The following is a 57,093-nucleotide window of genomic DNA, read 5'->3' as shown; positions in this document are numbered from 1 at the left end:
GCTGCCTTCGGAGCAGAACACCAGGCTCTTCTTGTCGGCGGCTTGGCCCATCGTGGCCACAGCCAGCAGGCTGGTGCCAAAAATTGCGGATAGAACGGTGGTATGGCGCATGACGATCCCGATCCTTGTTTGTAGTTGTCATCAGCGAGCAATCGCCCAGCCTTTCGGACTGGGAGACATCACTGATCCCACGCACAGCAAGTGCCTTTCCCATATAGCTACCGCTGCTGTCCTACGACGTTATGGGTCGCGGAGTTCGCAGTAAATGCGCCAAATCGGATTGACCTTGTAGGCAACGGAGTCGCGGACCGCAGTTCGTTGCTGTAGGACGCAACGGATGCGAGCGTGGTCTGTTTCCTACTGGTCTGGCGGATGCAATAACGGCGACGTTATGAAACGTCGCCGTCACTGGTCCTTACTTGCCGCTTACGCTCACGCCATAGAAGGAGTTCAAGCCAAACGGGCTGATCTTGAAGTCCTGTACGGTGTTACGCATGGGTTGATACACCGTCGAGTGCGCGATAGGTGTCATCGGGACTGCATCTTTGAGGATATGTTGCGCCTGCTTGTACAGCTCGGTGCGTTTAGCGACGTCGGAAGTGGCCTTGGCCTCTTTCACGATGCCGTCGAATTTCTTGTCACACCACTTGGAGAAGTTGTTACCGGCCAGCGAATCGCAGCCGAACAGCACGTTCAGCCAGTTGTCCGGGTCACCATTGTCGCCGCTCCAGCCAATGATCATGGCCTGGTTCTCGCCGCCTTTGGAGCGCTTGATGTACTCGCCCCACTCGTAGCTGGTGATCTTGACCTTCAGGCCGATCTTCGACCAATCGTTCTGCAGCATTTCTGCCATCAGTTTAGCGTTCGGGTTGTACGGACGCTGAACCGGCATGGCCCACAGCACGATCTCGGTCCCTTCCTTGACGCCGGCTTCCTTGAGCAGCGCCTTGGCTTTCTCAGGGTCGTACTTGGCGTCCTTGATGGTGGTGTCATAGGACCACTGGGTCGGCGGCATGGCGTTGACGGCCAGTTGGCCTGCGCCCTGGTAGACGGAGTCGATGATCTGCTGCTTGTTCACCGACATGTCCAGTGCCTGGCGTACGCGCAGGTCAGCCAGCGGGTTGGGCTGGTCGCTGCCTTTGACTTTGTCCATGACGTTGTAGGCCACGTAGCCCAGGTTGAAACCAGCCTGGTGCGGCAGTTTCAGGTCCTTGTCTTCGCCCAGCGCCTTGAGGTCGGCCGGACGTGGGAACAAGGTGATCTGGCATTCGTTTTTCTTGAGCTTCTGGATACGCACCGACGGGTCGGTGGTGATGGCGAAGATCAGGTTGTCGATCTTCACGTCTTCAGGCTTCCAGTAATCCTTATTGCCGGTGTAACGGATGTTGGAGTCTTTCTGGTAGCTCTTGAACACGAACGGGCCAGTGCCGATCGGCTTCTGGTTGATGTCCGCAGGCTTGCCTTCTTTCAGCAGCTGCGCCGCGTATTCCGCCGACTGGATCGACGCGAAGCTCATGGCCAGGTTCTGGATAAATGCCGCGTCCACGGTGCCAAGGGTGAACTTGACGGTGTGGTCATCGATTTTTTCGATGTTCTTGATGTTGGTGTCCATCCCCATGTCCGTGAAATACGGGAACTCGGTGGGGTAGGCCTTACGGAATGGATCGTCTTTGTTGATCATCCGATTGAAGGTGAACAGTACGTCGTCAGCCGAGAATTCACGAGTGGGCTTGAAGTACGGGGTGGTGTGGAACTTGACGCCTTCGCGCAGATGGAAGGTGTAGGTCAGGCCATCCGGGGATACGTCCCAGCTGGTGGCCAGGCCAGGTACCACGGCGGTGCCGCCGCGTTCGAACTGGCTCAGACGGTTGAACATGGTTTCGGCCGAAGCATCGAAGTCTGTTCCGGTGGTGTACTGGCCTGGATCGAAACCGGCCGGGCTCCCTTCGGAGCAGAACACCAGGTTAGTCGCCGCATGGGCGAATGGGGCCGCGGCCATAAGGCCCGCGCTCACTAATAACGGAAGGACTGCGTGTTTAAGCATGTTGGCCTCATGATTTGTTGTCATTTTTGGTGGTGAGGGCGACCTCGTGAGTCGGCCTGCCGATACTTATGCAGGCGCCATACCCAATGCAAGACGTTGAGCGGTTGCAAGACGCAAAGAGTGGTACGGGCGTACAGGAATGTCGCAATTATAAAAGTTTTGACATATTTGCGCCTGTTTTGAGGGTTTTTTCGGTGCGCGGCTTGCACCAAGAAAGGCCAACCGAGGCGTCTAGCGCACTCGATTGGGGCGTCACTGTTACTTCTCCAGACTCACGCCATAAAAGGGCGTGAGCCCAAAGGGGCTGATTTTGAAGTCTTTGACTTCCTTGCGCAGAGGTTGGAAAACCGTCGAGTTCGCAATAGGCGTTATAGGTACTTGTTCCTTAAGAATTTTTTGTGCCTGTTGATACCACTTGATGCGCTGCGCGCGGTCGTTGCTCACTTTGGCCTGCTGCACCAGTTTGTCGTACGCCGGGTTACACCATTTGGCGTAGTTGCTGCCCTTGAGCGCGGCACAACTGTAGAGCACGCCGAGCCAGTTATCCGGGTCGCCGTTATCGCCGGTCCAGCCGTAAATCATCGCGTCGTGCTCGCCATTTTTGGCCCGTTTGATGTACTCGCCCCATTCGTAGCTGACGATATTGGCGTTGATGCCCACCTTGGCCCAATCCTGTTGAATCATCTGGGCCGACATGCGCGCGTTCGGGTTGGATGCGCGTTGTACGGTCATCGCCCACAGGTTGAGGGTGGTGCCGGGTGCAACCCCTGCTTCTTTTAGTAGCGCCTTGGCTTTGACCGGGTCGTAGGGCGCGTCCTTCAGCGATGGGTCATAAGACCACTGGGCCGGTGGCAGCGCGTTCTGCGCCAATTGTCCGGCACCTTGATACACCGCTTTGATAATCGCCTGCTTGTCGATGGCCATGTCCAGAGCCTGGCGCACTTTCAACTGATCCAACGGCGGATGCGTCACGTTGTAGGCCAGGAAGCCCAGGTTGAAACCAGCTTGTTGCAGCACGCGCAGATTCGGGTCCTGTTTCATCACCTCAATGTCGGCAGGGCGCGGATAGCCGCTGACCTGGCATTCGCCGGCCTTGAGTTTTTGCAGGCGCGAAGCGGCGTCGGGGGTAATCGCGAAGACCAGGTTGTCGAGCTTCACATCCTCGGGTTTCCAATACTGTTTATTGGCCACGTAGCGAATCTGCGAGTCCTTCTGATAACGTTTGAACACGAACGGCCCGGTGCCCACCGGCTTCTGGTTGATATCTTCGGCCTTGCCGTCTTTCAACAATTGGCCCGCGTACTCGGCCGATTGCACGGAGGCAAAGCTCATGGCCAGGTTCTGCACGAACGCGGCGTCGACGTTGTTCAGGCTGAAGCGCACGGTGTGCTCGTCGAGTTTGTCGACATGCTTGATCGTGGTGTTCAGGCCCATGTCGGTGAAGTACGGCGACTCGGAAGGATAGGCCTTGCGGAACGGGGTTTCGGCGTCCAACAGGCGGTTGAAGGTGAATAGCACGTCATCCGCGTTGAAATCACGAGTGGGTTTGAAGAAGTCAGTAGTGTGGAACTTGACGCCTTCTCGCAGGTGGAAGGTGTAGGTCAGGCCGTCGTTGGATACCTCCCAGCGGGTCGCTAACCCAGGCTCGACCTCAGTGCCGCCACGCTTGAACTGGGTCAGGCGATTGAACACGGTTTCGGCGGACGCATCAAAGTCGGTGCCACTGGTGTATTGGCTAGGGTCGAACCCGGCGGGGCTGGCTTCGGAGCAATAGACCAGAGTGCTGGCGGCCTGGACCATCGGCATAAAGGCCAGCAGGCCGGCGGCGAGGACGAGTGGTTTTAAGGCGATTCTTTCCATGTAGACCCCTGAAGTGGCAGGCGTATGAACGCTGCTCAAGCGTAACGGCGGTGACCGAGGTTACCGCCGTTCGGGGGATCAGGTAAGTGGGCTGTGTGGCGACACTTCGACTACCCGGCGACCGCTACTTCGATTTGAGTGGGCGCATCTTTGTCGATCGTGAACATACTATCCAGTTCATTGCCTTCCCGGATCGTGAAAGTTCTCTTGATGGTCACTTCCACCCCCGGAACGCGGTTGACATCGTTTTCCGGATTGGAGAGGTGCCCTTTGGACGTGATCTCGACTTTCGTTAGATTGTTGGACCGGTCGTGATAGATGTGAAACTGGGTGTCGTCAGCGCCAAAGTAGTAGCCATCCTGCAATACCGAACCGCCGTTCAACTCAATGGTGGCGGGGGCTATTGAGCCTTGATGGGCGACTTCGGAAATGCGTGCACGCAGGTCGTCATCCGGAATGGCGCTCTCAAACTGACTGAGCCGCGCTTGCCTGATACCTTCGGCCGAGTTCGCCGTGGCATCCAGTCGCAGGGTTTTGGTCAGTCCATTTTCTGTTGTGGTGACGGTGTAGGGGTTGCGGTTTATATCCAAAACAAAGTTGGGTGAGTATTCGTTGGGGCTGTGCTCCGTGGGCTGCGCCTTTTCACCCGCGCCAACGGAAAACTCAGTTTCGTCGACATTCCATAGAACCTTGAAGTTTGTTTTGGGCTGGCCTTCTTCAGCCTCAAAATTGGAAATGGCGAAGTCGTAGTGGGTTCCCGCGTTGGGTTTCAAGAATTCATCGACTCTTTCGGAACCTTTCATGGGGCTGCCTGTGTAATCGCGGAAATGACTGGCAAAGGAAGGTGGGGACTTCGGGTCATCGCTGGGGGTGGGTGACTGGTCGCGCGTCCAGGGCCAGCGGATGCCTCCGCTTCCTTTGGCCGGCGTCCATTCGCCATTGCCCGAAGAGTGGACGGTCATCACAGGCCGTCTGGTTTCGGGGTCAATAATCTGCACGTAATTGTTGCTCAGCTTGAAATCCCCTCGGATCTCGTACACCTTTTTGATGCCTGTTGCGTCGGTGTAGCGGATCAACCAGCGGTCGGCGCCTGTGCTTGCATCCTTGATCTGATAAATGCCCTTGGCGTTGGGGACAGTGTTTTCAATCAAGTGCTCTCCATCCGGTACCGCGTGCTGGCTGATTTGTCCCGCTTGGCTGGGGCGCAGCCGGTTGCCGGGCGGAGTCTCATCCGGAACAACGATTTTACCGGTATTCGTTTTGGGCTTGGATGTGTAGACGAGTTCAAAGTCGTTTGTCTGCGGGTTTTTCTTCCATGCGTAATTTCTCGCGCTCGGAAGGCCACCGCCTTTGAGGACGTCACCCAGCCCGGCTTCTACAGCGACTGGAGCAATTTCATGGGCCAATTGCAGGCCTGAGAGGACCGCGGCCGCACCGCCTCCCACACGATCTTCTGCCGTCATCCCATCGAGGGCATCGTGGACGCCGAATACAATATTGCCGGTGTTACCAATGATGGGAACGTAGCCGAACGTATTGCCCCAAAAGTCTTTCGCGGACTTCCAGTCTTGCTGTGAGGAGCCGAATACTTCCGTCTGATCGGACCATAACGCATTCTTGGCATTGACCGCCTGATAGTGGGAGGCAACGCCGTTGTTCAAATTGCCAAACTTCAACTGGTAATCGCCACCGCGGGCGCGTGTGTAGTTGAATAGTTGCGCAGCCGGTATTTGCTCATCCGAGAGCAAGTTGTGGTATCCGGGGAAGTAAGCCTTTTCACCTGAGATCAGCGTATCGAGCACATACTTCGCACTGGGCCAGTGGGCATCCTTGCCGCCTTGCGTATCTCCGGTATTAAAACGATTCAGTAAAGTGGAGTAGTTGTCTTTGGCCCAACGCGCAAAGTCTGCATCGCCATGTAGCTCGCGGACGGAACCATTCTTGATATCGATCATTAATCCCTGGTTGGGCCGGTGTTCATAATTTCCATCGTAAGGAGTGTAGGGAATAAAGGCATACCCGGACATTGGATAGCCATACACATTTGGAATGATGACCTGCGAGTTTTTATCCAGCGTACGCGCTACCGCTTGTTGTCCTGCATGGCTCAGTTTTTGAAAGCTTTCCGTGTTATTGCGCAGGCTTTGCAAGGTGCCTTTTACAGCATAGGCATCCGCTTCTCCGGAGATGGCTGCCAAGGGGCCGGAAGGGTCGCGCATAGGTTTTGAAACTTCATTTTCCCAATGGTTTTGCAGGCTTCTACCCACCGTCTCCAGGTCGTTGATCTTGCTCTGATCCTTCGACGCTATTTCCATAAAGTTGAAGTTGATAGGACCGCCCCGTTGGACTCTATCGTGTGCTAAAGCACCCGCGGCAATTTCCCATGCGAAGTAGGTGCGCTGCGATGTGCTGATCAGGGTTTCCGGCTTTCCCTTTCCCGTATAGGCAGAGAACGTCACTGTGAATTGTTCGTGCGGGTCGTATCCGGCGGCCAATAAACCACCGCTGAAGTAGCCTGCGGGCTCCATGAACATGCGGGCGTTCTGGAACCTGACGCTGCTTTCACCTGGGCGAATACTGGGTATATTTCCAAGCAGCATCTGAACGCGAACGGAATAGTCTTTGATGCGCTGCTCGCGCTCTTTCAGGGTGTAGCCAGCCGAAGGCGCAGAGACAGCACTGAAGCCATAAATCACGTTTTCTTGCACGGTTGTTTCAGGATGACTGGCCGTGGCTGGACCTGGCGCTTGCGATGAGCGGCTTTTGTCTTGCTCGCTGGTCGTGCGTTGAGAGGACGGGGGGCTGATTGCAGGGGCATGAGGCCTGTGTACGGTCGGTGGACTCACAACTGACTGTATGTTCATTAAAGGCTCACTTTATTCGTGGGGGCGTGATGGCATCGGTGTGCCGGCTGCTTTATCAACTGCGTGTATCTTGAGGCTGGGTCAGATCACATGTTCTGTCGTCTTCATTGGATTCACTTTCGCAATCCCATCATCCCTATGAGCGCTCGAATAAAGTTGCCTCTATGCCTGTCTGTCAGACATAGACGTTGCACCGCTCTCCTGACGGTGCCTGGTGACCCTGTCCTTGGATTTAATTTCTTCACTGAAGTGTGTTGCGTTTGAGCTTCAGGTGCTCTGTGCTGGAATAGCGAGTGGCATGAAAAACTCCTTTGAGGGTGGTCGACCAACTAGCCGCTGCGTTGGATTCAGCCTCGCTTAACTATGTGGCGGCGCGTAGAGGAGTGGTTCAACTTTTATGGGTGGGCAGTGATGTTAGCCTGACAATATAAGTAAAGGCCTACTGGGTTCTGGGTGTGAGCTGCGCTGCTCATCAGCTTGTTTAATAACGCTGAGTTTATTGATGGAGGGTTTGTCTGGCGTGTTCGCTGAACGATATGCCATGGATAAAACGGCAGGCCAAAAAAAACGGCCCAGCTATCAGGCTGGGCCGTTTTTGTGGATTGCAACGGTTACTGCAAGACTTCGATCACTCCATCTGCGCTCATGTTGACCTGGCTGGTACCGGCCTCGACTTGCGGCGTCGGAGCCGAATCCATCGCCGCGGCTTTCATCATCATCCCGCCTCGTTCGTAGGGTTGTGGATAACCATTGGTGTTGAAGTTCAGGTTGACGATTTTGTAGCCCTTGCCACCTAGCGCATCGGTGACCAGTTGCGCGCGCGCTTTGAACGCCACGACCGCGTCCTTGAGCAGAGCGTCTTCGCTGGCCTTGCGGGTGGCGTCGGCGATGGCGAAGTTCATGCTGTCCATTTTCAGGGTGTTCAGCAACTCGCCCGTCAGTTTGGACAGCGCCGGGAAATCCGCACTTTCCAGGCGCAGCTCGGCGCGCTCGCGCCAGCCGGTGATTTTCTGGTTCTTGTCGTCGTAGATCGGGTAGCTGTTACGACTGCCTTGACGCAGAGTGACGGCCTTGACTTCGCGGGCTTGGCCCAACGCTGTGTTCAAGGTAGTGGTGATGTCGGCTGCGAGTTTGGCGGGGTCGGCGTTTTGAGCTTCGGTGTAAAGGGTCACGATCATCTTGTCGCGGGCTACTTCCTGGCTGGCCTCCGCGCGCAGGGAGATCTGGTTGTAGTGCAGTTCATCGGCCGCCATCGCCGAAAGGCTGGCCAGGGTGCTGGCGCTAAGGGTTAGAACGGCGGCGCTGCGAATGAAACGAGACATAAAAGCTCCTTGGGTTGATCCTGTGGATATGACTGTAGACGTTGATGTCGGGTTCTTCGGGTTTACACATTCCCTACAGGTTGTCGTGTGGGCGACGAACGGTCATTCAGTGTGCCTGCGTCAAAGAGCCACACACGCCGTGCCAGCCGGTCTGCTTCGTTTATACTCCTGCCGATCTGCCTGCAGCACTCATCGGGAGAGCTCATGCTCGCCGCCGTAAAACTGACTTCCGCCACACGCCAGAACCTCTGGCGCCTGACGTTCATACGCATCCTGGTACTGGCCGCTCAGGCCGGCTCGGTCGGGCTTGCCTATTGGTTCGATCTGCTGCCGCTGCCGTGGCTGCAACTGGGCGTGACCTTGGGTTTTTCCACCGTGCTCTGTGTGTTTACCGCCATCCGGCTGCGCACCACCTGGCCGGTGACCGAGCTGGAGTACGCCCTGCAACTGGCTTGCGACCTGTTTATCCACAGTGTGTTGCTTTACTTCTCCGGCGGTTCCACCAACCCCTTCGTTTCGTATTACCTGGTGCCTCTGACCATCGCCGCCGTGACCTTGCCGTGGCGCTACTCGGTGGTGCTGTCCGGGATCGCGCTGACCCTCTATACCCTGTTGCTGGCTCAGTTCTATCCGTTGCAGACGTTCCCTATCGCTCGGGAAAATCTGCAGATATACGGGATGTGGCTGAGCTTTGCCCTGTCGGCCGCCGTGATCACTTTCTTTGCCGCGCGCATGGCCGAAGAACTGCGCCGGCAGGAAGAACTGCGCGCCATTCGCCGTGAAGAAGGCTTGCGCGACCAGCAATTGCTGGCCGTGGCCACTCAAGCGGCCGGCGCGGCTCACGAATTAGGTACGCCGCTGGCGACCATGAGCGTGCTGCTTAACGAGATGACCCAGGACCATCACGACCCGGCGCTGCAAGAGGATCTCGGCGTGCTGCGCGAACAGGTCAAGCAGTGCAAGCAAACCTTGCAGCAACTGGTACGCGCCGCCGAAGCCAACCGCCGCCTGGCGGTGGAGATGCAGGACGTGACCCAGTGGCTCGACGAAGCCCTGAACCGCTGGCACCTGATGCGCCCCGAGGCCAGTTACCGATTCCATCTACTGGGCCAGGGCCCGGTGCCGCGCATGGCGCCGCCGCCGGACTTGACCCAGGCGCTGCTCAACCTGTTGAACAATGCCGCTGATGCCTGCCCCGAAGGCCTCGAAGTGCAGTTGGACTGGGACACGGAAAACCTCACCATCAGCATTCGCGACCACGGCGCGGGCGTGCCGTTGGCCATTGCCGAGCAGATCGGCAAACCGTTTTTTACCACCAAGGGCAAGGGCTTCGGCCTCGGTCTGTTTTTGAGCAAGGCCAGCGTGACCCGCGCCGGCGGCTCAGTGAAGCTCTATAGTCATGAGGACGGCGGCACGCTCACCGAGCTGCGCCTGCCCCGTGTCGCACGAGGAGATATCGATGAGTGATGAGATCCAAGTCGAAGGCGAAGAACTGCCGCACCTGCTGCTGGTAGATGACGACGCCACATTTACCCGCGTGATGGCGCGCGCCATGAGCCGTCGCGGTTTTCGCGTAAGCACCGCCGGTTCCGCCGAAGAGGGCCTGACCATCGCCCAGGCCGACCTGCCGGACTACGCCGCGCTCGACCTGAAAATGGACGGCGACTCCGGCCTGGTGCTGCTGCCCAAATTGCTGGAATTGGACCCGGAAATGCGCGTGGTCATTCTCACCGGTTACTCCAGCATCGCCACGGCGGTCGAGGCTATCAAGCGCGGTGCCTGCAATTACCTGTGCAAGCCGGCGGACGCCGACGACGTGCTCGCCGCGTTACTGTCCGAACATGCCGACCTCGACACCCTGGTGCCGGAAAACCCGATGTCGGTGGACCGCTTGCAGTGGGAGCATATCCAGCGCGTACTCACCGAGCACGAAGGCAATATCTCCGCCACCGCCCGTGCTCTGGGCATGCATCGCCGGACATTGCAGCGCAAGCTGCAGAAGCGTCCGGTACGGCGCTGAACCCCGACTGAACGAATCGCTTCAGCTTGTAGGACGTCCTGAACCGATCGCCTATGATCGGCTCAAACGCCTGTGATGTTTTTCCTACCGAGCCTGAACGATGAATCAGAACGCTGAGTACTCCGCGGTCAATGACGCGGTCCGTGGGCAATTCTTTCGCCGAACCTGGGCAATGATCACGCCCTATTGGCGCAGTGAAGAGAAGGGCAAGGCCTGGTTGTTGTTGGTGGCGGTGATCGGCCTTTCGCTGTTCAGCGTAGCGATCTCGGTGTGGATCAACCATTGGTACAAGGACTTCTACAACGCCCTCGAAAAGAAGGACACGGCCGCCTTTTGGCAATTGATCGGTTATTTCGGTGCGATTGCCGCCGTGGCGATCCTGGGCGCGGTGTATCGCTTGTACCTGACCCAGATGCTGACCATCCGCTGGCGCGCCTGGCTCACCGAAAAGCACTTTGCGCGCTGGCTTGCCCACAAAAACTACTACCAACTGGAGCAGGGCGGTTACACCGATAACCCGGACCAGCGGATTTCCGAAGACCTCAACAGTTTCACCACCGGCACCTTGAGCCTGGGGCTCGGGCTGTTGCGTAATGTCGTCAGCCTGGTGTCATTCTCGATCATCCTGTGGGGTGTTTCGGGCAGTATCGATGTGTTCGGCGTCACCATCCCTGGTTATATGTTCTGGTGTGCATTGTTGTATGCCGCCGTCGGCAGTTGGCTCACCCACCTGATCGGACGACGCTTGATCGGCTTGAGCAATCAGCAACAGCGCTTCGAGGCGGACCTGCGTTTTTCCATGGTGCGTGTGCGCGAGAATGCCGAGAGCATTGCCCTGTACAACGGCGAACCGAACGAGAATCAGCGTTTGAGCGAACGCTTCAGCAAGGTTTGGCATAACTTCTGGGACATTATGAAGGTGTCCAAGCGCTTGACGTTTTTCACCGCCGGCTACAGCCAGATCGCAATCATCTTTCCCTTCATCGTCGCCGCGCCGCGTTACTTCACCGGCAAGATCGAGCTAGGCGAGCTGATGCAAATCAATTCGGCGTTCGGCAACGTGCAGGATAACTTCAGCTGGTTTATCAGCGCGTACACCGAGCTGGCCAGTTGGCGCGCCACCAGCGATCGTCTGTTGAGCTTCCAGCAGGCCATGAGTGAAAACGAGCAGCGCCCGGCAGCCATTGACGTCAGCGCGGAGGGGGAGCGCCTTGTGGTGCAAGGGTTGGGCATGAACCTGGCGGACGGCCGCCATCTGCTGACCGATGCGAACATGGTGGTCGAACCGGGCCAGCGTGTGATGCTCAGCGGCCGCTCCGGTAGCGGTAAAAGTACCTTGCTGCGCGCGATGGGGCATTTGTGGCCGGCCGGCCACGGCAGCATTCGCCTGCCGGCCAAGCGTTACTTGTTCCTGCCGCAAAAGCCCTACCTGCCAATCGGCACGTTGAAGGCTGCGTTGAGTTACCCACAGGACGACGGCGTCTATTCGGCGCAACGTTATGCACAGGTCTTGCAAACCTGCCGTTTGCCGCATCTGGTGGACCGTCTGGATGAGCCCAACCACTGGCAGCGCATGCTTTCACCGGGCGAGCAGCAGCGCGTGGCCTTCGCCCGCGCGTTGCTGTATGCCCCGCAATGGCTGTACATGGACGAAGCCACATCGGCGATGGACGAAGAGGATGAGGCCACGCTGTATCAAGCATTGATCGATGAACTGCCGGGGCTGAGCATCGTCAGCGTCGGCCATCGCAGCAGCCTCAAGCGCTTCCATGGCCGGCATGTGCGGATCGAAGGCGGTTGGCTTCAAGAACAACCCGTGGCCTAAAGCCCACTATTCCGAAAAACGAGGCCCAACAAAAAGCCCGGTTGATCATCGATCAACCGGGCTTTTTTGCGGCTTGAAAAGACTTACTTCTTCAAGCCGTAATGCTCATCCAGCATGCCGGGGGCATCCGCCGTTTTTGGCGCGTAGTCCCGTGGCGGTTCCTGATTTTCCCGGGGCGGGGTCAGGCGTTCCCGTGGTGTTTGCGGTGCATCGGAGTGCAGCGCGGCCAGCAGGCGCTGGCGGGTAATATCGTCGAGGGCCAGGCGGTTAGCGCCATCGGCGAGATGATCCTGTACTTCCTGGTAGCTCTGAGTGAGCTTCTTGACCAGGGTCGCAGTGCTATTGAAGTGGGTAACAACCTCGTTCTGATAACTGTCAAAACGTTCCTGGATGTCATCGAGCTGACGCTGCGTGCGGTTAGGCGCGGCATTCGGCAGCAGGCGAGCAACCAGGAATCCAATGGCGACACCTGCAACCAGGGCAAGAGTCGGCAACAACCAAACTAAGAGCGAGTGTTCCACGAGTCCTTCCTCTATAAACGGCTTTGCTTTACGTTAACGGCTCGGACCTGCGCTGTATACCGCGATTAAGCTCGCAATGATGTCATGCACAGATTTTTAGCTAGACGAGTCGACCCATTGAGAGGTCACGGAGTTCATTCCTTGCTCATGCGTGAAACCCCCGTTTTGATCGATGGCCCGGTAGGCCAGTTGGAAGCCTTGTACCTGGATCAGCCCGAAGCACGTGGCCTGGCGCTGATCTGCCACCCTAACCCGGTGCAGGGCGGGACCATGCTCAATAAAGTCGTGTCGACCCTGCAACGCACCGCCCGCGATGCCGGTTTGATCACGCTGCGCTTCAATTACCGTGGCGTCGGCGCCAGTGCCGGCACTCACGACATGAGCAGCGGCGAGGTGGACGACGCCGAAGCGGCCGTCACCTGGCTGCGGGAAAAACACCCGGACCTGCCGATCACCTTGCTCGGGTTTTCCTTTGGTGGCTATGTGGCGGCGAGCCTCGGCGGGCGCCTGGAGGCCAAAGGCGAAAAACTTGCGCACCTGTTCATGGTCGCCGCTGCCGTGATGCGTCTGAGCGATAACGATGTGCTGCCCCAGAATTGCCCGTTGACCCTGATCCAGCCGGAAACCGACGAAGTAGTCGACCCGCAGTTGGTTTACGACTGGTCCGCCGCGTTGAAACGCCCCCATGAGCTGCTGAAAGTGGCAGAATGCGGGCACTTTTTTCACGGCAAGCTCACCGACCTCAAGGATCTGGTGCTGCCGCGTCTCTCGAATTGATAGCAGTCTGATAAGCGATTACCCATGACGACTCGTACCCGTATCCTCACCGGCATCACCACCACCGGCACGCCGCACTTGGGCAACTACGCCGGTGCGATTCGCCCGGCCATCCTCGCCAGCCAGGATGCCAATGCCGATTCCTTCTACTTTCTGGCCGACTACCACGCCCTGATCAAATGCGATGACCCGCAGCGCATCCAGCGCTCGCGCATGGAAATCGCCGCGACCTGGCTGGCCGGTGGCCTGGATGTGAACCGGGTGACGTTCTATCGCCAGTCCGACATCCCGGAAATTCCCGAGCTGACCTGGCTGCTGACCTGCGTCGCCGCCAAGGGCCTGCTCAACCGCGCTCACGCTTACAAAGCGTCGGTGGATAAGAACGTGGAAGCCGGCGAAGACCCGGATGCGGGCATCAGCATGGGGCTGTATAGCTACCCGGTGCTGATGGCGGCGGACATTCTGATGTTCAACGCGCACAAGGTGCCGGTGGGCCGCGACCAGATCCAACACGTGGAAATGGCCCGCGACATCGGCCAGCGTTTCAACCACCTGTTCGGCAACGGTAAAGAATTCTTCACCATGCCCGAGGCGTTGATCGAAGAAAGCGTCGCCACCTTGCCGGGCCTGGACGGCCGCAAGATGTCCAAGAGCTACGACAACACTATTCCGTTGTTCACCAGTGCCAAGGACATGAAAGACGCGATCTCGCGCATCGTGACCGACTCGCGTGCGCCGGGCGAAGCCAAGGACCCGGACAACTCGCACCTGTTCACGCTGTACCAGGCGTTTGCGACTAAAGCGCAAGAAGAAGAGTTCCGTGGCGAGCTGCTGCAAGGCCTGGGCTGGGGCGAGGCGAAGAATCGTCTGTTCCAACTACTCGACGGCCAATTGGGTGAGGCCCGCGAGCGTTATCACCAATTGATGTCACGCCCTTCGGACATGGAAGACCTGCTGCTGGTCGGCGCCAAAAAGGCTCGCGCCGTGGCCGCACCGTTCCTCGCCGAGTTGCGTGAAGCGGTAGGCTTGCGTTCGTTCGTCAATCAGGCGGCCGCGCCGGTCAGTGCCAAGAAGAAAGCCGCCAAGACGGCGCGCTTCGTTAGCTTTCGTGAAGACGACGGCAGTTTCCGTTTCCGCCTGCTGGCCGCCGATGGCGAGCAATTGCTGCTGTCACGCAACTTTGCCGATGGCAAGGCGGCGGGCGCGGTGACTAAACAACTGCAAAGCGGTCAAGCGTTGGACGTACGCACCGAAGGTCTGCGTTTCAGCGTATGGCTGGACGGCGCCGCGGTGGCCGACAGCGCTGAGTTTGCCGACCCTGCGTCGCTTGACGCGGCCGTCGAAGCCCTGCGCATCGCATTGACCCCCCTCGAGGATTAACCCGACCAAGGGTTGATTGCCATTATCCAGGGCCGTCGTTACAGTGACGGCCCGTTTTTGTTGCCTTGCTAACGAAATTATGACGCCCCTAGAACGATATCAAGCTGATCTGAAACGCCCTGAATTCTTCCATGATGCGGCCCAGGAAACGGCGGTGCGTCATTTGCAGCGCCTGTACGACGACCTGCTCGCGGCCTCGCAAAGCAAGCCGGGGATGCTCAGCAAGCTGTTTGGCAAGAAAGACCACACGCCGGTCAAAGGCCTGTACTTCTGGGGCGGCGTGGGCCGTGGCAAGACTTACCTGGTCGACACCTTCTTTGAAGCGCTGCCGTTCAAGGAAAAAGTCCGCACCCACTTTCACCGCTTCATGAAGCGTGTGCACGAAGAAATGAAGACCCTGCCGGGCGAGAAAAACCCGCTGACTATCATCGCCAAACGTTTTGCCCAGGAAGCCCGGGTGATCTGCTTCGATGAATTCTTCGTTTCCGACATCACCGACGCCATGATCCTCGGCACGTTGATGGAAGAACTGTTCAAGAACGGCGTGACCCTGGTCGCCACCTCGAACATCGTGCCCGACGGCCTGTACAAAGACGGCCTTCAACGTGCGCGCTTCCTGCCGGCGATTGCGCTGATCAAGCAACACACTGAAATCGTCAACGTCGACAGCGGCGTCGACTACCGCCTGCGTCATCTCGAACAAGCGGAGCTGTACCACTTCCCGTTGAACGAAGCCGCCCACGAAAGCTTGCGTAAGAGCTTCCGTGCGCTCACGCCGGAATGCACCCAGGCGGTGGAAAACGACAAGCTGGTGATCGAGAACCGCGAAATCATCGCCCTACGCACCTGCGACGACGTGGCCTGGTTCGAGTTCCGCCAGCTGTGCGACGGCCCACGCAGCCAGAACGACTACATCGAATTGGGCAAGATCTTCCATGCGGTGATCCTCAGCGGCGTGGAACAGATGAGCGTCACCACCGACGATATCGCGCGGCGCTTTATCAACATGGTTGACGAGTTCTATGACCGCAACGTCAAGCTGATCATCTCGGCGGAAGTCGAACTCAAAGACCTCTACACCGGCGGTCGTTTGAACTTCGAATTCCAGCGAACCTTGAGCCGCTTGCTGGAAATGCAGTCACACGAGTTCCTCTCGCGCGGCCACAAACCCTAAGTGTGGGAGGGGGCTTGCCCCCTCTCACATTGGTTTAAGCAGCCTGCTGGAACTGCTGGCGGTATTGGTTGGGCGACAACTCAGTGTGCTGCCTGAACAGCCGCGCAAAGAAACTCGCATCGTCGTAACCCACCTCATAACTGATGGTCTTGATGCTCTTGCGGCTGCCTGAGAGCAGGCCCTTTGCCGTCTCGATGCGCAACCGTTGCAGGTAATGCAGCGGCTTGTCACCGGTGGCGGTCTGGAAGCGCCGCATGAAGTTGCGGATGCTCATGCCGTGTTCCCGGGCCACGTCTTCGAAGCGGAATTTGTCGGCGAAGTGTTCTTCGAGCCAGTGCTGGATCTGCAGGATGATCACGTCCTGGTGTAACTTCTGCCCGCCAAAGCCAATACGTCCAGGCGAATAGCTGCGCTGCACCTCATAGAGAATGTCCCGGGCCACGGCCTGGGCAATGTTGGCGCCGCAGAAGCGTTCGATCAGATAGATATAGAGGTCGCACGCCGAGGTGGTGCCGCCGGCGCAGTAGAGGTTGTCGGCGTCGGTGAGGTGCTTGTCCTGATTGAGTTGCACCTTGGGGAAGCGTTCGCTGAAGGCGTTGAAGAAACGCCAGTACGTAGTGGCTTCCTTGCCATCGAGCAGGCCGGCTTCAGCCAGCCAGAACACCCCGGTGGCTTCGCCGCACAGCACGGCGCCGCGTGCGTGTTGCGCGCGCAGCCAAGGCAGCACTTGGGGGTAGCGGCCGCACAGGGCGTCGAAATCATCCCAGAAGGCCGGCAACACGATGATATCGGCGTCTTCCAGCCCGCCGTCCACCGGCATGATCACATCGCTGAAGCTGCGCACCGATTGCCCGTCGGGGCTGACCAGGCGCGTTTCGAACGCGGGTGTCAGGCCCAGGCCTTGTTGCTTGCCATAGCGCAGGCTGGCGAGGTGGAAGAAATCCTTGGCTTGCATGAGGGTTGAAGCGAATACCCGATCAATGGCCAAAATGCTGACGCGCCGCAATGGCGTGGAGATTTGGTTAGACATAATTTCAATTATTCTTATAGGGGAAAGTGGTCACCAGACGGCTGGATCGTCTTATTTTTTGTCGCATGTGTCCAGTGTCCCGTGACGCTTTGGCGGCATAGGCTCTGTGGGCTCGTCCTTGTCCGACAATCCAAACAGGTGCGCCATGATCCCGAGAACCTTGTTCAGCCCCGACCACGAACTCTTTCGTGAGAGCGTGCGCACTTTTCTGGAAAAAGAAGCCGTGCCTTTCCATGGGCAGTGGGAAAAGCAGGGCTATATCGATCGCGACCTGTGGCGCAAGGCGGGAGAGGCCGGCATGTTGTGCTCCCACTTGCCGGACGCTTATGGCGGCTTGGACGCTGACTTTCTCTACAGCGCCGTGGTGATCGAGGAGATCGGCCGGCTGGGGCTGACCGGTATTGGTTTCTCCCTGCATTCGGACATTGTTGCGCCTTACATCCTGCACTACGGCAATGAGGCGCTGAAGCATAAATACCTGCCGAAATTGATCTCTGGGGAGATGGTCACCGCCATCGCGATGACCGAGCCCGGCGCAGGCTCCGACCTGCAAGGGGTCAAGACTACCGCCGTGCTGGATGGCGATGAGTATGTGATCAACGGCTCCAAGACCTTTATCACTAACGGCTATCTCGCCGATCTGGTGATCGTGGTGGCCAAGACCGATCCCAAGGCCGGCGCCAAGGGCACCAGCCTGTTTCTGGTGGAGGCCGATACGCCGGGCTTTGCCAAGGGCAAGCGTCTGGAGAAGGTTGGCATGAAGGCGCAGGACACCTCGGAACTGTTCTTCCAGGATGTGCGAGTGCCCAAGGAGAACATCTTGGGCCAGGCGGGGATGGGCTTTGCCTATCTGATGCAGGAGTTACCACAGGAGCGTTTGACGGTGGCGATCGGCGCGCTGTCGTCCGCCGAGGCGGCGTTGGCGTGGACCCTGGAATACACCCGCGAGCGCAAGGCGTTCGGCAAGGCGATCGCCGATTTCCAGAACACCCGTTTCAAGCTGGCGGAGATGGCCACTGAAATTCAGGTCGGTCGGGTGTTTGTCGATCAGTGCATGGCGCTGCACCTTGAAGGAAAACTCGACGTGCCCACCGCCGCAATGGCCAAGTACTGGGCCACCGACCTGCAATGCAAAGTGCTCGACGAGTGCGTGCAACTGCACGGTGGCTACGGCTTTATGTGGGAATACCCGATTGCCCGCGCCTGGGCGGATGCTCGGGTGCAGCGGATCTATGCGGGGACCAATGAGATCATGAAGGAGATCATTGCGCGGTCGCTTTGATTTTTGCTGGTCATGAATGCGTCATCGGGGGCAAGCCCCCTCCCGCATTGGAATGCATTTCAATGTGGGAGGGCGGTGCGACGATTGGACTTGCCCCCGATAGCGGTCTACATGCCAATTAAGGCGCCGGGTTCGGATGATCCTTCTGAATCGCCTCAATCCCTTCCAGTACTTCCTTCGATAGCTTCAGATCAGCACTGGCAATGTTGCTGTCCAGTTGCTTCAGGCTGGTGGCACCGATGATATTGCTGGTCACGAATGGCTGTTGCGTCACGAAGGCCAAGGCCATCTGCGCCGGGTCCAGGCCGTGCTCGCGCGCCAGTGCCACATAGCGGCTGCACGCCGCCTCCGACTGCGGGTTGAAGTAGCGGCTGAAGCGGCTGTATTCGGTCAGGCGCGCCTTGGCTGGGCGAGCACCGTTTTCGTATTTGCCGCTGAGCATGCCGAATGCCAGGGGCGAGTAGGCCAGTAGCCCGCACTGTTCGCGAATCGCGACTTCCGCCAGGCCCACTTCAAAGCTGCGGTTGAGCAGGTTGTACGGGTTCTGGATCGATACCGCGCGCGTCCAGCCGCGGGCTTCGGCCAGGGCCAGGAATTTCATGGTGCCCCACGGGGTTTCGTTGGACAGACCGATGTGGCGGATCTTGCCGGCCTTGACCTGTTCGTCCAGCGCTTCGAGGGTTTCCTCCAGCGGCGTGAGGTCGTCTTCGTCCTTGTGCTTGTAGCTCAGTTGGCCGAAGAAGTTGGTACTGCGCTCCGGCCAGTGCAATTGATACAGGTCGATCCAATCGGTTTGCAGGCGCTTGAGGCTGGCATCCAGCGCTTGGACGATGTGCTTGCGGTTGTGGCGCAGATGGCCGTCGCGAATGTAGTCGATGGTGTTGCCGGGGCCGGCGATCTTGCTTGCCAGAATCCAATCGGCACGGTCGCCGCGGCTTTTGAAGTAATTGCCGATGTAGCGTTCGGTGGTGGCGTAGGTATTGGCTTTGGGCGGCACGGGGTACATTTCAGCGGTGTCGAGAAAGTTGATCCCCGCGGCCTTGGCTCGCTCGATCTGTGCGAAGGCCTCTGCCTCGCTGTTCTGCTCGCCCCAGGTCATGGTGCCCAAGGCTATCGCGCTCACGTTCAGATCCGTACGGCCCAGCTGTCGATAATCCATCGGGTGCTCCTTCGGGAAAACAATCATAAAAGCAGGTTGAATTTTTTTTCGCAATCTGCATAATTGCCCACCTCTTTCTGCAGTGGAAGTGATGCGCCGCCTGCCGAAGAATCTTGCCGTTGAACGGACGCGCCGACCCGAGCCCCCGATAGCGTCTGTATCCGGCTGCCTTTGACTTGTCAAAGTACGCACTATTCAGTAAGATCCGCCGTCTAATTTACAGGGCGGCCCCTGAGGCTATTAAAGAATGACAACTTTTACTGCAAAACCGGAAACAGTTCAGCGCGACTGGTTTGTCGTCGACGCCGCTGGTCAGACCCTGGGTCGTCTGGCCACTGAAGTCGCCAGCCGTCTGCGTGGCAAGCACAAGCCTGAGTACACCCCTCACGTCGATACCGGTGATTACATCGTGATCATCAACGCTGAGCAGGTTCGTGTAACCGGCAACAAAGCAAGCGACAAAATGTACTACCGTCACTCCGGTTTCCCAGGCGGTATCAAGTCTTCCAACTTCGAAGGCCTGATTGCCAAGAAGCCTGAAGCCCCGATCGAAATCGCGGTCAAAGGCATGCTGCCGAAGGGCCCACTGGGTCGCGATATGTTTCGCAAGCTGAAAGTCTATGCGGGCGCTGTCCACCCTCATGCTGCTCAGCAGCCCCAAGAACTGAAGTTTTAACGGAATAGTTCATTATGTCGGCGACTCAAAATTACGGCACTGGCCGTCGCAAAACCGCAACCGCTCGCGTTTTCCTGCGTCCGGGTACTGGTAACATCTCGATCAACAACCGCTCCCTGGACAACTTCTTCGGTCGCGAAACTGCCCGCATGGTAGTTCGTCAGCCGCTGGAACTGACCGAGACCGTTGAAAAGTTCGACATCTACGTCACCGTTATCGGTGGCGGTGTAAGTGGTCAAGCTGGCGCAATCCGCCACGGCATCACTCGCGCTCTGATGAGCTACGACGAAACCCTGCGTAGCGCTCTGCGCAAAGCTGGCTTCGTGACTCGCGATGCTCGTGAAGTTGAACGTAAGAAAGTCGGTCTGCGTAAAGCGCGTAAGCGTCCGCAGTACTCGAAGCGTTAATTCGCTTTACGTTTCAGAAGAACGCCCAGCCTCCTTGCGGAGCTGGGCGTTTTTTATTGCCTGCGATTTATGCATAAAAATTGGCGTGACAACTTGCCACATCCGTAGACCCCCTATACTACAAGGCCTGGAGCCGGAGCTCCGGGTAATTCCCTTGTCAGAGGTGGGGCTTTTCATTACCATTCGGCAAAATTTTTATAAGTTCAGATTTAATACTTAGTAGACGCCTGATTTAACAGGCCAAAAAGCTGATGGGAGAGGACTGAATGAGCAATGACGGCGTGAATGCAGGCCGGCGTCGCTTCTTGGTAGCAGCCACATCCGTGGTGGGTGCTGCAGGAGCGGTGGGGGCTGCGGTCCCGTTCGTGGGGTCATGGTTTCCCAGTGCCAAGGCGAAAGCCGCAGGTGCACCGGTGAAAGTGAATGTCAGCAAGATCGAGCCAGGCCAGCAGATGATTGCTGAGTGGCGCGGTCAGCCGGTATTCATTGTTCGTCGTACCGAGGAAATCCTGGGAAATCTGAAAAAGATCGAAGGTCAGCTGTCTGACCCGAAATCCGAGAAATCCGACCAACCCGCCTACGCCAAAAACGAAGCACGTTCGATCAAACCAGAGATTCTTCTGCTGGTCGGGCTGTGTACCCACTTAGGTTGCTCGCCTACCTTCCGCCCGGAAGTAGCCCCTGTCGATCTGGGCAAGGACTGGGTCGGCGGTTATTTCTGCCCGTGCCACGGTTCTCACTATGACCTCGCTGGCCGTGTCTACAAGTCTCAGCCTGCTCCATTGAACCTGCCCGTGCCACCGCATACCTACGAAACTGACGACCTTATTGTCATTGGCCTCGATAAGGAGAACGCGTGATGAGCAAGTTCATGGATTGGGTGGATGCGCGTTTCCCCGCCACTAAAATGTGGGAAGACCATCTCAGCAAGTACTACGCTCCAAAAAACTTCAACTTCTTCTATTTCTTCGGCTCCTTGGCGTTGCTGGTGCTGGTCAACCAGATTGTCACCGGCGTGTGGCTGACCATGAGCTACAACCCTTCGGCGGAAGAGGCATTCGCCTCCGTCGAATACATCATGCGCGACGTCGAGTACGGCTCGATCCTGCGGTTGTTGCACTCCACTGGCGCCTCGGCGTTCTTTATCGTGGTCTATCTGCATATGTTCCGTGGTCTGCTCTACGGTTCCTATCAGAAGCCGCGTGAACTGGTGTGGGTCTTCGGCATGCTGATCTACCTGGCGCTGATGGCCGAAGCCTTCATGGGTTACCTGCTGCCGTGGGGCCAAATGTCGTACTGGGGGGCCCAGGTGATCATCTCGCTGTTCGGCGCTATCCCCGTGATCGGCAATGACCTGACCCAGTGGATTCGGGGTGACTACCTGATCTCGGGCATCACTCTGAACCGCTTCTTCGCCCTGCATGTGGTGGCGTTGCCCATCGTGATCCTGGGATTGGTGGTGCTGCATATCCTCGCTCTGCACGAAGTGGGTTCGAACAACCCGGATGGCGTGGACATCAAAAAGCACAAGGACGAGAACGGCATCCCGCTGGATGGCATTCCCTTCCATCCGTACTACACCGTCAAAGACATTGTCGGCGTAGTGGTGTTCTTGTTCGTGTTCTGCTCGATCGTGTTCTTTTTCCCGGAGATGGGTGGCTACTTCCTGGAGAAGCCTAACTTCGAACAGGCCAATGCCTTCAAGACACCTGAGCACATCGCTCCCGTCTGGTACTTCACGCCGTTCTACGCGATCTTGCGGGCCATCCCAGACAAGCTTATGGGCGTGATCGCCATGGGCGCGGCCATCGCGGTGCTGTTCGTACTGCCCTGGCTCGACCGAAGCCCGGTCAAGTCCATGCGTTACAAGGGCTGGTTGAGCAAGATCTGGTTGTGGGTGTTCTGCATTGCTTTCGTGATCCTGGGCGTATTGGGCGTACTGGCGCCAACCCCGGGGCGGACGTTGCTGTCGCAGGTCTGCACCTTCCTGTACTTCGCCTACTTCATTCTGATGCCGTTCTATACCCGGCTAGAGAAGACCAAACCGGTTCCGGAAAGGGTGACTGGCTGATGAAAAAATTATTCGTTGCATTGATGCTTGCGGCACTGCCGCTGCTGTCCTTCGCTGCCGAACATGGCGGGCCGGAACTGGAAAAAGTCGATATTGACGTATCCGACAAAGCCGCCATGCAGGACGGTGCGCGTACGTTCGCCAACTACTGCATGGGTTGCCACAGCGCCAAATTCCAACGCTATGAGCGCGTTGCCGATGACCTGGGCATCCCTCATGAAATGATGCTGGAAAAGTTGGTCTTCACTGGCGCCAAGATCGGCGACCACATGAACATCGGCATGCAGCCGGCGGACGCCAAGGCCTGGTTCGGTGCTGCACCGCCTGATCTGACCCTGGTCGCTCGTGTGCGTGGCACCGATTGGCTGTACAGCTATCTGAAGTCGTTCTACGAAGATCCGACACGCCCCTGGGGTGTGAACAACAAAGTGTTCCCGAACGTCGGCATGCCTAACGTGCTGGTCGGCCTGCAGGGGCGCCAAGTGGTAGGATGCAAGCAGGTTCAGGTCGTTGAGAACGGTAAGAAGCAATATGATCCGTTGACCGGCACGCCTCTGACCCATGAGGCCTGCGATCAATTGACCATCGTGCCTAAGACCGGTGCACTGAATGAAGAGCAGTTCGACGAGAAGGTCAAGAACCTGGTGACCTTCCTGGCCTACTCGGCTAACCCGGTCAAACTGCAACACCAGCGTATCGGTACCTATGTATTGCTGTACCTGGCCTTCTTCTTCGTATTCGCCTATCTGCTCAAACGCGAATACTGGAAGGATGTGCATTGATCCAACCGTAAGCAATTGCTGTTAATCTTGCGCGCCCAGCGGCATCTCTGAACCGTAGCGACCTGGTCATCAGGTACTACAGAGATGCTCTCTGGGCGCGCTCGTTTTTGAGCTTTCGATAATTTCAACAAGCGAGGAGGACCGCCATGGGCGTGACCAATCGGTTGGCCTGTTACTCCGACCCCGCCGACCACTATTCCCACCGAGTACGCATCGTGCTCGCAGAGAAGGGTGTCAGCGCCGAGATCATCAGTGTGGAGGCGGGCCGTCAGCCGCCGAAGCTGATCGAAGTGAACCCTTACGGCAGCTTGCCCACCCTGGTCGATCGTGACCTGGCGTTGTGGGAGTCGACCGTGGTGATGGAATACTTGGATGAGCGTTATCCTCATCCGCCTCTGCTGCCGGTGTACCCGGTGGCGCGTGCCAACAGCCGGCTGCTGATCCATCGGATCCAGCGTGACTGGTGCGGGTTGGTGGATGTGATTCTGGATTCGCGTACAAAAGAGCCCGCTCGGGTGCAGGCGCGTAAGGAATTGCGCGAAAGCCTGACCGGCGTTTCGCCGTTGTTCGCCGATAAACCTTTTTTCCTCAGCGAGGAACAAAGCTTGGTGGATTGCTGCCTATTACCCATACTCTGGCGCTTGCCGATTCTGGGCATTGAACTGCCTCGGCCTGCCAAGCCGTTGCTTGATTACATGGAGCGCCAGTTTGCGCGTGAGGCTTTCCAGGCGAGTCTGTCTGGTGTCGAACGCGATATGCGCTAAGGCTTAAGGAGCCGTTGATGAACTCCAGTCGACCCTACCTGGTCCGCGCGCTCTATGAGTGGATTGTGGACAACGATTGCACCCCGCACATGCTGGTCAATTCCGAATTTCCTGCGGTTCAGGTACCGCAGGGGTTTGCCAGTGATGGACAGATCGTGCTGAACATCTCGCCCAGTGCCGTGCGGCATCTGCACATGGACAACGAAGCGGTGAGCTTCGAAGGGCGTTTTGGCGGTGTGCCCCATACGCTGTATGTGCCGATTGGCGCCATTCTCGGGATCTATGCCCGTGAGAATGGGCAAGGCATGGTGTTTGATCTGGAGTCGCCCTTCGAGGATGACGAAACGATCGACAGCCAAGAGGGCGACGATATGCCGCCGCCGGACACTGAGCCTCCGCGTCCCAGCGGTCGTCCTAGTCTGAAAGTGGTGAAGTGACAAAACGGCGTCGTTCGCACGTCGGTTAAAAAATGCCTCGGTCTTGCCGGGGCATTTTTTTGTCAAAAACTGCCTACGGCTTCGGTGCCGGCGCTGGTGGTCAACGAGTTGTCGGGGTCCTTTTGCCAATAAACTTCGTTGACGTTGCTGAGGCTGCGGATCACACATTTCCATTTGATGGCTTGCTGGGTCGGCCATACCACCGCGCCGCTCCACCGCTTCGGCGCTGTTGGCTTCAGTGCGATGGCGTGGGCCGGATCCCAGGCGCCCAGTTCAACCGGCGAACCCACGGCGTACACTGCCTGCCCATTGCCAGGGTTTGCATTGTCGCAGTGTAGTGTCGTCGTGGTGTCTTCCGGCGCCGAGCGAGTTTGCCAGGCTCGAATACGCTCTGCGTCCGCGAACAGTGCCTTGGTAAAGCCCTCCGGGATCATGCTGAGGTCCGCGTCCAGGGCGATCAATAAGCGCTGGCGACTGCCATTGATCGTAGCCACCAATCCTGAATAGTGGCTCTGAAAGCGGATGGGCGAGTCGGCTCGAATGCCAGCGTCCTTGCGCAGTTTGATCAGCGTGCGAATCAGATCGCCACGGCCCCAGTCGTACATGTCGGGCCAATACACCGTGGGTATGCCGGGGCTCAGCAGAATGTAAGCGTAGGCGATGTTGCGCTTGTCTTCGGGCACAGGCCAGTGGTGCTGCCCGCCGTATTGTCCCGGAGAATAGCCGGTGTCGTGGTTGTCGACGAACGTCACCGCGATCTGCCGCCAGGCTGGGTCCGGGTTGCCATTGAGCCCGTGCCGCCATTCGGCGAGGCTGCCATTTTGCAGGCGCTCCTTAAGCGCGAAATCGAAGACTGCGCAACGCGATCTGTCCGACCAGTCCTTGAGAATGTCCTGCCAACTGGCTTTATTGCGCCAGTCGCTGGCGGGAAACTCGCCAGGGCTTTTCCACAGTTCGCCAACGCAGAACGCTTGGTCGCCAAAATCTTTCATCCACAGGTTGACCCGCTCCGGCGTATAGCCGCGCACAAAATCGAAGCGCAAGCCCTTGGCGCCGTAGTTATCCCGCAGGTTCCTGAACTCCTGCATCATGCGTGACGAAACCTCCGGACTGCTGGTGTTGAGGTCGGCCTTGCCGCTATCAAACGGGTCGCCTTCGTCGCAGCTTGACGCAGGGGTGGGGGGGATGCAGTCAGTGCGCCACAGCTTGAGGCGCCGAAGAAAGCGCACCTGGGTGCCGGGGAGGTTGTCGTTCATATGGTTAGGCACTACGTCGTACACCGCTTGCACGCCAGCACTCGATAAGGCGTCAACCGCTTGTTTGAGCTGGGGTTCGCTGCCGTAATTGCTGTTTTTGTCAAAGTCGTGCCAGAAGTAACCCTCCCCGCCGCCGGAAGTCCCTGAGTTCGCGTCGACCCAGCTGGATTTATCGACCCAGGCGGGAGGCAACCAGATTTTGGTGAAGCCATCGCGCCCGATGGTGGGGGCCATTTGTGTCAGTATTTCGTACCACGTTTGCGGGGTCGTGCGACTGGAGTTCCAGTGGAACCCCTGCAATATGACGTCCTCGCCCCCGCCGTTGCGTACGCCCGGGGCAGCCAGAACGAGGCTGGTCAGCAGCCAGCTTAAGGCTGCGCATAACAAACTAAGGCGTTTCATGGGCGCTCACCTGGGTGTCGGAACAGGCTTGACTCTGCGACGGTCTGGTGAGGTTGTCTGCTGTCATATCTGACAGGGGCAGGAGAACGTTTCGCACTTATTGCCGCGGCTGAAGTAACCGGTGGGTCTATCCGAACACGGGTAGGTACGGCGGCGATATGTACTACGCGTGCGAAAGCCGATGAAAGTGCAGCGCGAGCGGTGATCATACAACCGTCATGGGCTATGATGCCCCTTCAGTTCACCGACAAAGATGACCCCACATGGAAAACGCCAACACCGCCCCTCGTCTTCCCCGCAAGCGCCGCAGCCTTGCTCAGGAATTGGTCACGGTGTTATCCGAGCAAATCCGCGATGGTCAGCTCAAACGTGGCGATAAGCTGCCCACCGAGTCGGCGATCATGGAAGCTCATGGGGTCAGTCGCACGGTGGTGCGTGAAGCCATCTCACGTTTGCAGGCCGCAGGCCAGGTAGAGACCCGGCACGGCATCGGCACTTTCGTGCTGGATACACCAAGCCCCAGCGGCTTTCGTATCGACCCCGCCACCGTGGTGACCTTGCGCGATGTGTTGGCGATTCTGGAGCTGCGGATCAGCCTGGAAGTGGAGTCGGCCGGCCTCGCCGCGTTGCGTCGCAGCGATGAGCAATTGGCGGCCATGCGCGCGGCACTCGACGCGCTGAACGAAAGCGCCGCGCACGCGGGGGATGCGGTTGCTTCAGACTTCGCGTTCCATCTGGAAATCGCATTGTCCACCGGCAACCGTTACTTCACTGACATCATGACCCACCTGGGTACCAGCATCATTCCTCGAACCCGCCTGAACTCCGCACGCTTGGCCCATGATGACCAACAGCATTACATGGACCGCCTGAGCCGCGAGCACGAAGAAATCTACGAAGCGATTGCCCGCCAGGATTCGGACGCGGCGCGCGCGGCCATGCGTTTGCACCTGACCAACAGTCGCGAGCGGCTGCGCCATGCCCATGAAGAGGCGCAGGCGCAGCGCGGGTGAGTCTCAGGGTTTGATCATCGACGGGGCAACGGTTGTGATCAGACCGGTGTATTGGGTTTGTAGTCCTTGAGCAACAAGTACGTACTCCATCCCCACCAATCATTCGTCCACTGCTTGTCGTTCAAGTCATTTACGTCCTTGCGCCGCAGCACCTTGTCGCCCTCCCTCTTGAACAACGGCGAAAAGTTGTTTGCCGGGTTTTGAGCGGCATTCAGGTCCGGCACGTACAGCGGCGCCTTGAAGGTGGCCGGGGAGGGCGCGGTGCCGCTGAGGAAGGTGTCGAAGATTTCGTCCGCCGAGGCTTGCACCGCGCGTTTGACTTGGGTCCGATTGGCCGCATCGGTGCTGTCGAAGTAGCGTTTATCCCCGTAGGCATGCCATTCGTCACCCATGGCATTGCGCACCTTGAGCCCGAATTTACTGTCTTCGTCGTGCATGAAACGGCTGATCAGCGAGCCGAGTTCTCCGGGGGTAACCACGGCGGCCAATTGCTTGCGTGGCACGCGCAGGTGGCCGGCGGAAAACAGATCGGTCAAAAAATGATCGGCAAAACTGTTCATGGCATAGGCCAGTTCCAGCGCCTGGTCGGGGCCGGTCTGATGAGCTACCACAGCCTGTTGCAGGGCTGCGGTATGCCCGGCGAGGTAGGCCGACAGCGCCCACTCGCCGAAGTGGTCGGCGTTGTCCGCCGCCAGTTTCAAGTAACGTCCCAGCGGAATCAGCGCCGACACCGCGCTGCCGCCACCGGTGATGCGGTTCCACTCCTCGGACAAGCTATCGCCCAAGGCGTCGTACGCCTCATGAGGCTGTTTGCCTTCCTTGATTGCCTGGTTGACCGCGTTGATCTCCTTTTGCATCACCGCAAGGATGTTGCGTGCTTCTTCCCGTGACGCCGGCAACACGGCCAGGGAATTGAACGCGGCCGTGAAGCGTTGCACACGCTCGGCGGGGGAGGCGCCATCGCTGATCGGTTGGCCGGGGATGCCATAGAAGTCGCCGCCCAGGGCGATCACTTGGCCGTAAGTCAGTGCCAGCCCGTTGGGCAGATGCAGCTCAACTTCTCGCGCAGGTATCGGCGCGGCGTCTTTGGCGAAGCGCAGCAGCGTATCGTCGCCAATCGCCGTATGTTCGCCGCCTTCGAAGCGTAGGGTCGGTGGGTTTTTTTCGGGTAATACGAGTTCAGGACCTGACATGTTAGCTCCTTGCTAAGTCGTAGGAATCTTCCTTGATTGCTGTATGTATATACAGCTACGGCGAGCATAGAGCATAAATTTCTTACGTCAAGAATGCGTGTTTCAACACTCTTTGCTGGGAGGTTGATGAATTGCAGTTGACGAATACTTTTATAGTTGTACGATGACGTACGACATTATCAAAACCAACAACAAACCTTTCGACAGAAAGTCTTTACCCAGGGTGTTCGAATAATGAATCCACAAGAACTGAAGTCCATCCTTTCCCACGGTCTGCTGTCTTTCCCCGTGACCGATTTCAACGCGCAGGGTGATTTCCACCAGGCGGGTTACATCAAGCGCCTGGAGTGGCTGGCCCCGTACGGCGCCACCGCCTTGTTCGCCGCCGGCGGCACCGGTGAGTTTTTCTCCCTGGCCGCCAGCGAATATTCTCAAGTGGTAAAGACTGCTGTTGATACCTGCGCCACCAGCGTGCCGATCCTCGCCGGTGTCGGCGGTTCGACGCGTCAGGCTATCGAATATGCTCAGGAAGCCGAGCGTCTGGGGGCCAAGGGCCTGTTGCTGCTGCCGCACTACCTCACCGAAGCCAGCCAGGATGGGGTTGCCGCCCACGTTGAGGCTGTGTGCAAATCGGTCAAGATTGGCGTGGTGGTTTACAACCGCAACGTCTGCCGTCTGACTGCGCCGCTGCTGGAGCGCCTGGCTGAGCGCTGTCCGAACCTGATCGGCTACAAGGACGGCCTGGGTGACATCGAACTGATGGTGTCGATCCGCCGTCGCCTCGGTGATCGTTTCAGCTACCTGGGCGGCCTGCCCACAGCGGAAGTTTATGCCGCTGCCTACAAGGCTTTGGGCGTACCGGTGTACTCCTCGGCGGTGTTCAACTTCATCCCGAAAACCGCGATGGACTTCTACCACGCCATTGCCAAGGATGATCACGCCACCGTCAGCAAGATCATCGACAACTTCTTCCTGCCTTACCTGGACATCCGCAACCGCAAGGCCGGTTATGCCGTGAGCATCGTCAAGGCCGGCGCAAAAATCGCCGGTTATAACGCCGGCCCAGTGCGCACACCGCTGACCGACCTGCTGCCGGAAGAGTACGAAGCCCTCGCCGCGCTGATCGATAAGCAAGGCCCGCAATAAGACATTTACAAGGCCGCTGAGCAATCAGCGGCCTTTTGCGTCAGGAGAAGATTTGTGTCCCAAGCCAAACGTTTTGAAAACTACATCAATGGCCAGTGGGTGGCCGGTGCGGACTATTGCACCAATATCAACCCGTCGGAGTTGTCCGATGTCATCGGCGAATACGCCAAGGCCGATGTCGCTCAAGTCAACGCCGCCATCGACGCCGCACGCGCCGCGTTCCCGGCCTGGTCCACCTCGGGCATTCAGGCCCGTCACGATGCGCTGGATAAAGTCGGCAGCGAAATCCTCGCCCGCCGCGAAGAACTCGGCACCCTGCTGGCCCGTGAAGAGGGCAAGACCCTGCCTGAAGCCATCGGTGAAGTGACTCGCGCCGGCAATATCTTCAAATTCTTTGCTGGCGAATGCCTGCGCTTGTCCGGCGACTACGTGCCGTCGGTGCGTCCTGGCGTCAACGTCGAAGTTACCCGCGAAGCCCTTGGTGTGGTTGGCTTGATCACCCCGTGGAACTTCCCGATTGCCATCCCCGCATGGAAAATCGCCCCGGCCCTGGCGTACGGCAACTGCGTGGTAATCAAACCCGCCGAGCTGGTGCCGGGTTGCGCCTGGGCCCTCGCGGAAATCATCTCCCGCGCCGGTTTCCCGGACGGTGTGTTCAACCTGGTAATGGGCAGCGGCCGTGTGGTCGGTGATGTGCTGGTCAACAGCCCGAAAGTCGATGGCATCAGCTTCACCGGTTCCGTCGGCGTCGGCCGTCAGATCGCCGTCAGCTGTGTGTCGCGCCAGGCCAAAGTGCAGTTGGAAATGGGCGGCAAGAACCCGCAGATCATTCTCGACGACGCCGACCTCAAACAAGCGGTCGAGCTGGCGGTACAGAGCGCGTTCTACTCCACTGGGCAACGTTGCACGGCGTCCAGCCGTTTGATCGTGACCGCCGGCATCCACGACCAGTTTGTCGCGGCCATGGCCGAGCGCATGAAGTCGATCAAGGTCGGCCATGCCCTCAAGAGCGGCACCGATATCGGCCCCGTCGTGTCCCAGGCCCAACTGGATCAGGACATGAAATACATCGATATCGGCCAAAGCGAAGGCGCGCGGTTGGTCAGCGGTGGCAGCCTGGTGACGTGCGACACCGAGGGTTACTTCCTCGCGCCGACTTTGTTCGCCGACAGCGAAGCGGCCATGCGCATCAGCCGTGAAGAAATCTTCGGGCCGGTGGCCAACGTGGTGCGCGTGGCGGACTACGAGGCAGCCCTGGCCATGGCCAACGACACCGAGTTCGGCTTGTCGGCCGGTATCGCCACCACGTCGCTGAAGTACGCCAATCACTTCAAGCGCCACTCCCAGGCCGGGATGGTGATGGTCAACCTGCCGACCGCCGGCGTGGATTATCACGTTCCGTTCGGTGGGCGTAAGGGCTCATCCTATGGTTCGCGGGAGCAGGGTCGCTATGCGCAAGAGTTCTACACCGTGGTGAAAACCAGCTACATCGGTTCGTAAGACGCAATACCCCGTGGGGCCGGACGCCTGCCGGTCCCACGATCAAAACAGAAAACCATTACCCGCAAAAAAAATAATTAGTGGGAGTACTTCTACATGCAAGCGACCAAGCCGACCCACGTCCGCTATTTGATCCTGCTCATGCTCTTTGTGGTGACCACGATCAACTACGCCGACCGGGCCACCATCGCCATCGCGGGCTCCAGCCTGCAAAAAGACCTCGGCATCGACGCGGTCACTCTCGGTTACATCTTCTCCGCATTCGGTTGGGCCTATGTGGCCGGGCAAATTCCCGGTGGCTGGCTGCTGGACCGGTTCGGCTCGAAAAAAGTCTATGCCCTGAGCATCTTCACCTGGTCCCTGTTCACCGTGCTGCAAGGCTATGTGGGTGAGTTCGGTGTTTCCACCGCCGTGGTCGCGCTGTTTATGCTGCGCTTCCTGGTGGGCCTGGCCGAGGCACCTTCCTTCCCGGGTAACGCACGCATCGTCGCGGCCTGGTTCCCGACCGCTGAACGGGGCACCGCCTCGGCGATATTTAACTCGGCGCAGTACTTCGCCACGGTGCTGTTCGCGCCCCTGATGGGTTGGATCGTCTACCGCTTCGGCTGGCAGCACGTGTTTATCGTGATGGGCGTGATCGGCATCGTGTTCTCGCTGATCTGGCTGAAAGTGATCCACAGCCCCCGCCAGCACCCAATGATCAACGAGGCCGAGCTCAATCACATCGCCGCCAATGGCGCGATGGTCGATATGGATCAGGACAAGGCCAAGGGTAAGAAAACCGACGGGCCGAAGTGGGATTACATCCGTCAGTTGCTCACCAACCGCATGATGCTCGGGGTGTACCTGGGCCAGTACTGCATCAACGGCATCACCTACTTCTTCCTGACCTGGTTCCCGGTGTATCTGGTGCAGGACCGTGGCATGACCATCCTCAAGGCCGGTTTCATCGCCTCGTTGCCGGCGATCTGCGGCTTTATCGGCGGCGTGCTCGGCGGGGTGATTTCCGATTACCTGCTGCGCAAAGGCCACTCGCTGACCTTCGCCCGCAAGGCGCCGATCATCGCCGGCCTGCTGGTGTCCAGCAGCATCATTGCGTGCAACTACGTGGATGTGGAGTGGATGGTGGTGGGCTTCATGGCCTTGGCCTTCTTCGGCAAGGGCGTTGGAGCACTGGGCTGGGCGGTGGTGTCCGACACTTCGCCGAAACAAATCGCCGGCCTCAGTGGTGGCTTGTTCAACACCTTCGGTAACCTGGCGTCGATCACCACACCGATTGTCATCGGCTACATCATCAGCACCACCGGTTCTTTCAAATGGGCTCTGGTGTTTGTCGGCGCCAACGCGCTGGTGGCGGTGTTCAGCTACCTGGTGATCGTCGGTCCGATCAAGCGCGTGGTGCTCAAAGAGCCACCTGCCCAGGGGCCTGAAGTGACCCACCTTACCCAAGCGCATTCCTGAGGTTCGTGTAATGCAGTTGATTGAACATGCCGACTCGCCGCGCTCGATTCGTTTGCACGAGCGCGACAACGTAGTGATCGTGGTCAACGACCAGGGCGTACCGGCCGGGACCGAGTTCCCGGACGGCCTGGTGACCGTGGACTTCATCCCCCAGAGCCACAAAGTGACCCTGGAAGATATTCCCGAGGGCGGTCAGATTATTCGTTACGGCCAGACCATCGGGTATGCCTTGGCGCCGATTCCGCGTGGCAGTTGGGTCCAGGAAGATCAACTGCGCATGCCCACCGCGCCACCGCTGGATAGCCTGCCGCTGTCTACCGAAGTGCCCGAGGGCCAGGCGCCGCTGGAGGGCTATACGTTCGAGGGCTACCGCAATGCCGACGGCACCGTCGGCACGCGCAATATCCTGGGCATCACCACCACGGTGCAGTGCGTGACCGGCGTGCTGGACCACGCGGTCAAGCGCATCAAGGAAGAGTTGCTGCCCAAGTACCCCAATGTCGATGACGTGGTGGCGCTGACTCACAGCTACGGCTGCGGGGTGGCGATCACCGCGACGGATGCCTACATCCCGATCCGTACCGTGCGCAACCTGGCGCGCAACCCGAACCTGGGGGGCGAAGCCCTGGTGATCAGCCTGGGCTGTGAGAAATTACAGGCCGGCCAGGTGATGCACGACAACGACAGTTCCGTCGACTTGAGCGAGCCGTGGCTGTATCGGCTGCAGGACTCCAGCCACGGTTTCACCGAGATGATCGAGCAGATCATGGAACTGGCCGAAGTGCGCTTGAAGAAGCTCGACCAGCGCCGCCGGGAAACCGTGCCGGCGTCCGAGCTGATCCTGGGCATGCAGTGCGGCGGCAGCGATGCGTTTTCCGGTATCACCGCCAACCCGGCCCTGGGCTACGCCTCGGACTTGTTGCTGCGGGCCGGCGCGACGGTGATGTTTTCCGAAGTCACCGAAGTGCGTGATGCCATCTACCTGTTGACCTCTCGCGCACAGACGAAGGAAGTGGCCGAAGAGTTGGTTAGAGAAATGGACTGGTACGACCGTTACCTGGCCAAAGGCGAGGCAGATCGCAGTGCCAACACCACGCCGGGCAACAAGAAAGGCGGGTTGTCGAACATTGTCGAGAAGTCGTTGGGCTCCATCGTCAAGTCCGGCAGCAGCGCAATCAACGGCGTGCTCGGCCCTGGCGAGCGCTTCAAGGGCAAGGGCCTGATCTTCTGCGCCACTCCAGCCAGCGACTTCGTGTGCGGCACGTTGCAACTGGCCGCGGGGATGAACCTGCATGTGTTCACCACCGGTCGTGGTACGCCTTATGGGCTGGCGATGGCGCCGGTGGTTAAGGTCTCGACGCGTACGGAGCTGGCGCAACGCTGGCCGGACCTCATCGACATCGACGCCGGGCGTATCGCCACTGGTCGCGCAAGCATCGAGGAGCTGGGCTGGGAGTTGTTTCACTTTTACCTGGACGTGGCCAGCGGCAAGAAGAAAACGTGGGCCGAGCATCATAAGCTGCACAACGACATCACGTTGTTTAACCCGGCGCCGATTACCTGAGACCGAGGCGACTGCATCGGGGGCAAGCCCCCTCCCACATTTGAAGGTATTCACAATTCAAACTGTGGGAGGGGGCTTGCCCCCGATAGCGGTCTAACAGGCACCCCTGAGCTGTATGGCTTATCATTAGCCACCTAACGACGCTCACCAAGGTTCTCCCCGGCATGCTGGCTATCTTCCTCACCACCCTCACGATCACCGCGCCGGTGTTTGCCATGCTGTTTCTGGGAGTGCTGCTCAAGCGCATCAACTGGATCAACGACAACTTTATCCACACTGCATCGTCCCTGGTGTTCAACGTCACCATGCCGGCGCTGTTGTTCCTTGGCATCCTGCATGCCGACCTGCACTCGGCGCTCAAGCCGGGCCTGCTGATCTACTTTTGCGTCGCCACGCTGGTGAGCTTTGCCCTGGCTTGGGGGTGGGCGATCTTTCGTTGCCCCAAGGAAGATCGCGGCATCTACGCCCAAGGCGCGTTTCGCGGTAATAACGGCGTGATCGGCCTGGCACTGGCGGCGAGCATGTATGGCGACTATGGCATCTCCCTCGGCGCAATCCTCGCGGCGTTGGTGATCCTGTTTTACAACACGCTGTCGACCATCGTGCTGGCGGTGTACAGCCCAGTGATCAAGTCCGACCCGTGGAGCATCTTCAAAAGCGTGGTCGCCAACCCGCTGATCATCAGCGTGATCACGGCCGCGCCGTTCGCTTACTTTCAGATCGGTTTACCGGGTTGGCTGGAAAAGTCCGCGCAGTACCTGGCGGACACCACCTTGCCACTGGCCTTGATCTGCATCGGCGGCACCTTGTCCCTGGCGGCGCTGCGCAAGAGTGGCAGCATGGCGTTGAGCGCGAGCCTGATGAAAATGATCTGGCTGCCGCTGCTCGCCACGCTCGGCGCCTGGCTGCTGGGCTTTCGTGGGGCGGAACTGGGAATTCTGTTCTTGTACTTCGGTGCGCCGACCGCAGCTGCCAGCTTTGTGATGGCCCGGGCGGCCGAGGGCAATCATGAACTGGCGGCGGCGATTATCGTGATCACCACGCTAATGGCGGCGGTGACCACGAATATCGGTATTTTCGTGTTGCAGGCCGGGGGCTGGATCTAGGCGTCTTTCTGGTAGCTGTCGATCACTTCCTGCGCCGCTCGAAACGCATCGATGGCGGCCGGCACCCCGGCGTACACCGCGCAGTGCAGCAGGGCCTCGCGGATCTCTTCTACGCTACAGCCATTGTTCAATGCACCACGGACGTGGCCTTTGAGTTCTTGCGGGCACTTGAGCGCGGTCAGGGCGGCGAGGGTGATTAGGCTGCGGGTCTTGAGGGGCAAACCGTCGCGGTTCCACACGGCGCCCCAGGCGTGCTCGTTAACGAAGTCTTGCAGCGGCTGGGTGAAGTCCGTGGCGTTGCCCAGTGCGCGGTCGACAAACGCGTCGCCCATCACCTGGCGACGCATCTCAACTCCAGGTGTTTTCTGCTCGGTCATGACGATTCCCTCTTGTGTTGGCGGCGCCAGGCTCGCAGCGTGCTGAACAACAGAAACGCCACCAGCACTGGCAGGATGTAATACACCATCAAGTGTTCAAGTTTGTTGGCCAGGGGCATGCCGGTGGTGAACGACATCACATGCAGCCCATACGCCAGGTACAAGCCCAGCAGCACCAAACCTTCGGCACGGGTCACGCGGTAGCCGGTATAGAACACCGGCAGGCACAGCATCACTACGCCGAGCATCACCGGCAAATCGAAAACCAGCGCGTTGGGCGAGACCGACAGCGGCGACGGCGCCAGCACGGCTGTCAGGCCTAGCACACCCAGCAGATTGAACAGATTGCTGCCGATCACGTTGCCCACGGCGATTTCCCGCTGCCCACGCAGGGCGGCGATCAGGGAAGTGGCCATGCACGGCAGCGAAGTGCCGACGCCGATCAGCGTCAGGCCGATGATGCGTTCCGACAGGCCCAGGTCGCTCGCCACATCCACCGCCGCACCGAGCAACAAGTGCCCGGCCAGCACCAGCACCAGCAAACCGCCCAACATCAGCAGCACGCTGCTCAGCCACGGTGCCTGGGCCACGGTGTCGAGGGTGCGCGGCCGCCGTGAGTGGCGGGTCTGGTAGTGCAGCACACCGAGGTAGGCGATCAGCGCCACCAGCAGCAGCGCGCCATCGACCGGCGTGAGTTCCTCGTTGGCGGCCAGGGTAAATACCAGCAGCCCGGCGAGGATCATCACCGGAATATCCAGGCGTACCAGTTGTCGCGAAACGCGCAGCGGGATGATCAGCGCAGAAAGGCCCAGGGTCACCAGGATGTTGAAGATGCTGCTGCCGATCACACTGCCCACGGCAATGTCGGTATTGCCGGCCAAGGTGGCTTGCAGGCTGACCGTCATCTGCGGTGCGCTGCTGCCGAAGGCGACGATCGTCAGGCCGATGATCAATGGCCGCACCTTGAGGCTGGCGGCCAGGCGCACCGCGGCGCGTACCAGAATTTCGGCGCCGACGATCAGCAGCAACAGGCCACTGATCAATTCCAGCAGGCTCCAGGGGGAGAGGGCGGTTAATCCGAAAATGGCCAGGGCTCCTTTGCGTTGTGGTTCAGTTGCTCAGGGCCTGCACGCGAACCCGTGCGGTGCCGCTGCTCAGCATGCCCAGTTGCTCGGCTGCCTTGCGTGAGAGGTCGATCAGTCGCCCACGGGTATGCGGGCCGCGATCATTGATGCGCACCACCACGGAGCGGTCGTTGTTCAGGTTGGTCACCTTGACCTGGGTGCCGAAAGGCAGTTGCCGATGGGCGGCGGTCAGGGCGTTCTGGTTGAAGGGTTCACCGCTGGCGGTCTTCTTGCCGTGGTGTCTGGCGCCGTAATAGGAAGCGGTGCCAGTTTCGTCGTAGCCGTTGGGGTCGATGATGCCGCTGGCGCAACCGCCTAAAAGAGAGAACAGGGCCAGGAGGCCGAGTAGACGCTTCATTTCCACGTTACCCCATTACAAATGTGGGAGGGGGCTTGCCCCCCGATAGCTGAGTGTCAGCCGCCACTGGGTTGACTGAATCACCGCTATCGGGGGCAAGCCCCCTCCCACAGGGAGTCCGAGTTAAGCGTGAAGTCTCACTCGAACCATTCATCGTTGTCAGCCTTCGAGCTTGCTTTTGAGCAGTTCGTTCACCTGTTGCGGGTTGGCCTTGCCCTTGGAGGCTTTCATGGCCTGGCCGACAAAGAAGCCGAACATCTTGCCGCGCTTGGCTTCGTCCGCCGCACGGTACTGCTCGACCTGCTCGGCATTGGCCGCCAGCATTTCATCGAGAACGGCCGAGATGGCGCCGCTGTCGGTGACTTGCTTGAGGCCGCGCTTTTCGATGATCTCATCGGCACTGCCTTCGCCGCTGGCCATGGCTTCGAACACGGTCTTGGCGATTTTGCCGGAGATGGTGTTGTCCTTGATGCGCAGCAGCATGCCGCCCAGTTGCTCGGCGGTGACCGGGGCTTCGTCGATTTCCAGGCCCTGCTTGTTCAGCAGGCTGCCCAGCTCGACCATCACCCAGTTGGCCGCCAGTTTGGCGTCGCCGGCAATGCTCACGACTTTTTCGAAGTAGTTCGCTTGCTCGCGGCTGGAGGCCAGCACGCTGGCGTCATAGACCGACAGGCCGAACTGCGCCTGGAAGCGCTCGCGTTTTTGCTGCGGCAATTCCGGCAGGGTGGCGCGGATGTCATTGAGGAACGAGTCCTCCAGCACCACCGGCAACAGGTCCGGGTCGGGGAAGTAACGGTAGTCGTTGGCTTCCTCTTTGCTGCGCATGGCACGGGTTTCGTCTTTGTTCGGGTCGTACAGGCGCGTCTGCTGGATGACCTTGCCGCCGTCTTCGATCAGTTCGATCTGACGACGCACTTCGCTGTTGATCGCTTTCTCGATGAAGCGGAACGAGTTGACGTTCTTGATCTCGCAGCGGGTGCCGAACTCGACCTGGCCCTTTGGCCGAATCGACACGTTGCAGTCGCAACGCAGCGAGCCTTCTGCCATGTTGCCGTCGCAGATGCCCAGGTAGCGCACCAGGGCGTGGATGGTCTTGACGTAGGCCACGGCTTCCTTGGCGCTGCGCATGTCCGGCTCGGAGACGATTTCCAGCAGCGGCGTACCGGCGCGGTTCAGGTCGATACCAGTGGCGCCGGGGAATTCCTCGTGCAGGCTTTTGCCGGCGTCTTCCTCAAGGTGCGCGCGGGTCACGCCGACACGTTTGATGGTGCCGTCTTCCAGCGGGATATCCAGGTGGCCCTTGCCGACGATCGGCAACTCCATCTGGCTGATCTGGTAGCCCTTGGGCAGGTCCGGGTAGAAGTAGTTCTTGCGCGCAAATACGTTGTGCTGGCCGATTTCGGCGTCAATCGCCAGGCCGAACATCACTGCCATGCGCACCGCTTCTTCGTTCAGCACCGGCAGCACGCCGGGCATGCCCAGGTCCACCAGGCTGGCCTGGGTGTTGGGCTCGGCGCCGAAAGTGGTGGCGCTACCGGAGAAAATCTTCGATTGGGTGGCGAGCTGGGTATGAATCTCCAGCCCGATCACGACTTCCCATTGCATAGTGTTCTCCTCAGAAGCCGGTAGGGGTGCGAGTGTGCCAGTCAGTCTGTAACTGGTACTGGTGCGCCACATTGAGCAGGCGGCCTTCCTGGAAATACGGGGCGAGCAATTGCACGCCTACCGGCAGACCGTCGACGAAACCGGCCGGCATGGACAAGCCTGGCAAGCCCGCGAGGTTGGCGGTGATGGTGTAGAGGTCTTCCAGGTACTCGGCGATCGGGTCGCCGGTCTTGGCGCCGATCTTCCAGGCCGGGTTCGGCGTGGTCGGGCCAAGGATCACGTCGACTTCTTCGAAGGCGGCCATGAAGTCGTTCTTGATCAAACGACGGATTTTCTGCGCCTTGAGGTAGTACGCGTCGTAGTAGCCGGCCGACAGGGCATAGGCGCCGACCATGATGCGGCGCTGCACTTCGGCACCGAAGCCTTCGCCACGGGAGCGTTTGTACAGGTCGGTCAGATCCTTTGGGTTCTCGCAGCGATAGCCGAAGCGCACGCCGTCGAAACGCGACAGGTTGGAGGAGGCTTCCGCCGGCGCGATCACATAATAGGCAGGAATCGCGTGCTGGTTGTTCGGCAGGCTGATTTCCTTGATCACGGCGCCGAGTTTTTCCAGCTCCTTGATGCTCTTGTTCACCAGCTCGGCGATGCGCGGGTCGAGGCCGGCGCTGAAGTATTCCTTCGGCACGCCGATGCGCAGGCCCTTGATCGAAGTGTTGAGGCTGGCGCTGTAGTCCGGCACCGGTTCATTGATGCTGGTGGAGTCCTGCGGGTCGAAGCCGGCCATGCCTTGCAGCAACAGCGCACAGTCTTCGGCGGTGCGTGCCAGCGGGCCGCCCTGATCGAGGCTGGAGGCGTAGGCGATCATGCCCCAGCGGGAAACGCGACCGTAGGTGGGCTTCAAACCGGTGAGGTTGGTGAACGCCGCCGGCTGGCGAATCGAACCACCGGTGTCGGTGGCGGTGGCTGCCGGCAGAAAACGTGCGGCAACGGCGGCTGCCGAACCGCCGGAGGAGCCGCCCGGCACATGTTCCAGGTTCCACGGGTTTTTTACCGCGCCGAAGTAACTGGACTCGTTGGCCGACCCCATGGCGAATTCGTCCATGTTGGTCTTGCCCAGGGTCACGGCTCCGGCTGTCGCCAGCTTGGACACCACGGTGGCGTCATAAGGCGCCTTGAAGTTGTCGAGCATCTTCGAGCCGCAGCTGGTGCGAATGCCCTGGGTGCAGAACAGGTCTTTGTGGGCGATCGGGGCGCCCAGCAGCACGCCGGTCTCACCGCTGGCGCGACGGGTGTCGGCGGCCTTGGCCTGGCTCAGGGCCAGTTCTTCGGTGAGGCTGATGAAGCTGTTGACCTTGGGGTCCAGCTCGGCGATACGCGCCAGCAGGGTCTTGGTCAGCTCTTCGGAGGAAAACTTTTTATCGGCGAGACCGCGGGCGATCTCGGCCAGAGTCATGTGATGCATGAAAGGCTCTTTCCCTTTAGTCGATGACTTTCGGAACCAGGTACAGGCCGTTTTCGACCGCTGGCGCGATGGACTGGTAGGCCTCGCGATTATTGCGCTCGGTCACCACGTCTGCGCGCAGGCGCTGGCTGGCTTCCAGCGGGTGAGCCAGGGGCTCGATGCCGTCGGTGTTTACGGCCTGCATTTGGTCAACCAGCCCGAGAATGCTGTTCAGGGCTGCGGTGGTCTGTGGAAGATCGGCTTCATTCAGGCCAAGCGAGGCCAGATGAGCGATTTTTTCCACGTCGGAGCGTTCAAGCGCCATGGGAATCTCCTGTGGAAAACAGAACGGAGGCTGTCCGTGTGTTAGATTGTCGGAACACTACCGCATTTCTACGGTCTTACGGCCGCGATTGTGGGGGTTGGTGCATAGAAAGTCGGCCAATTTAGCACATTGGCGCCTTGCCCAAAATCCCTGTCGTTGTTAGAGTTTGCCGCACTTTTTTACCCACGCGTTGCCTAGGGTCCCTTTCCCATGTTCAAGAAACTGCGTGGCATGTTTTCCAGCGATCTTTCCATTGACCTGGGCACTGCCAACACCCTTATTTACGTGCGCGAGCGCGGTATCGTTCTGAATGAGCCATCGGTTGTGGCCATTCGGACCCATGGTAATCAGAAAAGTGTCGTTGCCGTCGGCACCGAGGCCAAGCGCATGCTCGGCCGGACACCCGGCAATATTGCCGCCATTCGTCCGATGAAGGACGGCGTGATCGCCGACTTCAGTGTCTGCGAAAAGATGCTGCAGTACTTCATCAACAAAGTTCACGAAAACAGTTTTTTGCAGCCCAGCCCTCGTGTGCTGATCTGTGTGCCTTGCAAGTCCACCCAGGTGGAGCGTCGTGCCATCCGTGAATCGGCCCTCGGCGCCGGTGCCCGCGAAGTGTTCCTGATCGAAGAGCCTATGGCTGCCGCCATCGGTGCCGGCCTGCCGGTTGAGGAAGCGCGCGGTTCGATGGTGGTGGATATCGGTGGTGGTACTACCGAAATCGCCCTGATTTCGCTGAACGGTGTGGTGTACGCCGAATCCGTCCGCGTGGGCGGCGACCGTTTCGACGAAGCGATCATCACCTATGTGCGTCGTAACTACGGCAGCCTGATCGGCGAATCCACCGCCGAGCGCATCAAGCAGGAAATCGGTACGGCCTACCCGGGCGGCGAAGTGCGTGAAGTCGACGTTCGCGGTCGCAACCTGGCCGAAGGTGTTCCTCGTGCCTTCACCCTGAACTCCAATGAAGTGCTGGAAGCTCTGCAAGAGTCCCTGGCAACCATCGTTCAGGCGGTGAAAAGCGCCCTGGAGCAATCGCCGCCGGAATTGGCGTCTGATATCGCCGAGCGCGGCCTGGTCCTGACGGGTGGTGGCGCTTTGCTGCGCGACCTCGACAAGTTGCTGGCCCAGGAAACCGGACTGCCGGTGATCGTTGCCGAAGACCCGCTGACCTGCGTTGCCCGGGGCGGTGGTCGTGCACTGGAAATGATGGATAAACACACCATGGACCTGCTCTCCAGCGAATAAGACATTGCTGGTTTGCCCATGCGTCGCCCGCAGGCAGCACTTTGCAGTGCTGCCTGTTGGCGTTTATCTTCTTCAATCTGCATCCAGGCCGGTTTGATGCCGTATGAATAAAGAGAATATTTGCCTGGGAGGAGCGGCCTATTAAACCGCTTTTCGCCAAAGGCCCCTCATTGGGCGTGCGCTTATTGGTGCTGGTCGTGCTTTCGGTCGCGCTGATGGTGGTGGATGCGCGCTTCGCACTGCTTAAGCCGGTGCGCAGTCAGATGTCGCTGGTGTTGATGCAGACTTACTGGATCACCGACCTGCCGCAGCGTCTCTACCAAGGCGTGGCCAGCCAATTCGGCAGTCGCACCGAGCTGGTCGCCGAGAACGAAAAACTCAAGACTGAAAACCTGCTATTGCAGGGGCGCATGCAAAAGCTCGCGGCCCTGACCGAGCAGAACGTTCGGCTGCGCGAGTTGCTCAATTCTTCTGCGCTGGTCAACGAAAAGGTCGAAGTGGCCGAGTTGATCGGCATGGACCCCAACCCCTTTACCCATCGCATCATCATCAACAAGGGTGAGCGCGACGGCGTGGTCCTGGGCCAGCCGGTGCTGGACGCGCGTGGCCTGATGGGCCAGGTGGTGGAGCTGATGCCCTACACCTCGCGGGTACTGTTGCTGACGGACACCACCCACAGCATCCCTGTGCAGGTCAACCGTAACGGGCTGCGCGCGATTGCCAGCGGCACCGGCAACCCCGAGCGTCTGGAGCTGCGTCATGTGGCCGATACCGCCGACATCAAGGAAGGCGACCTGCTGGTCAGTTCCGGCCTGGGTCAGCGCTTTCCGGCGGGTTACCCGGTGGCGACGGTCAAGGAAGTGATCCACGATTCCGGCCAGCCCTTCGCCATCGTGCGCGCCGTGCCTACCGCTGCCTTGAATCGCAGTCGCTATCTGTTGCTGGTATTCAGCGATAACCGCACCCCGGAAGAGCGCGCCAATGAAGCTGCGCAGGCTCAGGAAGCGGAAGACAAAAAGAACGGCACTGCGCCGATTATTCCCGCGACCGTGCCCAAGCCCGCTCCGGCAAGCCCAGTGACTCCAGCAGCAGCCCCGGCAGCGACTGCCCCTGTGGCCACGCCGGCCAAGCCTGCGGCCCATAGCGCGCATCCAGTCAAACCCGCCGCTACTAAGCCGCCAGCAACCACGGCGCCTGCCGCCAGGCCTCCTGCGGTTGCGGCGCCGGCCACCACGCGGCAGAGAGAGGAATAATGGCCAGTACCCATTCGCGAAATGGCTGGATCGTCTGGCTAAGCTTTGCCATCGGCTTGCTACTCAGCGTGTCACCGCTGCCTCAGTTCATGGAGATCCTGCGTCCGCTCTGGCTGGCGTTGTTGCTGGCGTTCTGGTCCCTGAACCTGCCGCATAAAGTCGGCATGGTCACCGCCATGTTCCTGGGCTTGGCGGAGGACGTACTCTATGGCACCTTGCTGGGCCAGAACGCGTTGATCCTGACCCTTATTACGTTCCTGGTGTTGTCGTTGCAGCAGCGTCTGCGCATGTTTCCGATGTGGCAGCAATGCCTGGTGATTCTGGTGATTTTCGGCCTGGCGCAGTTGGTGCAGCTGTGGCTCAGTGCCCTGACCGGTAACCGTCAGCCAACCCTGGCGCTGGTATTGCCCGCGCTGGTCAGTGCCTTACTGTGGCCGTGGATCAGCTTCGGTCTGCGTGGGTTATGTCGTCGCTACAAGATCAATTGAACGGATTGCGAGGCTCTGCCTGGTTATCGAACCCTACAGGGAGAGTCTGCAATGAATACCCTTTATCTAGCCTCCGGTTCTCCCCGGCGGCGTGAACTGCTGACTCAGATCGGTGTGCCTTTCACCGTCGTCAGTGCCGCTATCGATGAAACTCCTCTTGCCAATGAATCCGCTGTTGCCTACGTCGAACGTCTCGCGCGCGGCAAGGCCATGGCCGGTTTCGCCGCGCTTGGGCAAGCCTCGGCGGCCTGTGTGTTGGGCGCCGATACCGCTGTGATCGTGGATGGCCTGATCCTCGGCAAACCCGTGGATCAGGCCGACGCTTTGGCCATGTTGATGGCCTTGGCAGGGCGTGAACATGAGGTTCTGACCGCGATTGCTCTGACTGACGGCCAGCGTTGTGAAACGCAATGTGTCAGCAGCCTGGTACGTTTTCGCGCAATTAGCGTGGAGGAGGCGACCGCCTATTGGCGCAGTGGCGAGCCGCAGGACAAGGCGGGCGGCTATGCTATTCAAGGGCTTGGCTCGATTTTCGTTACCGGGCTCAACGGCAGTTATTCCGCCGTGGTTGGCCTGCCGGTGTGCGAAACCGCACAACTGCTCGCCCAATTCGGCATACCCTGTTGGCAAAACCTTACCGTGCGCTGAACGCCTGACTCCAGCGCCCAGCCTTAAGCGATCGGTCACTATTGTGAAAACGCCTGAACGAGACCCAGCCATGAGTGAAGAGATTCTGATCAATATCACGCCGATGGAATCGCGCGTGGCGGTGGTAGAGAACGGTGTTCTGCAAGAAGTGCACATCGAGCGTACTCAGAAACGCGGGATCGTAGGCAATATCTACAAAGGCAAAGTCGTGCGGGTATTGCCGGGGATGCAGGCGGCATTTGTCGACATCGGCCTGGACCGTGCCGCGTTCATCCATGCCTCGGAGATCTCGCTGCGCGAGGGCCCGGCGGTCGAAAGCATCAGTGCCCTGGTGCACGAAGGGCAGAGCCTGGTGGTGCAAGTCACCAAGGACCCCATCGGCTCCAAAGGCGCACGCCTGACCACGCAACTGTCGATTCCGTCGCGCTACCTGGTATATATGCCGCGTACCGCGCATGTCGGCATATCCCTGAAGATCGAAGACGAAGCCGAGCGCGAGCGCCTGAAAAAAGTGGTCAGCGACTGCGTGGCCGCCGAGGGCATCAAGGAAGCAGGTGGTTTTATCCTGCGCACCGCCGCCGAAGGGGCCGGCGCTGACGAGATCCTCATGGACATCCGTTATCTGCGGCGGTTGTGGGACCAGATCGGCGCACAGATCAAGACTATCGGCGCGCCCAGCGTGATCTATGAAGACTTGGGCCTGGCCCTGCGTACTCTGCGCGATTTGGTCAGCCCAAAAATTGAGAAGATTCGCATCGACTCGCGGGAAACCTTCCAGCGCACCACGCAATTCGTTGCAGAGCTGATGCCGGAAATCGCTGACCGTCTGGAACACTACCCCGGTGAACGGCCGATTTTCGACCTGTATGGCGTCGAGGACGAAATCCAGAAAGCCTTGGAGCGCAAGGTGCCGCTCAAGTCCGGCGGCTATCTGGTGGTGGACCCGGCGGAGGCCATGACTACCATCGACGTCAACACCGGTGCGTTCGTCGGCCATCGCAACCTTGAAGAAACCATTTTCAAGACCAACCTCGAAGCGGCCACGGCTATCGCCCGCCAACTGCGCCTGCGCAACCTGGGCGGCATCATCATCATCGACTTCATCGACATGGAAGATGAAGAGCATCAACGCCAGGTGTTGCGCACCCTCGAAAAACAGCTGGAACGCGATCACGCCAAGACCAATATCATCGGCATCACCGAGCTGGGTTTGGTGCAGATGACCCGCAAGCGCACCCGTGAGAGCCTGGAACAAGTGCTGTGCGAACCGTGCAGCAGTTGCCAAGGACGTGGAAAGCTGAAAACCCCGGAAACGGTTTGCTATGAGATTTTCCGGGAAATCTTACGAGAGGCGCGGGCTTACCAGGCCGAAGGTTATAGAGTGCTTGCCAATCAAAAAGTGGTCGACCGTTTGCTGGATGAAGAGTCCGGTAACGTCGCCGAACTTGAGGGGTTTATCGGTCGCACGATTCGCTTTCAGGTCGAAACCATGTATTCCCAGGAACAATACGACGTGGTGCTGCTCTGATTCCGCAATCGCTTCTTTTTAATGAGACCGGCGGCACTGACCTGCCGCCCGACTACTGCCTTGAGGGTCGCCTGACATGGAGCGTCTGACACGCTTTTTTGCCGCCTTGACCCGTTGGGGCCTGGGCTTGTGCGCCTTGCTGCTGGTGTTGGCGGCGGTGTACGTAAGCCTTGGACGTGAATTGACCCCGCTGGTGGCCGAGTATCGTGCCGAGGTCCAGGCCAAGGCGGAGGCCGCGCTAGGCATGCCCATGCACATCGGCAGCCTTGAAGGCCGCTGGAGCGGCTTCGCGCCCGTGCTGCTCGCCCATGACGTGATGGTGGGCGAGGGCAGCAGTGCCTTGCGCCTGGATCAGGTTGAAGTGGTGCCGGATATCTGGGCCAGCCTGACCGCCCGTGAAGTGCGCATCGCCCACCTGCAGCTCAGCGGGCTGCAACTGAGTGCCAAGGAAGACAAGGACGGCCGCTGGGCCTTGCAGGGCTTGCCGTTACAGGACGATCAGCCCCTCGACCCGCAGCAACTGCTTACCCGCATGCAGATGGTCAAGCGTGTGTCGCTGCTCGACAGCCAGGTAACCTTGCAGCCGTTCGATCAGCCGCCGCTGACCCTGACTTACGTGGGACTGAGCCTACACACCGGCATGACCCGCCAGCGTCTCGACGCGCGCCTGACCCTGCCCGACGGCCAGCCGCTGGCCATGAGCCTGCGCAGCCGCATCCGCGCCAGCCAATGGAGGGATGCCGAGATCCAGGCTTACCTGAGCCTGCCTCAGAGCGACTGGGCCAAGTGGATTCCGGCTCGACTGACGCAGCAGTGGAAACTCACGCAATTGAAGGCCGGTGGCGAGTTCTGGCTGAACTGGGGCAACGGCACCGTGCAAAGCGCCGTGGCGCGCCTCAATTCGCCTCAGGTCAAAGGCAGCTACGCCGAGCGCAAGCCCGTACATATCGAAAACCTTGCCCTTACCGCGTATCTGCAACGTAGCGAGACAGGCCTCAAAGTACTGTTCGATTCGCTGGCGATGAGCCTGGGGGAAACCCGCTGGGAATCGCGCCTGCAATTGCAGCAGACCTTGGCCACCGATAAGGACCAGGAAGTCTGGAAACTACAGGCCGATCGGCTGGACCTGACCCCCATTACCCCGTTGCTCAACGCGCTGGCGCCGCTGCCGGAGGGTTTCGCCAAAACCGTCGAGCATCTCAAGGCGACGGGCTTGCTGCGTAATGTGCTGGTGGACTTCCGCCCCCAGGACAGCACCGATGAAAAAGTCAGTTTCGCCGCCAACCTCGAACGCGTGGGTTTCGATGCCTATTTCGGCGCGCCGGCCGCGCGCAATGTATCCGGCAGCATCAGCGGGAACCTGGGCCATGGCGAGCTACGCATGGACAGCAAGGATTTTTCCCTGCACCTGGACCCGATTTTCGCCAAGCCCTGGCAATACATTCAGGCCAATGCGCGCCTCACGTGGACCTTGGACAAGCAAGGCTTCACCCTGATTGCGCCTTACATCAAGGTGCTGGGGGAGGAAGGCAAGATCGCCGCCGACTTCCTGATCCGCCTGCATTTCGACCACAGCCAGGAAGACTACATGGACCTGCGCGTCGGCCTGGTGGACGGTGATGGACGCTTTACCCCCAAATACCTGCCGGCGGTGTTGAGCCCGGCCCTAGATGAATGGCTGCGCACGGCGATTCTCAAGGGGGCGGTGGACGAAGGCTTCTTCCAGTACCAAGGCTCGCTGAACCACGATGCGGTGCGAGCGGCGCGCAATATCAGCCTGTTTTTCAAAGTGCATGACGCCGAGCTGGCCTTCCAGCCGGGCTGGCCTCATGTGAGCAAGGTCGATGGTGAGGTGTTCGTCGAGGAGAGCGGCGTGCGCATTCTGGCCAGCAAGGGCCAGTTGCTCGACACTCAGGTCAAGGACATCTACGTCAACATTCCCCACGCTCCGGCGGGCAAAGACAGCCATCTGCTGCTCACCGGCAATTTCGCCGGCGGCCTGGGCGACGGTTTGAAAATCCTGCAAGAGGCCCCGATCGGCACGGCGTCGACATTCGCCGGCTGGAAGGGCGAGGGCGATCTGCAAGGTAAGCTCGACCTGGACATCCCCCTGGCCAAAGGCACCGAGCCCAAGATCGTGGTGGATTTCCAGACCGATAAGGCCCGCCTGCAGTTGGCCGAGCCAACCCTGGACCTGACGCAGCTGAAGGGCGATTTCCGTTTCGACAGCGCCAAGGGGCTCAGTGGCCAGAACATCTCCGCCCAGGCGTTTGAGCGGCCGGTCACGGCGCAGATCTTCGCCGATGGCAAACCGGGCAATATCAGCACCCGCGTGGTTGCTAAGGGCCAGGTCACGGTCAAGCGGCTGACCGACTGGTTGAAAATCACTCAGCCGTTGCCCGTGTCCGGCGATATCCCCTACCAGTTGCAACTCAATCTGGACGGAGCCGACAGCCAACTGATGGTCAGTTCCAACCTCAAAGGGGTGGCGGTGGATTTGCCGGCACCGTTCGGCATGCCGGCCAGTCAGGGGCGTGACAGCACATTCCGCATGACCTTGCAGGGCGCCGAGCGGCGTTACTGGTTCGACTACGGCGAGCTGGCGAATTTCACCTTCGCTGCGCCGCCGGACAAATTCAATGAGGGCCGCGGTGAGCTGTTCCTCGGTGACGGTGACGCGGTGCTGCCGGGTGGCAAGGGGTTACGGGTTCGTGGCGTGCTCTCGGAGCTGGATATCGACCCTTGGAAAAAACTGGTTAATCAGTACGCCGGCAACGATCCTGGCGGCAGCGCCAAGCAACTGCTGAGCAGTGCCGATTTCAAAATCGGCAAGCTTACCGGCCTGGGCACCCAGTTCGATCAGGTCAGTTTGCAATTGGACCGCAAGCCCGCAGCCTGGGCCATGCAGCTCGACAGCCAGCAGGCCAAGGGCCGCGTGAGCCTGCCGGACGCCAAGGGCGCGCCGATTGTGGTCGACCTGCAGTACGTAAAACTGCCGGCCGTGGATCCGACCGTCCAGGCGGATGAAAATGCGCCGGACCCGTTGGCGAGCGTCGATCCCAAGGATATTCCGGCGCTGGATATCAGCATCGATCAGTTGTTCCAGGGGCCTGACCTGATAGGGGCCTGGTCGCTGAAGATCCGGCCTACCGCCAAAGGCTTGGCCTTCAACAATCTGGATCTGGGCCTCAAGGGCATGCAGCTCAAAGGGGCAGGTGGTTGGGAAGGGGCGCCGGGCGATAGCAGCAGTTGGTACAAAGGTCGCCTGGACGGCAAAAACATTGCCGACGTGCTCAAGGGCTGGGGCTTTGCACCAACCGTGACCAGCGAGGACTTCCATCTGGATGTAGACGGTCGCTGGCCGGGCTCGCCGGCCTGGGTGGGGCCGAAACGCTTCTCCGGCAGCCTGGACGCTGCATTCCGCAAAGGCCAGTTCGTCGAAGTGGAAGGCGGAGCTCAGGCCCTGCGGGTGTTTGGCCTGCTCAACTTCAACTCCATCGGCCGTCGACTGCGTCTGGACTTCTCCGACCTGCTCGGCAAGGGATTGAGCTATGACCGCGTCAAAGGCCTGCTGGCGGCCAGCAATGGAGTATTCGTCACCCGTGAGCCGATCACCCTGACTGGGCCGTCGAGTAACCTGGAACTCAATGGCACGCTGGACCTGGTAGCCGATCGCGTCGATGCGAAGCTGCTGGTGACGTTACCGGTCACCAATAACCTTCCGATTGCCGCATTGATTGTCGGTGCGCCAGCGGTTGGCGGTGCCCTGTTCCTGATCGACAAGCTGATCGGCGACCGTGTGTCACGTTTCGCCAGCGTGCAATACAAGGTGGAAGGGCCCTGGAAGGACCCCAAAATCACCTTTGACAAGCCATTCGAAAAACCAAACTGAGTGCCTGCGCGGTAGCATGGGGGCTCTTTTTTCCTGGTGCATGTCCATTGCGGAGTAGGCCCCATGTCCTTTGCGGTAATTCAAATGGTCAGCCAGAGCGACGTGCTGGCCAACCTGGCGCAGGCTCGGCGCCTGCTTGAGCAAGCGGCGGCGGGCGGGGCGAAACTGGCGGTGTTGCCGGAAAACTTCGCTGCCATGGGCCGTCGCGATGTGGCGGACATCGGTCGCGCCGAGGCACTGGGCGAGGGCCCGATCCTGCCATGGTTGAAACAAGCCGCCCGCGACCTCACCTTATGGATAGTGGCTGGTACGTTGCCGTTGCCGCCAGAGGGCCAACCGCAGGCCAAGTCCAACGCCTGCTCGCTATTGATCGATGACCATGGCGAAATCGTTGCCCGTTACGACAAGCTGCATCTGTTCGATGTGGACGTTGCCGATGCGCGAGGTCGCTATCGCGAGTCCGACGACTATGCTTTTGGAAGCAACGTGGTGGTGGCGGACACGCCGGTGGGGCGCTTGGGCTTGTCGGTGTGTTATGACCTGCGCTTCCCGGAGCTGTACAGCGAATTGCGTGCAGCGGGGGCCGAACTGATTACCGCGCCGTCGGCGTTTACCGCAGTGACCGGCGCTGCGCATTGGGATGTGCTGATTAGGGCACGGGCCATCGAGACCCAATGCTACCTGCTCGCGGCGGCTCAGGGCGGTGTGCATCCGGGGCCACGGGAAACCTACGGCCACGCGGCGATTGTCGACCCGTGGGGACGGGTGCTGGCACAACAGGATCAAGGCGAAGCGGTGCTGTTAGCTGCTCGCGACAGCAGTGAACAAGCGTCGATTCGGGCGCGCATGCCGGTGGTCAACCACCGGCGCTTTTTCTCGCAGGGCGCACAGCGGCCTGCTTCGGAACGATGAATTTAAGGCCAAATCTATGAGCGAGTTGTTGTCCTCAGTCAGTGAACACCTCCTGGCACCCGGTGGCGTGACCATCGAAAACTTGCAAACGGTGCTGGGTGATCTGGCCGGGTCGGGCATCGACGCGGCCGACCTGTATTTCCAGGGGCAGATTTCCGAGTCCTGGTCCCTGGAAGACGGCATCGTCAAGGAAGGCAGTTTCAACCTTGACCAAGGCGTGGGCGTGCGTGCGCAGTCCGGTGAAAAAACCGGCTTTGCCTACAGCAACGCCATTACTCTGGAAGCCCTGGGGCTGGCGGCTCGCGCGGCGCGCTCGATTTCCCGCGCCGGCCAGCATGGCACGGTGCAGGCGTTCAGCAGCCAGGACGTGGCCCAGCTATACGCACCGGATAATCCTTTGGAAGTGATCAGCCGTGCCGAGAAGGTCGAGCTGCTCAAGCGTGTCGACGCCGCCACTCGCGCCCTCGACCCGCGTATCCAGCAGGTCAGCGTCAGCATGGCCGGTGTGTGGGAGCGCATCTTGGTGGCATCCACCGATGGCAGCCTGGCGGCGGATGTGCGGCCGCTGGTGCGCTTCAACGTCAGCGTGATCGTCGAGCAGAACGGCCGTCGCGAGCGCGGCGGCCATGGCGGTGGCGGGCGAACCGATTACCGTTATTTCCTCAGTGAGGATCGTGCCATGGGCTATGCCCGTGAAGCACTGCGTCAGGCATTGGTGAATCTGGAAGCCATTCCGGCGCCAGCGGGCACGTTGCCCGTAGTGCTGGGGTCGGGTTGGTCCGGGGTGTTGCTTCACGAAGCAGTGGGCCACGGCCTGGAAGGTGACTTCAACCGCAAGGGCAGCTCGGCCTACAGCGGGCGCATGGGCGAGCGCGTGGCGTCCTCACTGTGCACCATCGTCGACGACGGTACCCTCGCCGGTCGCCGTGGTTCGCTGAGCGTGGACGACGAAGGCACCCCTACCGAGTGCACCACCTTGATCGAAAACGGCGTGCTCAAGGGCTATATGCAGGACAAGCTCAACGCGCGTCTGATGGGTGTGGCACGCACCGGTAACGGTCGGCGCGAATCCTATGCGCACCTGCCGATGCCGCGCATGACCAACACCTACATGCTCGCTGGCGAAAGCGACCCGGCGGAAATCATCGCCTCGGTCAAACGCGGCATCTACTGTGCCAACCTCGGCGGCGGCCAGGTGGATATCACCAGCGGTAAGTTCGTGTTTTCCACCAGCGAGGCGTATTTGATCGAGGACGGCAAAATCACCGCGCCGGTCAAAGGCGCCACGTTGATCGGCAACGGGCCGGAAGCCATGAGCAAGGTGTCCATGGTGGGTAACGATCTGTCCCTGGACAGCGGCGTGGGTACTTGCGGTAAAGATGGGCAGTCGGTGCCGGTGGGTGTCGGCCAGCCAACGCTGAAGATTGATGCGATCACCGTGGGGGGCACGGGCTCGTAAGCACGGGAGCTACGGGTGGCGAAGGCCGCCACCCGGGGAAGAGGATCAGCGCAGGCCGCGTTGAGTCTCGTCCAGCTCACGGATGTACTTGAAGATTTTACGGCTGGTGGCCGGCGCCTTGTTATGCGCCAGCTCGTGCTGGGCCTGACGGATCAGGGAGCGCAGTTGTTGGCGGTCCGCGTCCGGGTAGTCCAGCACGAATTTCTCCAGCACCGCGTCATCGCCCGAGATCAGGCGGTCACGCCAACGCTCCAGGTTATGGAAGCGTTCGTTGTACTGGCGAGTGGAGGCATCGGTTTGATCGAGCAAGGTGAGAATGGCGTCAATGTCCTGATCGCGCATCAGCTTGCCGATAAACGAGATATGCCGTTTGCGCGCGATATTCGAGGTGTGCTTGGGCGCATCCGCAAGCGCCCGGCGCATTTCGTCGGTCAGTGGCAGTTTGGCAATCAAGTCTTTTTTGAGCGTTGTAAGGCGCTCGCCGAGGTCAACCAGAGCATGCAGCTCACGTTTGACCTGGGATTTGCTTTTCTCCCCATCGAGGGAGTCGTCGTAAGAATCAACCATGGTGGCAGTCCGCAAAGAAACGCCGCCATGATAACCAGTCGGGGGCCGCTTGTCCGGCCCGGTCGCTCGATGGCCTTAACCGAAAGCAGAATTTGAGTGGAGAAAACCATGAGTGCAGCCCAAAGCGTCGGTCCGCAAGCGTTACCGGCACTGCAGGAACAAGTCGAGCAGATTCTTGCCGAGGCCAAGCGCCAGGGGGCCAGTGCCTGTGAAGTCGCGGTGTCGCTGGAGCAGGGGCTGTCGACGTCGGTGCGTCAGCGTGAAGTGGAAACTGTTGAGTTCAATCGCGACCAGGGGTTTGGCATCACCTTGTATGTGGGGCAGCGCAAAGGTTCGGCGAGTACCTCGGCCAGTGGCGCGGAGGCGATCCGCGAGACGGTTGCCGCTGCATTGGCGATCGCCAAGCACACTTCCGAGGATGAAAGTTCGGGTCTGGCCGATAAAGCCCTGATGGCCAAGGATGTAAAGGACTTTGATCTTTTCCATGCCTGGGACATCACCCCGGAACAGGCCATCGAGCAGGCGCTGGTCTGTGAGGCCGCAGCATTTGACGCCGATTCTCGGATCAAGAACGCCGATGGCACCACGCTCAATACCCACCAAGGCTGCCGTGTATACGGCAACAGCCACGGTTTTATCGGCGGTTACGCGTCCACTCGCCATAGTTTGAGCTGCGTGATGATCGCCGAGGCCAATGGCCAGATGCAGCGGGATTACTGGTATGACGTGAACCGTCAGGGCGAACTCCTGGCTGACCCTGTCAGCATCGGCCAGAAGGCCGCGCAGCGTGCCGCGAGCCGCCTGGGCGCGCGTCCGGTGCCGACCTGCGAAGTGCCGGTCCTGTTTTCTGCGGAACTGGCCGGCGGTTTGTTCGGCAGTTTCCTCGGGGCGATTTCCGGCGGCAATCTGTATCGCAAATCCTCGTTCCTGGAAGGGGCAATCGGCCAAACGCTGTTTCCAGAATGGCTGACCATCGATGAACGCCCGCACTTGATGCGTGCCATGGGCAGCACCTCGTTCGACGGTGATGGCTTGGCGACCTATGCCAAGCCGTTCGTCGAGAAAGGCGAGTTGGTGTCCTATGTGCTGGGTACTTATTCCGGTCGCAAGCTCGGGTTGCCCAGCACCGCGAATGCGGGGGGCGTGCATAACCTGTTCGTGACCCACGGCGATGAAGATCAGGCAGCGCTGTTGCGGCGTATGGGCCGTGGCCTGCTGGTCACCGAGTTGATGGGCCATGGCCTGAACATGGTCACCGGTGACTATTCGCGCGGCGCGGCGGGGTTCTGGGTGGAGAACGGCGAGATTCAGTTTGCCGTCCAGGAAGTCACCATTGCTGGCAATATGCGTGACATGTTCAAGCAAATCATTGCGGTGGGAAATGACGTAGAGCGGCGCAGCAACATCCACACCGGTTCGGTATTGATTGAGCGGATGACGGTCGCCGGCAGCTGATCCTTCCGACTGACCGCTCACAAAAAAGGCGCGCCATCTTAGAGATGGCGCGCCTTTTTTGTGGGCGGCTGAAAAGTCGACTTAACGCCTATGCTTGTTTTGATTCTCAATATCATTTAATAATAAATATCATTACCGAGCGAGTGTGGATCATGAATTCTGTCCTGCACGAGGATCCTTACCTGGAAAGTTGGCGCTGGATGAGCCGTCAGATCCGCTGCGGTCTGGACCCCAACGAACCGCGGCTGATCGAACATTACCTCAGCGAGGGTCGATACCTGGCGTGCTGCACCGCAACGCACCCGTGGACCATCGCTGAAACCTCGTTTCGCCTGTTGATCGACACCGCCAGTGATATCGCCTTGCCCTGGCACTGGCGATCACTGTGTCTGGATCAAGCCTGGCGCCCGTTGCGCGACCTGGAAAAACTCTCTCATTGCGCCTGTCGCCTCAAGCGCTGGCAGGCCTTTGCCTGGCAGTTGGCAACGTGCCAGTTGCTGCCGTCCCTTTCTGTTTCTGACCTGGTGCAAGGATCTTCCGATGAGTAACACCCGTATCGAACGCGACAGCATGGGCGAACTGCATGTTCCCGCCGATGCCCTGTATGGCGCCCAGACCCAACGCGCGGTGAACAATTTCCCGATCAGCCATCAGCCAATGCCCGCGCAGTTCATTCGCGCGCTGATCCTGGCCAAAGCGGCGGCTGCCAAGGTGAACGTGGAGCTCAAGCAAATCAGCGAAGGGCAGGGCAAGGCCATCGTCGATGCCGCCCAGGGCTTGCTGGAAGGCGATTACATGCGCCATTTCCCGGTGGATATCTTCCAGACCGGCTCCGGCACCAGCTCCAATATGAATGCCAATGAAGTGATTGCAACCTTGGCCAGCCGTTTGCTGGGTGAGGCGGTCAACCCCAATGACCATGTGAACTGCGGCCAGAGCAGCAACGACATCATTCCCACCACTATCCATGTGAGTGCCGCACTGGTCCTGCATGAGCAAGCGCTGCCGGCTCTGCTGCATCTGGTGCAGGTGATCGAACACAAGGCTGAAGAGGTTCACCCCTTTATCAAGACCGGCCGTACGCACCTGATGGACGCCATGCCCGTGCGCATGAGCCAGGTACTCAACGGTTGGGCGCAGCAACTCAAGGCCAATATCGGCCACTTGCAGGATTTGCTGCCCAGCCTGCAAGCCTTGGCCCAAGGCGGGACTGCGGTGGGCACTGGCATCAACGCACATCCGCAATTCGCGGCGCGCTTCAGCCAGCAACTCAGCAGCCTGACCGGCGTTAAGTTCACGCCGGGCAAGGACCTATTTGCATTGATTGGCTCCCAGGACACCGCCGTCGCCGTTTCAGGCCAGTTGAAAGCCACTGCGGTGTCGCTGATGAAAATCGCCAATGACCTACGCTGGATGAACTCCGGTCCGCTGGCAGGTCTGGGTGAGATCGAGTTGGAGGGGCTGCAACCGGGCTCGTCGATCATGCCGGGCAAGGTCAATCCGGTGATTCCGGAAGCAACCGCCATGGTCGCAGCGCAGGTGATCGGCAATGACACGGTAATCACCGTCGCCGGTCAGTCCGGCAATTTTGAGCTAAACGTGATGCTGCCGGTCATCGCCCAGAACTTGCTCAGCAGCCTGGAGCTGCTAGCCAACTCCAGCCGCCTGCTGGCCGATAAAGCCATCGCCAGCTTCAAGGTCAACGAAGCCAAGCTCAACGAGGCGTTATCGCGCAATCCGATTCTGGTGACAGCGCTCAACCCGATCATCGGTTACCAGAAAGCCGCTGAAATCGCCAAGAAGGCCTATCAGCAGGGGCGTCCGGTGCTCGATGTGGCGCTTGAACACACCGATTTGCCGCGCAGCCAATTGGAAACGCTGTTAGACCCGGAAAAACTCACCGCCGGCGGCGTGTAATCACCCGCCCTGCTTTGGAGGCTCACCATGGAGCACTGGAAACGCACGATCGAACGGGCTAATCGATGCTTCATGCAGGGCGAATGGGTGGACGCGCGCGAGGCGTATCTGCAGGCCCTTGCCCTGGCCCAGGTGCTGTTCGAACGCTGGGCGGATGCCGACGAGGCCGTGGCGGCCTGCGTGGTTTCCCATCACAACCTTGCGGACCTGCACCTGCGCCTCAACCAGCCGGAAGAAAGCGCGGAGTACTTGTGCGCCATTCACCAACGCTTGCTGCAGACCATGCAGGACCCACGCCTCACCCCGCAACTGCGTGAGGCCGCAGCGCGCCAGAGCAGCAAAACCTACGTTGAACTGTTGAATTTCATCAGCGAGCACGGCGAGTACCCGCGTACCCATCGCTTGCTCGGAGGTGCCGCAGCCCAACCGACCACGCCTCACTACGGAGCACACTGATATGGCTTACACCTTGCCTGCTTTGCCTTATGCCTACGATGCCCTGGAGCCGCACATTGATGCGCAAACCATGGAAATTCACTACACCAAGCACCATCAGACATACATCAATAACCTCAACGCAGCGGTGCAAAGCACTGAGTTCGCTGAATGGCCGGTAGAAAAACTGGTCGCCAGCGTACAACAACTGCCGGAAAAACTGCGTGCGGCTGTGATCAACCAAGGAGGCGGGCACGCCAACCATTCTTTGTTCTGGGAAGTGATGTCGCCCCAGGGCGGCGGCAAACCGGAGGGCGTGCTGGGTCAGGCAATTGACCAGCAGCTGGGCGGTTTCGAGAGCTTCAAAGAGGCGTTTACCAAAGCGGCGTTGACCCGCTTCGGCAGTGGCTGGGCCTGGTTGAGCGTCACCCCGCAGAAGACACTGGTGGTGGAAAGCAGCGGCAATCAGGACAGCCCGTTGATGAATGGCAATACGCCGATCCTTGGCCTGGATGTCTGGGAGCACGCGTATTACCTGCGCTATCAGAACCGCCGCCCGGAATACATCAATGCCTTCTACAGTGTTATCAACTGGCCAGAAGTCGCCGCCCGCTATCAGGCTGCCATGGCTTGATGCGTCTCTCCATGACAAGCACTAAGGCCGACTATGGGCACTGAAACTCTGGCGATCGGCAGCGTGCGATTGTTTCGTTATGCATTTGGCTCGCTGCTGCTGTTGGCAGGTACTGCATTGCTGGTGGCCCATGGTCTGGCTTGGCTCGACTTGGAACCGCGCATCCTGCGGGCGCTGCAGGGTGGTTCGATTTGCGCCCTGGGCACTGCACTGGGCGCGGTGCCGGTATTGGTGATAAAACGCATGCCGGCTGCCTTGAACGATACGTTGCTAGGCTTCGGGGCGGGTGTGATGCTGGCTGCCACCGCGTTTTCGCTGGTGGTGCCGGGCATCGCGGCAGCTGAAAGCCTTGGGCTTTCGCCCTGGGGGGCCAGTGGCCTGGTCAGCTTCG

51 protein-coding genes (2 of these 51 cut by a window edge) are annotated in these 57,093 nt (G+C 59.5%); 34 read left to right on the top strand and 17 right to left on the bottom strand.

Annotated features, from left to right (window positions below; genetic code table 11):
• From ABX75_RS06875 to ABX75_RS06855, 5 genes are all read right to left on the bottom strand, one after another.
• Window positions 1-51, bottom strand: the start of a protein-coding gene (locus tag ABX75_RS06875; protein WP_371263982.1) for an ABC transporter substrate-binding protein. Its footprint begins 1,494 nt before the window's first position; the window shows 51 of its 1,545 coding nt (coding positions 1-51); it begins with the start codon at window positions 49-51; the stop codon falls past the left edge of the window.
• A 364-nt stretch (window positions 52-415) separates the two neighbouring features.
• Window positions 416-2,044 carry an ABC transporter substrate-binding protein gene (locus ABX75_RS06870; RefSeq protein ID WP_047881661.1) on the bottom strand — a complete coding sequence of 543 codons (1,629 nt, stop codon included), beginning with the start codon at window positions 2,042-2,044 and terminating at the stop codon, window positions 416-418.
• 258 nt (window positions 2,045-2,302) lie between these two features.
• The gene (locus ABX75_RS06865; protein WP_047881660.1) at window positions 2,303-3,904 is read right to left on the bottom strand and encodes an ABC transporter substrate-binding protein; all 1,602 of its coding nucleotides are present in this window, start codon (window positions 3,902-3,904) and stop codon (window positions 2,303-2,305) included.
• Window positions 3,905-4,014: 110 nt separating this feature from the next.
• A complete protein-coding gene (locus tag ABX75_RS06860) occupies window positions 4,015-6,612 on the bottom strand; it encodes a hypothetical protein (protein WP_236238625.1) in 2,598 nt (865 codons plus the stop codon).
• A 767-nt stretch (window positions 6,613-7,379) separates the two neighbouring features.
• Window positions 7,380-8,090 carry an SIMPL domain-containing protein gene (locus ABX75_RS06855; protein WP_034111744.1) on the bottom strand — a complete coding sequence of 237 codons (711 nt, stop codon included), beginning with the start codon at window positions 8,088-8,090 and terminating at the stop codon, window positions 7,380-7,382.
• A 204-nt stretch (window positions 8,091-8,294) separates the two neighbouring features.
• Between ABX75_RS06855 and ABX75_RS06850 the strand changes: the two genes are divergently transcribed.
• From ABX75_RS06850 to ABX75_RS06840, 3 genes are all read left to right on the top strand, one after another.
• Window positions 8,295-9,557, top strand: a complete 1,263-nt coding sequence (locus ABX75_RS06850) for an ATP-binding protein (protein ID WP_034095868.1) — start codon at window positions 8,295-8,297, stop codon at window positions 9,555-9,557.
• Entirely contained in the window at window positions 9,550-10,110 is a 561-nt protein-coding gene (locus ABX75_RS06845) for a response regulator transcription factor (protein ID WP_003171731.1), read from the top strand. The genes ABX75_RS06850 and ABX75_RS06845 overlap by 8 nt, the downstream gene beginning before the upstream one ends.
• Window positions 10,111-10,210: 100 nt before the next feature.
• On the top strand, window positions 10,211-11,935 hold the full coding sequence (locus tag ABX75_RS06840; RefSeq protein WP_034111746.1) for an ABC transporter ATP-binding protein/permease: 1,725 nt from the start codon (window positions 10,211-10,213) through the stop codon (window positions 11,933-11,935).
• Between the two features lie 83 nt (window positions 11,936-12,018).
• Here ABX75_RS06840 and ABX75_RS06835 read toward each other — a convergent pair whose 3' ends face one another.
• Window positions 12,019-12,456, bottom strand: a complete 438-nt coding sequence (locus ABX75_RS06835) for a YhcB family protein (protein ID WP_034095870.1) — start codon at window positions 12,454-12,456, stop codon at window positions 12,019-12,021.
• Window positions 12,457-12,603: 147 nt separating this feature from the next.
• Between ABX75_RS06835 and ABX75_RS06830 the strand changes: the two genes are divergently transcribed.
• The 3 genes from ABX75_RS06830 to zapE all read left to right on the top strand — a co-directional run bounded on the left by ABX75_RS06830 (window position 12,604) and on the right by zapE (window position 15,787).
• Window positions 12,604-13,233, top strand: coding sequence for an alpha/beta hydrolase (locus tag ABX75_RS06830; RefSeq protein WP_047881659.1), 630 nt, complete (start codon window positions 12,604-12,606; stop codon window positions 13,231-13,233).
• A gap of 24 nt (window positions 13,234-13,257) precedes the next feature.
• On the top strand, window positions 13,258-14,613 hold the full coding sequence (locus ABX75_RS06825; protein ID WP_034111750.1) for a tryptophan--tRNA ligase: 1,356 nt from the start codon (window positions 13,258-13,260) through the stop codon (window positions 14,611-14,613).
• 79 nt (window positions 14,614-14,692) lie between these two features.
• Window positions 14,693-15,787: a cell division protein ZapE gene (gene zapE, locus ABX75_RS06820; RefSeq protein ID WP_034095873.1), complete on the top strand. Its 1,095-nt coding sequence runs from the start codon at window positions 14,693-14,695 to the stop codon at window positions 15,785-15,787.
• A 34-nt stretch (window positions 15,788-15,821) separates the two neighbouring features.
• On the opposite strand, the gene ABX75_RS06815 is transcribed toward zapE, so the two are convergent.
• A complete protein-coding gene (locus tag ABX75_RS06815; RefSeq protein WP_169868007.1) occupies window positions 15,822-16,742 on the bottom strand; it encodes a GlxA family transcriptional regulator in 921 nt (306 codons plus the stop codon).
• A gap of 220 nt (window positions 16,743-16,962) precedes the next feature.
• On the opposite strand from ABX75_RS06815, the gene ABX75_RS06810 reads away from it, so the two are divergent.
• A complete protein-coding gene (locus ABX75_RS06810; RefSeq protein ID WP_034111752.1) occupies window positions 16,963-18,099 on the top strand; it encodes an acyl-CoA dehydrogenase family protein in 1,137 nt (378 codons plus the stop codon).
• A gap of 118 nt (window positions 18,100-18,217) precedes the next feature.
• On the opposite strand, the gene ABX75_RS06805 is transcribed toward ABX75_RS06810, so the two are convergent.
• On the bottom strand, window positions 18,218-19,258 hold the full coding sequence (locus ABX75_RS06805) for an NADP(H)-dependent aldo-keto reductase (protein WP_034095876.1): 1,041 nt from the start codon (window positions 19,256-19,258) through the stop codon (window positions 18,218-18,220).
• Window positions 19,259-19,505: 247 nt separating this feature from the next.
• Here ABX75_RS06805 and rplM point away from each other — a divergent pair, with 247 nt between their 5' ends.
• The 7 genes from rplM to ABX75_RS06770 all read left to right on the top strand — a co-directional run bounded on the left by rplM (window position 19,506) and on the right by ABX75_RS06770 (window position 24,395).
• Complete coding sequence (rplM, locus tag ABX75_RS06800; protein WP_003188508.1) at window positions 19,506-19,934, top strand: 50S ribosomal protein L13; 429 nt, start codon at window positions 19,506-19,508, stop codon at window positions 19,932-19,934.
• Window positions 19,935-19,948: 14 nt separating this feature from the next.
• On the top strand, window positions 19,949-20,341 hold the full coding sequence (gene rpsI, locus ABX75_RS06795; RefSeq protein ID WP_016971570.1) for a 30S ribosomal protein S9: 393 nt from the start codon (window positions 19,949-19,951) through the stop codon (window positions 20,339-20,341).
• A gap of 266 nt (window positions 20,342-20,607) precedes the next feature.
• On the top strand, window positions 20,608-21,201 hold the full coding sequence (gene petA / locus ABX75_RS06790; RefSeq protein ID WP_034095877.1) for a ubiquinol-cytochrome c reductase iron-sulfur subunit: 594 nt from the start codon (window positions 20,608-20,610) through the stop codon (window positions 21,199-21,201).
• Window positions 21,201-22,412, top strand: a complete 1,212-nt coding sequence (locus tag ABX75_RS06785; RefSeq protein WP_034136967.1) for a cytochrome bc complex cytochrome b subunit — start codon at window positions 21,201-21,203, stop codon at window positions 22,410-22,412. Before petA ends, ABX75_RS06785 begins: the two co-directional genes overlap by 1 nt.
• Complete coding sequence (locus ABX75_RS06780) at window positions 22,412-23,194, top strand: cytochrome c1 (protein ID WP_034095879.1); 783 nt, start codon at window positions 22,412-22,414, stop codon at window positions 23,192-23,194. Before ABX75_RS06785 ends, ABX75_RS06780 begins: the two co-directional genes overlap by 1 nt.
• A 146-nt stretch (window positions 23,195-23,340) precedes the next feature.
• Window positions 23,341-23,958 carry a glutathione S-transferase N-terminal domain-containing protein gene (locus ABX75_RS06775; RefSeq protein ID WP_034136968.1) on the top strand — a complete coding sequence of 206 codons (618 nt, stop codon included), beginning with the start codon at window positions 23,341-23,343 and terminating at the stop codon, window positions 23,956-23,958.
• A 17-nt stretch (window positions 23,959-23,975) separates the two neighbouring features.
• Window positions 23,976-24,395, top strand: a complete 420-nt coding sequence (locus ABX75_RS06770) for a ClpXP protease specificity-enhancing factor (RefSeq protein ID WP_034095881.1) — start codon at window positions 23,976-23,978, stop codon at window positions 24,393-24,395.
• Between the two features lie 62 nt (window positions 24,396-24,457).
• Here the strand turns inward: ABX75_RS06770 and ABX75_RS06765 are convergent, their stop codons facing one another.
• Window positions 24,458-26,053, bottom strand: coding sequence for a glucan 1,4-alpha-maltotetraohydrolase domain-containing protein (locus ABX75_RS06765; RefSeq protein WP_053060075.1), 1,596 nt, complete (start codon window positions 26,051-26,053; stop codon window positions 24,458-24,460).
• 263 nt (window positions 26,054-26,316) lie between these two features.
• Between ABX75_RS06765 and ABX75_RS06760 the strand changes: the two genes are divergently transcribed.
• A complete protein-coding gene (locus ABX75_RS06760; protein ID WP_034095883.1) occupies window positions 26,317-27,066 on the top strand; it encodes a FadR/GntR family transcriptional regulator in 750 nt (249 codons plus the stop codon).
• 38 nt (window positions 27,067-27,104) lie between these two features.
• Here ABX75_RS06760 and ABX75_RS06755 read toward each other — a convergent pair whose 3' ends face one another.
• A complete protein-coding gene (locus ABX75_RS06755; RefSeq protein ID WP_047881658.1) occupies window positions 27,105-28,259 on the bottom strand; it encodes a hypothetical protein in 1,155 nt (384 codons plus the stop codon).
• A 234-nt stretch (window positions 28,260-28,493) separates the two neighbouring features.
• Between ABX75_RS06755 and kdgD the strand changes: the two genes are divergently transcribed.
• The 5 genes from kdgD (at window position 28,494) to ABX75_RS06730 (ending at window position 35,036) form a co-directional block, all read left to right on the top strand.
• Complete coding sequence (gene kdgD / locus ABX75_RS06750; protein ID WP_047881657.1) at window positions 28,494-29,405, top strand: 5-dehydro-4-deoxyglucarate dehydratase; 912 nt, start codon at window positions 28,494-28,496, stop codon at window positions 29,403-29,405.
• Window positions 29,406-29,459: 54 nt separating this feature from the next.
• The gene (locus tag ABX75_RS06745) at window positions 29,460-30,905 is read left to right on the top strand and encodes an aldehyde dehydrogenase family protein (protein WP_034095886.1); all 1,446 of its coding nucleotides are present in this window, start codon (window positions 29,460-29,462) and stop codon (window positions 30,903-30,905) included.
• Window positions 30,906-31,001: 96 nt separating this feature from the next.
• Complete coding sequence (locus ABX75_RS06740) at window positions 31,002-32,366, top strand: MFS transporter (RefSeq protein ID WP_034136973.1); 1,365 nt, start codon at window positions 31,002-31,004, stop codon at window positions 32,364-32,366.
• 10 nt (window positions 32,367-32,376) lie between these two features.
• Window positions 32,377-33,930 (top strand): galactarate dehydratase, encoded by a 1,554-nt coding sequence (gene garD / locus ABX75_RS06735; protein ID WP_034111764.1) that lies wholly within the window; start codon window positions 32,377-32,379, stop codon window positions 33,928-33,930.
• Between the two features lie 164 nt (window positions 33,931-34,094).
• Window positions 34,095-35,036 (top strand): AEC family transporter, encoded by a 942-nt coding sequence (locus ABX75_RS06730; RefSeq protein WP_034095889.1) that lies wholly within the window; start codon window positions 34,095-34,097, stop codon window positions 35,034-35,036.
• Here ABX75_RS06730 and ABX75_RS06725 read toward each other — a convergent pair.
• The 6 genes from ABX75_RS06725 to gatC form a co-directional block, all read right to left on the bottom strand.
• A complete protein-coding gene (locus ABX75_RS06725) occupies window positions 35,033-35,413 on the bottom strand; it encodes a carboxymuconolactone decarboxylase family protein (protein WP_034095890.1) in 381 nt (126 codons plus the stop codon). The two genes, ABX75_RS06730 and ABX75_RS06725, sit on opposite strands and share 4 nt — an antisense overlap.
• Window positions 35,410-36,456, bottom strand: a complete 1,047-nt coding sequence (locus ABX75_RS06720) for a calcium/sodium antiporter (protein ID WP_047881656.1) — start codon at window positions 36,454-36,456, stop codon at window positions 35,410-35,412. Before ABX75_RS06720 ends, ABX75_RS06725 begins: the two co-directional genes overlap by 4 nt.
• Before the next feature lie 67 nt (window positions 36,457-36,523).
• Entirely contained in the window at window positions 36,524-36,895 is a 372-nt protein-coding gene (locus ABX75_RS06715; protein WP_034095892.1) for a septal ring lytic transglycosylase RlpA family protein, read from the bottom strand.
• Window positions 36,896-37,054: 159 nt separating this feature from the next.
• Complete coding sequence (gene gatB / locus ABX75_RS06710; RefSeq protein WP_034095893.1) at window positions 37,055-38,500, bottom strand: Asp-tRNA(Asn)/Glu-tRNA(Gln) amidotransferase subunit GatB; 1,446 nt, start codon at window positions 38,498-38,500, stop codon at window positions 37,055-37,057.
• Between the two features lie 10 nt (window positions 38,501-38,510).
• Complete coding sequence (gene gatA, locus ABX75_RS06705; protein ID WP_047881655.1) at window positions 38,511-39,962, bottom strand: Asp-tRNA(Asn)/Glu-tRNA(Gln) amidotransferase subunit GatA; 1,452 nt, start codon at window positions 39,960-39,962, stop codon at window positions 38,511-38,513.
• Between the two features lie 16 nt (window positions 39,963-39,978).
• Entirely contained in the window at window positions 39,979-40,266 is a 288-nt protein-coding gene (gene gatC / locus ABX75_RS06700) for an Asp-tRNA(Asn)/Glu-tRNA(Gln) amidotransferase subunit GatC (RefSeq protein WP_003171764.1), read from the bottom strand.
• Between the two features lie 210 nt (window positions 40,267-40,476).
• Between gatC and mreB the strand changes: the two genes are divergently transcribed.
• The 8 genes from mreB (at window position 40,477) to tldD (ending at window position 51,694) form a co-directional block, all read left to right on the top strand.
• Window positions 40,477-41,514 (top strand): rod shape-determining protein MreB, encoded by a 1,038-nt coding sequence (mreB, locus tag ABX75_RS06695; RefSeq protein WP_002555108.1) that lies wholly within the window; start codon window positions 40,477-40,479, stop codon window positions 41,512-41,514.
• A gap of 140 nt (window positions 41,515-41,654) precedes the next feature.
• Window positions 41,655-42,767, top strand: a complete 1,113-nt coding sequence (mreC, locus tag ABX75_RS06690) for a rod shape-determining protein MreC (protein WP_082136132.1) — start codon at window positions 41,655-41,657, stop codon at window positions 42,765-42,767.
• Window positions 42,767-43,255, top strand: coding sequence for a rod shape-determining protein MreD (gene mreD, locus ABX75_RS06685; protein WP_034095896.1), 489 nt, complete (start codon window positions 42,767-42,769; stop codon window positions 43,253-43,255). Before mreC ends, mreD begins: the two co-directional genes overlap by 1 nt.
• A gap of 51 nt (window positions 43,256-43,306) precedes the next feature.
• The gene (locus ABX75_RS06680; RefSeq protein WP_034111768.1) at window positions 43,307-43,903 is read left to right on the top strand and encodes a nucleoside triphosphate pyrophosphatase; all 597 of its coding nucleotides are present in this window, start codon (window positions 43,307-43,309) and stop codon (window positions 43,901-43,903) included.
• Window positions 43,904-43,973: 70 nt separating this feature from the next.
• A complete protein-coding gene (gene rng, locus ABX75_RS06675) occupies window positions 43,974-45,431 on the top strand; it encodes a ribonuclease G (RefSeq protein ID WP_047881653.1) in 1,458 nt (485 codons plus the stop codon).
• Between the two features lie 76 nt (window positions 45,432-45,507).
• Entirely contained in the window at window positions 45,508-49,323 is a 3,816-nt protein-coding gene (locus tag ABX75_RS06670; protein WP_047881652.1) for a YhdP family protein, read from the top strand.
• Window positions 49,324-49,386: 63 nt separating this feature from the next.
• Window positions 49,387-50,235 carry a carbon-nitrogen hydrolase family protein gene (locus tag ABX75_RS06665; RefSeq protein WP_034095900.1) on the top strand — a complete coding sequence of 283 codons (849 nt, stop codon included), beginning with the start codon at window positions 49,387-49,389 and terminating at the stop codon, window positions 50,233-50,235.
• A 16-nt stretch (window positions 50,236-50,251) separates the two neighbouring features.
• Entirely contained in the window at window positions 50,252-51,694 is a 1,443-nt protein-coding gene (gene tldD, locus ABX75_RS06660; RefSeq protein ID WP_047881651.1) for a metalloprotease TldD, read from the top strand.
• Window positions 51,695-51,739: 45 nt separating this feature from the next.
• On the opposite strand, the gene yjgA is transcribed toward tldD, so the two are convergent.
• Window positions 51,740-52,261 (bottom strand): ribosome biogenesis factor YjgA, encoded by a 522-nt coding sequence (yjgA, locus tag ABX75_RS06655; protein WP_034111774.1) that lies wholly within the window; start codon window positions 52,259-52,261, stop codon window positions 51,740-51,742.
• A gap of 108 nt (window positions 52,262-52,369) precedes the next feature.
• Here yjgA and pmbA point away from each other — a divergent pair, with 108 nt between their 5' ends.
• The 6 genes from pmbA to ABX75_RS06625 form a co-directional block, all read left to right on the top strand.
• The gene (gene pmbA, locus ABX75_RS06650; protein WP_034095903.1) at window positions 52,370-53,716 is read left to right on the top strand and encodes a metalloprotease PmbA; all 1,347 of its coding nucleotides are present in this window, start codon (window positions 52,370-52,372) and stop codon (window positions 53,714-53,716) included.
• Window positions 53,717-53,868: 152 nt separating this feature from the next.
• The gene (locus ABX75_RS06645; protein ID WP_034095904.1) at window positions 53,869-54,264 is read left to right on the top strand and encodes a hypothetical protein; all 396 of its coding nucleotides are present in this window, start codon (window positions 53,869-53,871) and stop codon (window positions 54,262-54,264) included.
• The gene (locus tag ABX75_RS06640) at window positions 54,257-55,633 is read left to right on the top strand and encodes an aspartate ammonia-lyase (RefSeq protein WP_047881650.1); all 1,377 of its coding nucleotides are present in this window, start codon (window positions 54,257-54,259) and stop codon (window positions 55,631-55,633) included. Before ABX75_RS06645 ends, ABX75_RS06640 begins: the two co-directional genes overlap by 8 nt.
• 27 nt (window positions 55,634-55,660) lie before the next feature.
• Window positions 55,661-56,089: a hypothetical protein gene (locus ABX75_RS06635; RefSeq protein WP_040267251.1), complete on the top strand. Its 429-nt coding sequence runs from the start codon at window positions 55,661-55,663 to the stop codon at window positions 56,087-56,089.
• 1 nt (window position 56,090) lies between these two features.
• Window positions 56,091-56,702 (top strand): superoxide dismutase, encoded by a 612-nt coding sequence (locus tag ABX75_RS06630; protein WP_034095907.1) that lies wholly within the window; start codon window positions 56,091-56,093, stop codon window positions 56,700-56,702.
• 33 nt (window positions 56,703-56,735) lie between these two features.
• On the top strand, window positions 56,736-57,093 hold the start of the coding sequence (locus tag ABX75_RS06625) for a ZIP family metal transporter (protein WP_047881649.1). The gene runs 536 nt beyond the window's last position; the window shows 358 of its 894 coding nt (coding positions 1-358); the start codon lies at window positions 56,736-56,738; the stop codon falls past the right edge of the window.

It is taken from the genome of Pseudomonas sp. ARP3, assembly GCF_001029595.1.
Lineage (GTDB): Bacteria > Pseudomonadota > Gammaproteobacteria > Pseudomonadales > Pseudomonadaceae > Aquipseudomonas > Aquipseudomonas rhodesiae.
The sequence above is the reverse complement of the archived record's forward strand: the minus strand, read 5'-3'. Positions and strand labels throughout refer to the sequence as shown.

What these genes read in the sequence shown, in the direction of transcription:
- ABX75_RS06805 (WP_034095876.1), bottom strand. Translation starts at nt 19,258, where the DNA reads ATGGATTATCGACAGCTGGGCCGTACGGATCTGAACGTGAGCGCGATA.
- garD (WP_034111764.1), top strand. Translation starts at nt 32,377, where the DNA reads ATGCAGTTGATTGAACATGCCGACTCGCCGCGCTCGATTCGTTTGCAC.
- tldD (WP_047881651.1), top strand. Translation starts at nt 50,252, where the DNA reads ATGAGCGAGTTGTTGTCCTCAGTCAGTGAACACCTCCTGGCACCCGGT.
- ABX75_RS06810 (WP_034111752.1), top strand. Translation starts at nt 16,963, where the DNA reads ATGATCCCGAGAACCTTGTTCAGCCCCGACCACGAACTCTTTCGTGAG.
- petA (WP_034095877.1), top strand. Translation starts at nt 20,608, where the DNA reads ATGAGCAATGACGGCGTGAATGCAGGCCGGCGTCGCTTCTTGGTAGCA.
- ABX75_RS06840 (WP_034111746.1), top strand. Translation starts at nt 10,211, where the DNA reads ATGAATCAGAACGCTGAGTACTCCGCGGTCAATGACGCGGTCCGTGGG.
- kdgD (WP_047881657.1), top strand. Translation starts at nt 28,494, where the DNA reads ATGAATCCACAAGAACTGAAGTCCATCCTTTCCCACGGTCTGCTGTCT.
- mreD (WP_034095896.1), top strand. Translation starts at nt 42,767, where the DNA reads ATGGCCAGTACCCATTCGCGAAATGGCTGGATCGTCTGGCTAAGCTTT.
- rng (WP_047881653.1), top strand. Translation starts at nt 43,974, where the DNA reads ATGAGTGAAGAGATTCTGATCAATATCACGCCGATGGAATCGCGCGTG.
- ABX75_RS06665 (WP_034095900.1), top strand. Translation starts at nt 49,387, where the DNA reads ATGTCCTTTGCGGTAATTCAAATGGTCAGCCAGAGCGACGTGCTGGCC.
- ABX75_RS06645 (WP_034095904.1), top strand. Translation starts at nt 53,869, where the DNA reads ATGAATTCTGTCCTGCACGAGGATCCTTACCTGGAAAGTTGGCGCTGG.
- ABX75_RS06715 (WP_034095892.1), bottom strand. Translation starts at nt 36,895, where the DNA reads ATGAAGCGTCTACTCGGCCTCCTGGCCCTGTTCTCTCTTTTAGGCGGT.
- ABX75_RS06815 (WP_169868007.1), bottom strand. Translation starts at nt 16,742, where the DNA reads ATGCAAGCCAAGGATTTCTTCCACCTCGCCAGCCTGCGCTATGGCAAG.
- ABX75_RS06635 (WP_040267251.1), top strand. Translation starts at nt 55,661, where the DNA reads ATGGAGCACTGGAAACGCACGATCGAACGGGCTAATCGATGCTTCATG.
- ABX75_RS06780 (WP_034095879.1), top strand. Translation starts at nt 22,412, where the DNA reads ATGAAAAAATTATTCGTTGCATTGATGCTTGCGGCACTGCCGCTGCTG.
- ABX75_RS06825 (WP_034111750.1), top strand. Translation starts at nt 13,258, where the DNA reads ATGACGACTCGTACCCGTATCCTCACCGGCATCACCACCACCGGCACG.
- ABX75_RS06760 (WP_034095883.1), top strand. Translation starts at nt 26,317, where the DNA reads ATGGAAAACGCCAACACCGCCCCTCGTCTTCCCCGCAAGCGCCGCAGC.
- ABX75_RS06850 (WP_034095868.1), top strand. Translation starts at nt 8,295, where the DNA reads ATGCTCGCCGCCGTAAAACTGACTTCCGCCACACGCCAGAACCTCTGG.
- pmbA (WP_034095903.1), top strand. Translation starts at nt 52,370, where the DNA reads ATGAGTGCAGCCCAAAGCGTCGGTCCGCAAGCGTTACCGGCACTGCAG.
- zapE (WP_034095873.1), top strand. Translation starts at nt 14,693, where the DNA reads ATGACGCCCCTAGAACGATATCAAGCTGATCTGAAACGCCCTGAATTC.
- ABX75_RS06865 (WP_047881660.1), bottom strand. Translation starts at nt 3,904, where the DNA reads ATGGAAAGAATCGCCTTAAAACCACTCGTCCTCGCCGCCGGCCTGCTG.
- ABX75_RS06730 (WP_034095889.1), top strand. Translation starts at nt 34,095, where the DNA reads ATGCTGGCTATCTTCCTCACCACCCTCACGATCACCGCGCCGGTGTTT.
- gatC (WP_003171764.1), bottom strand. Translation starts at nt 40,266, where the DNA reads ATGGCGCTTGAACGCTCCGACGTGGAAAAAATCGCTCATCTGGCCTCG.
- ABX75_RS06670 (WP_047881652.1), top strand. Translation starts at nt 45,508, where the DNA reads ATGGAGCGTCTGACACGCTTTTTTGCCGCCTTGACCCGTTGGGGCCTG.
- yjgA (WP_034111774.1), bottom strand. Translation starts at nt 52,261, where the DNA reads ATGGTTGATTCTTACGACGACTCCCTCGATGGGGAGAAAAGCAAATCC.
- ABX75_RS06830 (WP_047881659.1), top strand. Translation starts at nt 12,604, where the DNA reads ATGCGTGAAACCCCCGTTTTGATCGATGGCCCGGTAGGCCAGTTGGAA.
- ABX75_RS06740 (WP_034136973.1), top strand. Translation starts at nt 31,002, where the DNA reads ATGCAAGCGACCAAGCCGACCCACGTCCGCTATTTGATCCTGCTCATG.
- ABX75_RS06680 (WP_034111768.1), top strand. Translation starts at nt 43,307, where the DNA reads ATGAATACCCTTTATCTAGCCTCCGGTTCTCCCCGGCGGCGTGAACTG.
- ABX75_RS06755 (WP_047881658.1), bottom strand. Translation starts at nt 28,259, where the DNA reads ATGTCAGGTCCTGAACTCGTATTACCCGAAAAAAACCCACCGACCCTA.
- ABX75_RS06725 (WP_034095890.1), bottom strand. Translation starts at nt 35,413, where the DNA reads ATGACCGAGCAGAAAACACCTGGAGTTGAGATGCGTCGCCAGGTGATG.
- mreB (WP_002555108.1), top strand. Translation starts at nt 40,477, where the DNA reads ATGTTCAAGAAACTGCGTGGCATGTTTTCCAGCGATCTTTCCATTGAC.
- ABX75_RS06775 (WP_034136968.1), top strand. Translation starts at nt 23,341, where the DNA reads ATGGGCGTGACCAATCGGTTGGCCTGTTACTCCGACCCCGCCGACCAC.
- ABX75_RS06630 (WP_034095907.1), top strand. Translation starts at nt 56,091, where the DNA reads ATGGCTTACACCTTGCCTGCTTTGCCTTATGCCTACGATGCCCTGGAG.
- ABX75_RS06785 (WP_034136967.1), top strand. Translation starts at nt 21,201, where the DNA reads ATGAGCAAGTTCATGGATTGGGTGGATGCGCGTTTCCCCGCCACTAAA.
- rpsI (WP_016971570.1), top strand. Translation starts at nt 19,949, where the DNA reads ATGTCGGCGACTCAAAATTACGGCACTGGCCGTCGCAAAACCGCAACC.
- gatB (WP_034095893.1), bottom strand. Translation starts at nt 38,500, where the DNA reads ATGCAATGGGAAGTCGTGATCGGGCTGGAGATTCATACCCAGCTCGCC.
- ABX75_RS06845 (WP_003171731.1), top strand. Translation starts at nt 9,550, where the DNA reads ATGAGTGATGAGATCCAAGTCGAAGGCGAAGAACTGCCGCACCTGCTG.
- ABX75_RS06770 (WP_034095881.1), top strand. Translation starts at nt 23,976, where the DNA reads ATGAACTCCAGTCGACCCTACCTGGTCCGCGCGCTCTATGAGTGGATT.
- ABX75_RS06640 (WP_047881650.1), top strand. Translation starts at nt 54,257, where the DNA reads ATGAGTAACACCCGTATCGAACGCGACAGCATGGGCGAACTGCATGTT.
- ABX75_RS06870 (WP_047881661.1), bottom strand. Translation starts at nt 2,044, where the DNA reads ATGCTTAAACACGCAGTCCTTCCGTTATTAGTGAGCGCGGGCCTTATG.
- gatA (WP_047881655.1), bottom strand. Translation starts at nt 39,962, where the DNA reads ATGCATCACATGACTCTGGCCGAGATCGCCCGCGGTCTCGCCGATAAA.
- ABX75_RS06855 (WP_034111744.1), bottom strand. Translation starts at nt 8,090, where the DNA reads ATGTCTCGTTTCATTCGCAGCGCCGCCGTTCTAACCCTTAGCGCCAGC.
- rplM (WP_003188508.1), top strand. Translation starts at nt 19,506, where the DNA reads ATGACAACTTTTACTGCAAAACCGGAAACAGTTCAGCGCGACTGGTTT.
- ABX75_RS06765 (WP_053060075.1), bottom strand. Translation starts at nt 26,053, where the DNA reads ATGAAACGCCTTAGTTTGTTATGCGCAGCCTTAAGCTGGCTGCTGACC.